Consider the following 57671-nt stretch of genomic DNA (forward strand, 5'->3'; position numbering starts at 1 on the left):
AGTGTTCGATCCCGGCTGGTGGCAACTGCCCGGCTCGGAAAAACGCTTTCGCGACTGGAAAAAATGGGGTCACGGCCGCCTGAACGTCACCAAAGCGCTGGAAGAATCCGCGGATACCTACTTCTATCAGGTCGCCTATGATATGGGGATCGATCGGCTGTCGAGCTGGCTGACCAAATTCGGTTACGGCCAGTACACCGGCATCGATCTGGCCGAAGAGCGCTCCGGCCTGATGCCGACGCGTGAATGGAAGCTGAAACGCTATAAAAAACCGTGGTATCAGGGCGACACCATTCCGGTGGGCATCGGCCAGGGTTACTGGACCGCCACGCCGATCCAGATGGCCAAGGCGCTGAACACCCTGATCAACGACGGTACCGTCAAAACGCCGCACCTGCTGCAGAGCACCCGCGTCAACGGCGCGCTGGTGCCGTTCAAACAGGAAGAGAACACGCAGATCGGCGATATTCACTCCGGCTTCTGGGAAATCGCCAAAGACGGCATGTACGGTGTGGCCAACCGTCCGAACGGGACGGCGCGCAAGTACTTTGCGGACGCATCTTATAAAGCCGCGGCGAAATCGGGCACCGCACAGGTCTTCGGTTACGAAACCTACAACGCCCATAAACTGGCGGAGCACCTGCGCGATCACAAGCTGATGACCGCCTTTGCGCCGTTCAATAACCCGACGGTGTCGGTCGCCATCATTCTGGAAAACGGCGGCTCCGGTCCGGCGGTGGGCACCATCACCCGCCAGATCCTCGACCATATTCTGCTGGGCGACAACAATACGCAATTGCCAAGCGAGGCCCCGCTGCCGCCTGGCGTAGAAGGTGACTAAGGTAGAATATGACTGAAAGCCAACAAAAAGGCTCGATCTGGACCAAAATCCACATTGATCCGACGTTCCTGCTGCTGATCCTGGCTCTGCTGGTCTACAGCGCCTTCGTGATGTGGAGCGCCAGCGGCCAGGACATCGGCATGATGGAGCGCAAGATCGGGCAGATCGTCATGGGGCTGATCGTGATGGCCGTCATGGCGCAGATCCCGCCGCGCGTGTACGAAAGCTGGGCGCCCTATCTGTATATCTTCTGCGTGATTTTGCTGATCCTGGTGGACGCCTTCGGGCAGATCAGTAAAGGCGCGCAGCGCTGGCTGGATCTCGGCGTGGTGCGCTTCCAGCCGTCGGAAATCGCCAAGATCGCCGTGCCGCTGATGGTGGCGCGCTTTATGAACCGCGATGTCTGCCCGCCTTCGCTGAAAAACACCGCCATCGCGCTGGTGCTGATCTTCCTGCCGACGCTGCTGGTGGCCGCGCAGCCGGATCTCGGCACGTCGATCCTGATCGCCGCCTCCGGCCTGTTCGTGCTGTTTCTGTCGGGCATGAGCTGGAAACTGATCGCCGTCGCCGCCGTCGCGCTGGCGGCCTTTATCCCGGTGCTGTGGTTCTTCCTGATGCACGGTTATCAACGCGACCGCGTGATGATGCTGCTCGATCCGGAAAGCGACCCGCTCGGCGCCGGTTATCACATCATTCAATCCAAGATCGCCATCGGCTCCGGCGGCCTGTCCGGCAAGGGCTGGCTGCACGGCACCCAGTCGCAGCTGGAGTTCCTGCCGGAGCGCCATACCGACTTTATCTTCGCCGTGTTGGCCGAAGAGCTGGGGCTGATCGGGGTACTGGTGCTGCTGGCGCTCTACCTGCTGGTGATCATTCGCGGGCTGATGATCGCCGCCAAGGCGCAAACCACCTTCGGCCGCGTGATGGTCGGCGGCTTGATGCTGATTTTGTTCGTTTATGTCTTTGTTAACATCGGTATGGTCAGTGGCATTTTGCCGGTAGTTGGCGTACCTTTGCCTCTGGTCAGTTACGGGGGTTCGGCGCTGATAGTGTTGATGGCCGGTTTCGGCATCATCATGTCGATCCACACGCATCGGAAAATGCTGTCTAAAAGTTTATAAGAGGTGAGTAATGCGTAAGGAATGGCTTTGGATCGGCGTCGCGGCGGTGTTGCTCTCCGCCTGTACCGCCCCGACCACGGAACAGCAAGCCCCTCCGCAGCCGTACAACGGCCCGGTGGTGGAAATCGGCGGCGTCGAGCCTCAATATGAACCCTATAACCCTAATAACATGCAGGATTATAAGGTTAATGGCGATACTTACCGCATCGTAAAAGATCCGCAGAACTTCTCGCAGACCGGCCTGGCGGCCTGGTATGGCGAAGAGGCCAACGGCAACACCACCGCGCTGGGCGAGCAGTTCGATCCTAATGGCCTGACTGCGGCCCACCCAACGCTGCCGATCCCAAGCTACGTGCGCGTCACCAATCTGGCCAACGGCCGTCAGTTGGTGGTGCGCGTCAACGATCGCGGGCCTTACACCAAGGGCCGTATCATCGATCTGTCGAAAGCCGCCGCCGATCGCCTCAACCTGTCCAACAACACCAAGGTCAAGGTCGATTTCATCAACGTGGCGCCGGACGGCACGCTGAGCGGCCCTGGCACCATCGGCACCATCGTGGCGAAACAGAGCTACGCATTGCCGGCGCGCCCGGATCTTGGCTCCAGCGGCATGGGCACCCCGATCCAACAGGACGTGCCGGTCGCCAGCGGCGCGGCGGTGCGCCCTATTGATAACAGCACCCTGCGCACCGATGACGACGCGCCTGCGAATGCCGGCAACGCCGCCAACGGCCGCAGTGGTTTCCTCGGCGCGCCAAGCGCATTACCGGCCGGCGTGCTGGAAAGTGCCGAGCCTGAAGCCGCCGCAGTAGCCGTACCGGTCGCGGCCGGCGCTGCCGCTGCCGGCATGGCTGCCGCTTCCTCCTCCGGCGGCTACGTGGTGCAGGTCGGTGCGTTGAGCAGCGCCGAGCGCGCCCAGAGCTGGCAGCAAAGCCTGAGCCAACAGTTTGGCGTACCGGGCAAAGTAGCGGCCAACGGCAATGTTTACCGCGTCCAGCTCGGCCCGTTCAGCAGCCGTCAGCAGGCGGCCCAACTGCAACAACGCCTGGCCAGCGAAGCGCAACAACAGTCTTTCGTTACTGCTGCACCCTGAGCGTTAAACCCGGCGGGCATTCACGGCTGTTAAGCGGTTATTTAGCTGAAACATTTTCTTGCAGCTAAAAGGGCACTAACCGCAATTAGTCAGATGAATGGATAATGCCTGCCGGGATCGCATCTGCTATAGTGTGGCTCGTTTTTTAACTTTACTTTCACGGATGTTGTAGTCCCGATCATGAAACAAGTAACTTCTTTTCGCTTAATCAAAAGCATCGCACTCGGCACCGTTATCGCAATGAGCGCAGCCTCCGTTGCACATGCCGATGACGTTAACATCAAAACCATGATCCCAGGTGTCCCGCAGATCGATGCGGAAGCGTACATCCTGATTGATTACAACTCCGGCAAGGTGCTGGCCGAGATGAACGCCGATGCGCGTCGCGATCCGGCCAGCCTGACCAAAATGATGACCAGCTACGTCATCGGCCAGGCGCTGAAAGCGGGTAAAATCGGCCAGGACGATCTGGTGACCGTCGGCCAGGACGCCTGGGCGACCGGCAACCCGGTGTTCAAAGGTTCCTCGCTGATGTTCCTGAAGCCGGGCGATCGCGTGCCGGTCTCCAAACTGACCCGCGGCATCAACCTGCAGTCCGGTAACGACGCCTGCGTGGCGATGGCCGACTACGTCGCCGGCAGCCAGGACGCGTTCGTCAACCTGATGAACACCTACGTCAGCAAGCTGGGCCTGCAGAATACCCACTTCCAGACGGTACACGGCCTGGATGCTCAGGGCCAGTACAGCTCGGCGCGCGACATGGCGCTGATCGGCCAGGCGCTGATCCGCGACGTGCCGGAAGAGTACGCGATTTACAAAGAAAAAGAGTTCACTTTCAACAATATCCGCCAGATGAACCGCAACGGTCTGCTGTGGGATAACAGCCTGAACGTCGACGGCATCAAAACCGGCCACACCGACGCGGCGGGTTACAACCTGGTGGCTTCGGCGACCGAAGGCCAGATGCGTCTGATCTCCGCCGTGATGGGCGGCCGCACCTACAAAGGCCGCGAAGCCGAGAGCAAGAAACTGCTGACCTGGGGCTTCCGCTTCTTCGAAACCGTGGCGCCGCTGAAAGTCGGTAAAGAGTTCGCCTCCGAGCCGGTCTGGTTCGGCGATGCCGACCGCGTTGAGCTGGGCGTGGATAAAGACGTCTACCTGACCATCCCGCGCGGCCGCATGAAAGATCTGAAGGCCAGCTATGTGCTGAACACGCCGGAAATTCACGCGCCGCTGGCGAAAAACCAGGTGGTGGGCAGCATCAACTTCCAGCTGGACGGCAAAACCATCGACCAGCGTCCGCTGGTGGTGATGAACGAAGTGAAAGAAGGTGGTTTCTTCAGCCGCATCGTGGACTACATCAAACTGATGTTCCACCACTGGTTCGGTTAACGGTTGAAACGGGCGAAATTGCCCCCATATACTGAATAACATTAACTCCCGCCCCGGCGGGAGTTATAATTTATAGATTAGCTAGCACTCTGGAGCGCACGCACATGCAAAAAACTAAACTGAACGAACTGCTCGAATTCCCTTGCTCGTTTACCTACAAGGTGATGGGCCTGGCGCAGCCTGAGCTGGTTGACCAGGTAGTTGAAGTGGTGCAGCGCCATGCGCCGGGCGATTACAACCCGCAGGTTAAGCCAAGCAGCAAAGGCAACTACCACTCGGTCTCCATCACCATCAACGCCACTCACATCGAGCAGGTCGAAACCCTGTACGAGGAGTTGGGCAACATTGAAATTGTTCGTATGGTGCTGTAATTCCAGCATAAAACCCTGCTTATCAACCCGGGATGGCGCAGCGTCTTCCCGGGTTGCGCATTTTTGGTCAGCGAAAGGCTGGCCGCCAGCCGGAGCGCCCGGTATAATGGCTTTACCACTTCTGTAACCTGACGATGACTCTTTTGCAACCAGACAAGATCATTTTGCGTCAGCTGGGGTTGCAGCCCTACGCGCCTGTATCCCAAGCCATGCATAACTTCACCGACAGTCGTACCGAGACTACGCCGGACGAGCTGTGGCTGGTGCAGCATCACCCGGTATTCACCCAGGGCCAGGCCGGCAAAGCCGAACATGTGCTGATGCCCGGCGATATCCCGGTTGTCCAGAGCGATCGCGGCGGCCAGGTGACCTACCACGGGCCGGGCCAGCAGGTGATGTACGTGATGGTCGATCTGAAGCGCAATAAGGTCGGCGTACGCCAATTGGTCACGGCGATAGAAGATACGGTTATCAACACCCTCGCCCACTTCCGCCTCGCATCGCGCGCCCGTCCGGATGCGCCCGGCGTGTACGTGGGGGAGCAGAAAATCTGTTCGTTGGGTTTGCGGATCCGCAAAGGCAGCTCATTCCACGGCCTGGCCCTGAATGTGGCGATGGATCTCAGCCCCTTCCAACGCATCAACCCTTGCGGTTACGCCGGCATGCAGATGACGCAGGTCAGCGCGCTGGCGCCCGGCGTTGGCATTGAAGACATACACCCAATCCTGGTACAGGAATTTGTTCATTTACTCGGCTACCAGACGGTCGAGCTTCGTAACTGGAACCTGCACGATTATGAGTAAACCAATTCAGATGGAACGCGGCGTCAAATACCGCGATGCTGACAAAATGGCGCTGATCCCGGTCAAAACGGTGGTCACCGAACGGCAGGAGCTGTTGCGTAAACCCGAGTGGATGAAGATCAAACTGCCTGCCGACTCAACGCGCATTCAGGGCATCAAAGCCGCGATGCGCAAGAACGGCCTGCACTCCGTCTGTGAGGAAGCCTCGTGCCCTAACCTGTCCGAGTGTTTCAACCACGGTACCGCCACCTTTATGATCCTCGGCGCCATCTGCACCCGCCGCTGCCCGTTCTGCGACGTGGCCCACGGCCGCCCGATCGCGCCGGACGCCAATGAACCGGAAAAGCTGGCGCAAACCATCGCCGACATGGCGCTGCGTTATGTGGTGATCACCTCGGTTGACCGCGACGATCTGCGCGACGGCGGCGCTCAGCACTTTGCCGACTGCATCTCGGCCATCCGCGCCAAGAGCCCGAACATCAAAATTGAAACGCTGGTGCCGGACTTCCGCGGCCGTATGGACCGCGCGCTGGAGATCCTCACCGCCACGCCGCCGGACGTGTTCAACCACAACCTGGAAAACGTGCCGCGCGTCTACCGCCAGGTGCGCCCGGGCGCCAACTACGAGTGGTCGTTGAAGCTGCTGGAGCGCTTTAAAGAAGCGCACCCGGATATCCCGACCAAATCCGGCCTGATGGTTGGCCTGGGTGAAACCAACGCGGAAATCATTGAAGTGATGCGCGATCTGCGTCGCCACGGCGTGACCATGCTGACGCTGGGCCAGTACCTGCAGCCGAGCCGTCACCACCTGCCGGTGCAGCGCTACGTCAGCCCAGCCGAGTTTGACGAGATGAAAGAAGAAGCGATGGCGATGGGCTTCACCCATGCCGCTTGTGGCCCGTTCGTGCGTTCGTCTTACCACGCCGATCTGCAGGCCAAAGGGATGGAAGTGAAATAACGCGTAATAGTTTGTTACGCTATAGACGGCGGAAACGCCAAAAAACGGATGTCCGCAAGGCATCCGTTTTTTATTGCGCGCCATCAGACGGGATTAAACGTCTTTCTTCTCGACGCTCTGCTGCGCGGACTGGCTTTCGGCGGCATTGTTGCCGGCGGCCGGCGGCGTGCTGTCGTCGCCTACGGCTTTTTTAAAGCCTTTCAGCGCCGCGCCAAGATCGGCGCCGAGCGTGCGCAATTTGCTGGTGCCGAACAGTAAAATCACCAACACCGCAATCACCAGAAGTTTGGTAATGCTGATACCTTCCATACTCACCTTCTTATCATAGAGCGCTGCGTGAACAGCGAGAAAAACTGACCTTGCCTGCGAATATTTAGCGACTTTCCTTCGGCTCGCACAACAGCAACATGTAACAGAGTGAGATCGGTCGCAGGAATACCACACGGCTTCACGGCGTGAATCCCAGACTATTCTTAGTTTATCACCCGCATGCTACTCTGCCGTGATGCCTATCAGGGAGATGCCGGATGTATATTGCTCCACCCATTTTCGATGCCCGAAAATCCGGCCTCAGCTTCGCCAAACGCACCTATCTGCCCCGCGTCGCCGGTCTGGGGCTCGGCTTTATCTGCGTTTGCGCCGCACTCTACCCCTTGGCTCCGCCCACGGCGGTCTGGCTATTGCTGGCCTTTCACGGCTTTCTCTGGCCGCATCTCGCCTATCGCCTGGCCTGCCGCGCCAAAGATCCTTTCAAAGCCGAGATCCGCAACCTCTTGATCGACTCCGCCTTCGGCGGCTTCTGGGCGGCGATGATGGCGTTCAACGCGCTGCCCGCCATCGTCATCCTGTCGATGATGAGCATGAATAACATCGCTTCAGCCGGCAAAACGCTGTTTGTGAAAGGATTGGCCATTCAACTGGCTACGGCGATGCTCACCGCCGCGTTGCTCGGCTTCCCGTTTCACCCGCACAGCACGGCGCTGCAAATCTATCTGTGCCTGCCGATGATCTACCTTTATCCGACGCTGCTCGGGCTGGTGACCTACCGCACCGCCAAACGGTTGGCGGAAAAGAAACAGGAGCTGCAGCGCATCAGCACCCGCGATGGGCTGACCGGCCTGTATAACCGCCGCCACTGGGAGCACCTGCTGCATCGCCAGTTCGACAGCTGCCGCCGCTACCAGGACAACGCCACGCTGATCCTGATGGATATCGATCGCTTCAAAACCATCAACGACACCTTCGGCCATCCGCTGGGAGATGAAGCCCTGGCGGCGTTGGCGGAAGAGCTGCTGATCGGCATGCGCAACGTGGATATCGTCGGGCGCTACGGCGGCGACGAGTTTGGCGCAGTGCTGCCGAACACCAGCGCTGAACAGGCGGAAATCGTTCTGCGCCGTATCCAGCAGCGGCTGGACGCGGTCAGCTTCAAGGAGGCGCCGCAGCTGCGGCTGCAGATCAGCGCCGGCATCGCTAACTTCCACCCCGCGCTGGGCGGCTACCTGGACTGGCTGAAAGCGGCCGACGGCGCGCTCTATCGGGCGAAGCAGAATGGCCGCAATCGGCTGGAAACGGCGGCGCAGCCAGGGGAGTAACTTACTGACTTAATAACTTGGCAAAATACTTCGGCGCTTCGACAAAGCCTTCACGCCGGTAAAACGCATGCGCCCGCTCGCGGCGGCTGTGGCAATGGACTTCCAGCCGATCGCAGCCGCGACGGTGCGCCAGCGCCTCGCCTGCCGCCAGCAACCGCCGCCCTACGCCCGCGCCGCGCGCCCGATCGTCGACGCAAAAATAGCTGATGCGGCCAATGTCGCCGGCCAACGCCAACTGCGGCAGAAAATGCAGCGACAACACGCCCAGCACTTGTTCGCCCTGCTCCGCCACCAGCAACGCCTCGTCCGGGTGCGCCAGAAGTTGCTGCATCCGCTGCGTCAGAAACGCCTCGGTGCCGGGATAATCCAGCGCCACCATTAATTCAGAGATAGCGTGCTGGTCGCTCAGACGCGCCGTTCTGATTTCCATCCGTTTTACCTCGCAGAGTGCCGATACTACAAAATAGGCGGCATTAGGTGTAACATCCACCGGGTGCGGCGAAAAAGGCCGTGCGGCACGCTGGAGATGACATTCCTCCCTAACCGCCTTCACAGGCTGATGATGTCTACGTAACCTCTCGGAGAGAGGCGCGTAGCGTTACGCCTGTACCTTTCCGAGCCTCCTGAATTTCTCTGATTGAAAGGTAGTTGCCCCATGTTGAGCTCTTTACTGGCCGTATTTATCGGCGGCGGCGTCGGCAGCGTTTTGCGCTGGGCGGTAAGTATGAAAATGAATCCGCTGAACGCCCACATTCCGCTCGGTACGCTGATGGTCAATCTGATCGGTGGTTTTATCATCGGCCTGGCGATGGCGATTTTCACCCGCATGACGCATCTGGATCCCACCTGGAAATTACTGATCACCACCGGATTCTGCGGCGGCCTGACCACCTTCTCCACCTTTTCGCTGGAGGTGGTATACCTGATGCAGGACGGCCGCTTCGGCTGGGCGCTGGCCAACATGCTGCTCAACCTGGCCGGCTCGCTGGCGATGACGCTGCTGGCCTTCATGCTGGTGATGTGGGTCAACGGGCGCTAAGCCCTTAATGTTTCCTTAATCTTGCATGCGCATAATCTCATCCAGTACCCCTGACTGGATGAGAAATCGCTATGTTTAGCCTGCCGAAAACCGCCGCCGAAGCGATCGCCGTTGCGCTGTGCGTGCTGATCGTCGCCACCTTTATCAAATCCTACCTGTTCGCTTAAACGCCTTTTATCGCAGCACGCGTTCATCTTGCGTCTTTCCGGTCGGTTACACTACAATTGAGAATGAACGTTCACACCCAAAAATGTGAACCCGGCTCACGCGTAGCAAAGGATCGGGCAGATGCTCCCCCCCAACGACAGTAAACAGGCCAAGGTGCAGGCGCGCCGCGATCAGATCGTCGAAGCGGCGAAAACCAGCTTCCGCCGCCACGGCTTCCATGCCGCCAGCATGGCGGAGATCGCCCAAGGCTCGCAGCTTAGCGTCGGGCAAATCTATCGCTATTTCGCCAATAAAGACGCGATCATCGAAGAGATCGTCAACCGCATCATCACCAGCAAGATGCAGCGCCTGGAAAACCTTGGCGATCACATCAACCTGATCGCCGGTACGCTGGCGGCGCGCACGCTGTTTCAGCAACCGGGCGAGAGCGAAACCGATCACATGCTGATGCTGGAAGTGACCGCCGAGGCCACGCGCAACCCGGTGGTGGCCAAATTGCTCAGCGATGCGGAAGCGCGGCTGTTTCGCCACGTGTGCCACAACCTGCAGCGGCTGTATCCCGATTTCAGCGCGGAAGAGATCGCCGCCCGGGTGGAGTTTATCGCCGTCATGAGCGAAGGCACCGGTTACCGTATCCTTACCACGCAAAAAGCCGATGCGTCCCTGCTGCGCGATCTGTATCAGCAGGCCATTTCTCACCTGTTCAGGAAATCTTAATCTCCCATGACCAAACACTTAGCCAGACAACGTCTGGTGTACGCCGTCGTGCTTGGCCTGTTGGCCGCGCTGGGGCCGCTGTGCACCGATCTCTATCTGCCCGCCCTGCCGGAAATGGCGGGCGAGCTGAATACCTCCACCGCCGCCGCTCAGCTCAGCCTGACCGCCGGGCTGCTCGGCCTGGGCGTCGGCCAGCTGATTTTCGGCCCTTACAGCGACAAACTGGGCCGTATGCGCCCACTGCTGCTGTCGCTGATCCTGCTGCTGGGCGCTTCGCTGTGGTGCGCACTGGCGCCCACCATTGACCAACTGCTGATCGCCCGCCTGCTGCAGGGCATCGCCGGCGCCGGCGGCGCGGTGATTTCTCGCGCCATTGCTCGCGATCTGTACGCCGGCCATGAGCTGACCCGTTTCTTCGCCTTGCTGATGCTGGTTAACGGCCTGGCGCCGATCGTCGCGCCGGTGCTGGGCGGCGTGATGCTGCAGGTGATGAACTGGCGCGGCATCTTCGGCGTGCTGGCGGCCATCGCCGTGCTGCTGTTCAGCCTGTCGGCGCTGAAGCTGCGCGAATCCCTGCCGGTCGAGCGCCGCAGCCAGGGCGGCATTCTGGCGATGCTGATGTCGCTCGGCGGGTTGCTGACCCAGCGCTATTTCATGGGCCTGTGCCTGACGCAGGGCTTCGTAATGGCCGGCATGTTCGCCTATATCGGCGCTTCGCCTTTCGTCTTGCAGCAGATCTACGGCCTCAGCCCGCAGATGTTCAGCCTGTGCTTCGCCATTAACGGCGTCGGGCTGATCATTGCGGCGCAGCTGGCCAGCCGTCTCAGTTCACGTTGGGGGGAACGCCGGGTGTTGAGGGGCGGGTTAACGCTGGCGGCCGTCGCGTCGCTGCTGCTGTTGTTGGCCGCCGCGCTGCATGCGCCGCTGGTCGTGTTGCTGGTGCCGCTGTTCTTCTCGGTGGCGGTGATCGGCATCGTCGGCCCGACCGCCTCGTCGCTGGCGATGCAAAGCCAGGGGGACAAAGCCGGCAGCGCGTCGGCCTTGATCGGCGTGTGCATGTTCGCGCTCGGCGCCTGCGCCGTGCCGCTCACCGGGCTGGGCGGCACCTCAGGCCTGTCGATGGCGCTGACCATCGTCGGCTGTTACGCCGTCGCCATCCTGCTGTTCAGCCTGTTGGCCCGCCGCAGCGACGCATAACGCGCCCAATAAAAAACCCGCTCAATGAGCGGGTTTTAAGAAATTCAGCTACGCAGCTTAGATAGCAGTAACGTTAGCGGCAGATGGGCCTTTGGCACCGTTCGTGATTTCAAATTCTACACGCTGGCCTTCAGCAAGCGTTTTGAAACCGTTGCTAACGATGGCAGAGAAGTGAACGAAAACGTCCTTGCTACCATCTTCCGGAGTAATGAAACCGAAGCCCTTGGATTCATTAAACCACTTAACGCTACCTTTAATCTTAGACATCAAACTTACCTTTAACGTGAATGAAAGACACAAAACCTGTGTCGATTACAGTACAGCAAGCAGGCAGGATTTTGTCCACCACCGCGATCACAGAAATCCGATAAAGAGTGAAAAAATCCGTGTTGCCCGGTGTAAATGCATTGCACCGGTTGCGATACGTTACCGTTCCAGGCCAATCCTCTCCCTGCGCCGGCGAACAACGCGCGAACGCCTAAACCTGCCCTTTCCCCCATCGTTGACGCGTCGAGCAGACACAATCGCTATGAAATATAACCAGATGGTCTTTTTGCTTCGGCGGCCCCTGCACTAGGGTTAGGGTTTATTTCCCACTGTGAGCCAAGCCTATGACCAGCCAGTTGGCAGACAAGATCATCGCCTATCGGCGTGAACTGCACCAAAACCCGGAGCTTTCCAATCACGAATTCGCCACCACCGCCCGCCTGACCCGCTGGCTGCAAGAGGCGGGCATTCGTATTCTGCCGTTGGCGCTGAAAACCGGCGTCGTGGCGGAGATCGGCAGCGGCAAGGGGCCGATCATCGCCCTGCGCGGCGACATCGACGCCCTGCCAATCGACGAAATCGCCGACGTGCCCTTCAGCTCGCAAAACAGCGGCGTGATGCACGCCTGCGGCCACGACTTTCACACCTCGGTGATGCTCGGCGCCGCGCATCTGCTCAAAGCGCGTGAGGCCGAGCTGCCCGGCACGGTGCGCATCTTCTTCCAGCCGGCGGAAGAGACCTTCAACGGCGCCCGGCACCTGATCGACGCCGGCGCGCTGGATAACGTCGCGGCGGTATTTGGTCTGCATAACGCGCCGGAGCTGCCCACCGGCACCTTCGCCACCCGCGCCGGGCCGTTTTACGCCAACGTCGATCGCTTCCAGATCCGCATCACCGGCAAAGGCGCCCACGCCGCCAAACCGGAACAGGGCGTCGATACCATCGTCACCGCCAGCCAGATCGTCGGCGCGCTGCAGACACTGCCCAGCCGAAGCTTCAGCTCGCTGGAATCGCTGGTGGTGAGCGTGACGCGCATCGAAGGCGGCAATACCTGGAACGTGCTGCCGCAAACCGTGGAGCTGGAAGGCACGGTGCGCACCCACAGCGACGCGGTGCGCCGCCAGGTGCCGGATAAAATTCGCCAGGTGATCGACGGCGTCGCCGCCGCGCTCGGCGCGCAGGCCGAACTCCACTGGCAGCCGGGGCCGCCGGCGGTGATCAACGACGCCCATTGGGCGGCGTTCAGCAAAACCGTCGCCGCCGAAGCCGGCTACCGGGTCGAAGAGGCGGAGCTGCAGATGGGCGGCGAGGATTTCGCGCTGTATCTGCATCACGTGCCGGGCGCGTTCGTCAGCATCGGCTCCGCCAGCGAATTCGGCCTGCATCATCCGCGTTTCAATCCCGATGAACGCGCCCTCCTCCCTGCCGCCCACTATTTTTCGCTGCTGGCGGAGCGCACGCTGCAACAATTAACCACCGCAGCGAAAAAAGCCCTCAGCAACGCCTGAATAACGTGAAATAGTATTTCCCCGACGCCGCTGATGCCGCGTCGGGGATTATTATTTTCGCTCGCCGTGATATTTGCAGTTTTCAACATTTGAATATGCTGTTTTGTTGTTTTACATCCCGTTGCCGCTCATCAATAGTGGACGCATCAGACACCGCGCGCCTTTGCGGCGCATGACAGGATAATCACGATGAGCGACAACGCGAATAATCAACGGCAATTACGGCTGGGCGCCATTCTGCATGGCGCATCGGGAAATATGTCCGCCTGGCGCCACCCGGATGCCACCGCCGACGCCAGCATTAACCTCGAATTTAATATCGCCTCGGCGAAAAAAGCCGAACAGGGGAAATTCGATTTCGTCTTCGTCGCCGATGGCTTATATATCAACGAAAAGTCCATTCCGCATTTTCTTAACCGTTTCGAGCCGTTGACTTTATTGGCCGCACTGTCCGCCGCCACCGACAAAATTGGCCTGGTGGGCACGCTCTCCACCTCCTACAGCGATCCGTTCACCGTCGCCCGCCAGTTCGCCAGCCTCGATCACCTGAGCGGCGGGCGCGCGGGCTGGAACGTGGTGACATCGCCGCTGGAGGGGTCGGCCAAAAACTTCTCGCGCAAAGAACACCCGGAGCACAGCCTGCGTTACCGCATTGCCGGCGAGTTTCTCGACGTCGCCAAAGGACTGTGGGACTCCTGGGAAGACGATGCCTTCGTGCGCAATAAGGCCAGCGGCGAATTTTTCCGCGCCGGGAAACTGCACACCCTCAATCACCAGGGGGAGTTCTTCTCGGTGCAGGGGCCGTTGAACATCGGCCGCACGCCGCAGGGCCGCCCGATCCTGTTCCAGGCCGGCGCCTCTGAAGACGGCAAACGGCTGGCGGCCAAACACGCCGATGCGATCTTCACCCATCACGACACGCTGGAGCAGGCGCAGGATTTCTACCAGGACGTGAAGCGGCAGTTGGTGGAACAGGGGCGCGAACCGGACGACCTGCGCATCTTCCAGGGTGTCAGCGTGATCGTCGGCGACGACGATGCGGACGTCGAGCGTCAGTACCAGGAGACCGCCCGTCTGGTCAGCATCGAGAACGCCCTCAACTACCTTGGCCGCTACTTCGAACATTACGACTTTTCCCGCCATCCGTTGGACGCCCCCTTCCCGAACATCGGCGATCTGGGGCAAAACAGCTTCCGCAGCACCACCGACGCCATCAAGCGCAACGCCCGCGAGCGGAACCTCACGCTGCGCCAGGTGGCGCTGGAAGCCGCCTCGCCACGCCCGGTGTTCAGCGGCACGCCGGAAGCGGTGGCGGACGGCCTGCAACGCTGGTTCGACGGCGAAGCCGCCGACGGCTTCATCATCAGCGGCGGTACGCCCAACGCCTTCGGGCATTTCGTCGATCGGGTGGTGCCCATCCTGCAACAACGTGGCCTGTTCCGCCGGGCGTACCACGGCGATACGCTGCGCGAACACCTGGGCCTCACGCGCCCGTTGAACAGATTCACCCAATAATAAGATCGTTTTCAGGGATACCCGCTATGCAGAAAACCGTTACCGCCGCTCTCGTGGCGGCCTTGCTGAGCCTGACCGGCGCCGCGCAGGCGGGCACCGGCATCGATTTACAGGCCAATGAAACCCCGATCCACGCGCCGAAAAACCCGCAGGCGATCGCCAAACTGCCGGCCGATTTCCACTTCGTGAAGCCGGGACAATTCACCGTTGCAATCGCCGCGCTCAACACGCCGCCGCTGGCGCTGTTCGCTGCCGACAACCGGCGGCTTATCGGCAGCGAAGTGGATATCGCGCAGCTGGTGGCCGACAGCCTGGGCCTGGAGCTGAACGTAGTGCAAACGTCGTGGGAAGACTGGCCGCTGGGGGTGGTTTCCGGCAAGTATGACGCGGCCATCACCAACGTCACCGTGACCAAAGAGCGCAAAACCCGCTTCGACTTCGCCACCTACCGCATCGACTCGCTCGGCTTTTACGTCAAAACCGGCGGCAAGATCGCAACGATCAAACAGCCTGCCGATATCGCCGGATTAAAGATCATCGTCGGCTCCGGCACCAATCAGGAAGCCATCTTGCTGGCGTGGGACAAACAGAACCGGCAGCAGGGGCTCAAACCCTTCCAGCCGATCTACGTGACCGACGATGCGGCCGCCACGCTGGCGATCCAGTCCGGCCGGGCCGACGCCTACTTCGGGCCGAACGTGCTGGGCGCCTATAAAGCGGCGCTGAACGGTCGCACCCGGCTCGCTGGCACGGTGGAAGGCGGTTGGCCCAAGGCGGCGCACATCGCCGTCACCACCCGTAAAGGCAACGGACTGGTGCAGGCGGTGAACGAAGCGCTGAACGGCGCGATCCGCGGCGGACAGTACGATCAGGTGCTCAATCGCTGGGGCGAGAGCGTCGAACGCCTTGCGCAGTCGGAAATCAACCCGCCCGGCCTGGGCGATTAGGAGCGCGCAATGACGCAAGACACCTTCATTCAGACGTTGCCGACCGACCCGCTGATCGCCCCGGTGATCGAGGGGCTGTTCGGCGAGTATCGCCAGCGTTACGGCGACTATTTTGGTGACCAGGAACCGGAACCGCTGGACCTGTATGCACCGCCGCAAGGGGCCTTCATCGTGCTGCTGCGCGCCGGTGCGCCGATCGCCATGGGTGCCTTCAAACGCTATGACGCGCAAACCGCCGAGCTGAAGCGCATCTGGACCCGGGGCGATCTGCGCCGCCAGGGCCTGGCGCAGCGGGTGTTGCAGCAGTTGGAAACGCTGGCGCTGGCGCAGGGGTATCGCCGGCTCTACCTGACCACCGGCTTTCGCCAGCCCGAAGCGGTGGGCCTGTACCTGAGCAACGGTTATCAGCCGCAGTTCGATCCCACCGTTGACAGCGAGGTTTACAGCCGCCCGCCCTACGATGGCCGCCTGCCGTTCCGCAAAAGCTTGATTGCAGAGGACGCGTGTTGTTGCGCGTCGGAAAGGAAAATCGCCTAACCCCCCTTTATCTGTAGTCAGGAGACATGACATGTCCAAACAAGAAGTCTTGAAAGTGGTGCCCGCCCGCTATCCGCTGCGGCTGATCGGCGCCCTGTTCTCGCTGTTTATTCTGGCCGCCATCGTGCAATCGGTGGCGGGCAACGCGCGCTGGGAATGGGGCGTGTTCGCCGAGTGGTTCTTCGCCCCGGCGGTGCTGGCGGGGCTGGGGCAGACCCTGCTGCTGACGCTGCTCGGCACGTTGTTCAGCATCCTGTTCGGCACCCTGCTGGCGCTGGCGCGGCTGTCGCGCTCTTACCTGCTGGCGTCGCTGGCCTGGGGGTATATCTGGCTGTTTCGCTCGCTGCCGCTGATCCTGGTGCTGATCATCCTGTATAACTTTTCCTATCTGTACGACGCCATCTCGCTGGGCATTCCCTTTACCTCGGTGGTGTTCGCCAGCTACCCGACCATCGATATCCTCGGCCAGTTCGCCGTGGCGGTGCTGGGCCTGACGCTGGTGCAGTCAGCCTACACCGCCGAGATCATCCGCGGCGGCATCCTGGGCGTGGATTACGGCCAGCACGAGGCGGCGGCGGCGCTGGGCCTGCCGGGCTATCGCCGCACCTTCCGCATCATTCTGCCGCAGGCGCTGCGATCCATTATTCCGACCGGTTTCAACGAGATCATCAGCCTGGCGAAAGGCACCTCGATCGTGTATGTGCTGGCGCTGCCGGAGCTGTTTTACACCATCCAGGTGATCTATAACCGCACCCAGCAGGTGATACCGCTGCTGATGGTGGCCACCGTCTGGTATCTGTTCATCACCACCGCCCTGTCGGTGATCCAATACTACATCGAACGCTATTTCGCCCGGGGCGCGGTGCGCGAACTGCCGCCGACGCCCTGGCAGAAACTGGCCGGCTGGCTAAAACGTTAGGAGACCCGCATGTCTGAAGCCATTGATTATTACGCCTTGCCCGAACAGCCGGCACGCAACCTCACCCCGGTGCCGGCGCGCGGCCTGATCGAAATCAGCAACGTCAGCAAGTTCTTCGGCAAACACAAGGCGCTGGACGACGTCAGCCTGACGCTGCAGCCGGGCACCGTGACCGTGATCCTCGGCCCTTCCGGCTCGGGCAAATCGACGCTGCTGCGGGCGATCAACCATCTGGAGCGCGTGGACGAGGGCTTTATCCGCATCGACGGCGACTACGTCGGTTACCGCCGCAAGGGCAACCGGCTGTACGAGCTGAAGGAAAAGGCCATTCTCCGGCAGCGCATCAACGTCGGCTACGTGTTCCAAAACTTCAACCTGTTCCCGCACCTGACGGTGCTGGAAAACATCATCGAAGCGCCGGTGGTGCACAAAATTCACTCCCGCGAACGGGCGAAAGCGGTGGCCTATGAGCTGCTGGATACCGTCGGGCTGCGCCACAAGGCGGATGCCTATCCGCGCCACCTCTCCGGCGGCCAACAGCAGCGCATCGCCATCGCGCGCGCGCTGGCGCTGAACCCGAAGGTGATCCTGTTCGATGAGCCGACCTCCGCGCTCGATCCCGAGCTGGTCGGCGAAGTGCTGGACGTGATTAAGGGATTGGCGGATCTGGGCGTCACGCTGGTGGTCGTCACGCATGAAATCGGCTTTGCGCGCGAAGCGGCGGATCGGGTGGTGTTTATGGTCGACGGGCAGATCGTCGAGCAGGGCGATGCCAGACAGGTGCTGGCTCAGCCGCAGCACCCGCGCACCGTTAACTTCCTCAACAAAGTGCTGTGAGCGTCGGGGCGCCGCAGCGCCCCGCGCAGGAGCAGGTTAAAGACCGGCGAAACGCCGCTTCTCGGCGGCGAAATCCAGCGGGCGAATTCCCTGCTGGTTTTTATCCTCTTCGGTCAGCAGCGCCGGCGGAATAAACCAGGTCACCTCAAACAGCAGCCCGTCCGGATCGTGGCCATAAATGCTTTTGTGCACGCCGTGATCCTCTTCCAACCCGAGAATGCCGCGTTCGGCCAGCTGATGGCGAATGCGCTCCAGCTCTTCCAGGCTGTCCACTTCCCAGGCCAGATGGTACAGCCCGGCCGGCGGCTCATGCTCCGCCGGCGGCTCGCCGTTGGCGCGAAACACCCCGGCGCGCTGCTGGCCCAGGTTCTTGCTGAACAACGCCAAATCGTGATCGTTGTCCGAATCGGCGGCCTGGGTAAATACCGCCCGGTCGGGGCTGTCGGACGGCTTCAGCTTGAAGCCCAATACCTGATGATAAAAGTCGGCGCTCTGCCGCACGTCGCTGACATACAGCACGGCGTGATTGAGACGTTTGATACCCATCGATATTCCTTTTTCGCATTGAATGAAGTCAGCATGAACATAGCATGTGGAGGAAAAGCCGCTAAATGCCGTTATCGCATGACTAAATGCCGCCCGCGCAATCTGTCGCTGCAAGGCATTCCGCGCTATCATAAGCGCTGTATTGATCCCTTTTGTGAGAATAACGATGAACGGCAAGATAACGACTTTTTTTGAAGACAAAGGCTTCGGCTTTATTACCGACGAGAACGGAGAAAATCGTTATTTTCACGTGATTAAAGTGCAAAATCCGGAGCTGATTAAGAAAAACGCGGCGGTGACCTTCGAACCGACCAACAACACCAAAGGCCCGTCGGCTTATGCGGTCAAAGTGTTGGCGCCCAGCAAATACATCATCATCGCCAATGAAAGAATCAAGATCGCCAGCATCAAGTCTTTCAATACCTTCACCAAGGAAGTGCCGGTCAAAGCCGATGTGGATAAAGAGAACACCGTGCTGTCGGTCGGCCTGCTGATGAACCGCATTCGCCCGCAGTCCGAAGACCAGGCGCAGGCCATGCAAACGCTGCGCATGCTGACCATCACCACCTTCCAGAACACCACCCATACCTTCTCCGAGCACGAGATCGACATGGATGAAACCATCAAGGCGTTGAAAAGCCTGTAAGCGCCGCTCACCCAGCGTCGAGCTTAACGGAACAGAATATGCTCGACGCTGTTGCCGTTCACCACGTTGAACGACTCCACCCGATTCCGCCCCTGCGATTTGGCGCGATACAGCGCGATATCCGCCATATTCATCAGCTGCTCCAGCGATTTCACCTCGTTCATCGCCAGGCTGGCGACGCCGACGCTGATGGTGATTTTCAGCGTCTGTTTGCCTTCCGCCTGCAGTTCCGCCTGCTCCACCAACCGGCGCAGATGCTCCCCCAGCGCCACGCCCTGCGCCGCCAGCGCGCGCGGCAGCATGATGGCGAACTCTTCCCCGCCCAGGCGGCCGAACAGCTGATCGTGCCGCAGCTCGCGCCGCACGATATGCGCGAACGACGCCAACACCTGATCGCCGGCGCTGTGGCCGTGCGTATCGTTGATCTGCTTGAAATGATCGATGTCGATCAGCAGTAGCGACACCGCCTCTTTCGAGCGGTGCTTGTGCTCAAGCAGCTCGCCCGCTTTGCGCGTCATCGCGCTGCGCGCCAGCACCCCGGTCAGGAAATCGTGGTTGGCGCTGTGCTCCAGACGCCGCATCAGCTTGCGATTGGCGGCGATAGAGCTGGCGAGGATCAGCGGCCCCATCACCAGCATGGCGATGCCCAAGCGGGCGGACATCAGGGTGTCGAGGAAGGCGTTGTGATTGTTCGGCGTTTCATACAGCACCAGGTTGGCTGAAATGTTGCTGATCTCGGTCATGCCGGTCAACAAGGTCAGCAACGTCACGGGGAACAACTGGTAGCGCACTGCGCACCACAGCAGCGCCGGGATCGGGAAAGCGATGGCGCCCGGCCCGCCGATATAGACGCTGAACGCCAGCGACAGCAGTAGCGCCAATAGCGGCAGGCAGCCTTTCAGGCGCCAACGCACCTGCATGCGAAACAGCTGTTTCAACCGCGGCGCCGCCATCAGCACCGGCAACAGCAACAAGGTCGTCGAGAACTGCTCACTGAACCAGGCCAACCAGGCGACCACCACCGTATTGTTGTACAGGCTGTCGTTACGCAGCACCGACAGCGTCGACGCCACCGCCGATCCGGCCAGACTGGCGCTGAACATATAGAGTATCGCCTGGGGTTTGCCCATGCGCCGTTGAGATTGCGGCAGCATCAGCATGATGCCGTAACCGACGGCGATCAGCGACATGTTGCAGGCGTTCAGCCACAGCGCCAGGGACCAGCCCTCGCCGGTACTGAGATCGGCGGCGACCATGCCCAGATAAGTGGTGAGCCAGCCGAGCGGCGTAGCGTAAACGGGTTTGCGCAGCAGCAGCCCAAGCAGAATCGCGTTGACCGGCCAAAATAAAGAAAGTGAACCTATCGGCCGGCTAAGAATACCCACCAGGGAGAGTAAAAAGGCCAGCATGAAAAGATTGATCAGCTGCACCGTTAGCGGCAGGCCATGCCTGGCGTTTATTCTGGCGCTCATCGCCTCGCCCATATTTTGCTAATAACCAGAATAATAATATGCATACTCTCTCGCCCGGCCAGTGAGGGATAGTCAATCCGAATTTCAACCAAAAAAGCCAGACAAATCAATAATAAAAAACATTAACATTTAATTAACAGAATTTTCTTAGCCTGATGCGGCCGCGGCGTAACTCCCCGCACAGCGTCAGCAAATAATGCCCGCTCTGCTGTCAGCATAGCGCATAGCGTAATAGGCCGCCGAGAGCGTTAATTACATTAATAAACTTGTGGTTATTGGTCATTAAATGATGTTTGAATCACTGTGCGATTATTTTCCTGCAACTGGGCCGCCTGTGCAATAACAACCCAAAAAAAGCCCGCATGAAGCGGGCTTGCTTGAACAACAGCAAATCGACAGTTACGACACGGCCATGCATTGCATGACCGTGCTGACGCGCAGTATAGCGGTGAAAGCTTAAGCAGACCTTAGCAACAAAAAACCCGGCCTAGGAACCGGGAATATTTGTACGAAATGCAGTGTTAGCCCAAGCAGGCTAATAACATTTCGCAGATTACACGCCAATTGTGCAGAGAAAATGAACGCGGCATCCGTTCAACCGCACCGCCGTCCCATCTACACGATAGGTCTTACGCCAGTTTGGCGGCAAAGCCCGCTACGCGCTGACCATAGAGCTTGGCGGTCGCCAGATCGCCCGACAACATCTCATCCACGCCGGCATCCGCCGGGGTCTGCACCAGCAGCCCCACCGAACCGCCCAGGTTATTGACGTCGGTGCGCTGCGCCGATTTGGTGTTGGCCGGCAACAGCCCCAGGCTGACCCACAGGCCGCCATGTTGCGAAGCCAGCGTCTGCAGCGCGATCAGCGTCACCTGCTTGTCGCCGTTCAGGCTGGCGCTGTTGGTAAAACCGCCGAACACTTTATCCTGCCACTTGCGGCCGAACCAGGCTTTGGAGCTGGCGTCGGCGAATTTCTTGAACTGCCAGGATGGGCCGCCCATATAGGTCGGCGAACCAAAGATGATGGCGTCCGCCTCATCCAGCGTCTGCCAGGCTTCGTCGCTGATATCGCCGTTCTGATCGATGGCGATCAGTTCCGCCCCGGCGCCTTCCGCCACCACTTTCGCCAAACGCTCGGTATGGCCGTAGCCGGAATGAAACACCACTACTGTCTTCGCCATAGAAATTCTCCACTCATTGCACAAAGGCGCCGACGGCGCCCCTCTCGCGTTCAATCTAATCAAGCGCACAGCGACTGAATACCGAATAAAACTGACGGTGTTATTCAAAAAAATCGCGTTACGCGCCCTGTTCTGCCTGTTGACGGGCGAAGTCGATAAAAGCGCGTAGCGGGCGCGGCGTTTGGCGGTTTGCCGGATAGTACAGATAGAAACCGGGGAACGGAGGGGTCCAGGCATCGAGCAGCGGTAACAGCCTCCCCTCGGCCAGGCCGGTGGCAACCTGTTGCTCAAACAGGTAGGCAATGCCTACCCCATCCATCGCAGCCCTCACCAATATTTCCGGCTCATCGACTGTCACCGGCCCTTTCACGGCGATCTCCTGCTTTTCACCGTCACACTCAAACTCCCAGCGATACACATTGCCGTTGGTCGGCCAGCGGTAATTCAAACACCGATGCCGATGCAGATCGCCCGGTGTTAACGGCCGGCCGTGACGCGCCAAATACGCCGGCGAAGCAACGACACGCATCCGCACCTCCCCGCCCAGCTTGACCGCCACCATATCTTTCGCCAGTTTCTCGTGCAGCCGCACGCCGGCATCAAAACCGCCGGCAACGATATCCACCAGCCGCTCCTCAACATTGAGATCGAGCGTAATATCGGGGTATTGATGATGAAACGGCGCGATCAAGGGTGCCAGAAAATGCAACGCCGCCACGCGGGTTACGTTAAGCCGCAAAAGACCCGAGGGGTTCTGGCGTTGCTCTACCGCCTGCGCCACCGCCGCGTCGATCTCGGCCATCGCGGGCGTCAGGCGCGCCAACATCAGTCTTCCGGCTTCAGTCGGCGCCACGCTGCGAGTGGTGCGATTCAGTAAACGCACACCCAGACGCGCCTCCAGGTTGCGCAGCGTTTGGCTGAGCGCCGAAGCGGATATACCCAAATGTGCGGCTGCGCGGGCGAAGCCACCGTGCTCGACAATAGCGGCAAAGGCGCGCAATTCGGCGAAATCACTGCCCCTCATTATGCTCTCCCTACTTAATAATTCATGAAGATTATAGCCCATTCCTTAAACAACCTACGGGCGCTATCGTGGACGGCATCTACACGGGAGAATGCCTATGAACACCACACTTTCACTGGATCACTATCGCCTGCTGGGCCGTTCCGGTCTGCGCGTTTCACCGTTGGCGCTCGGCACCATGACCTTCGGCACCGACTGGGGCTGGGGCGCCGAACTGGCCGAGGCTCGACGTCTGTTTGACGTTTATGTCGAACGCGGCGGCAACTTTATCGATACCGCCAACCGCTATACCGAGGGCAGCGCCGAACTTTTCGTGGGTGAGTTCGCCGCCGGGCGCCGCGATCGGTTGGTGATCGCCACCAAATACACCCTGCCGATGCAGCCAGACGATCCCAATTCCGGCGGCAACCATCGCAAAAGCATGCTGCGATCGGTTGAAGCAAGCCTGCAACGGCTCAATACCGATTACATCGATCTGCTCTATCTGCACGCCTGGGATTTCACCACGTCGGTGGAAGAGATCATGCGCGCCCTGGACGACCTGGTGCGCGCCGGAAAAGTGCTGTATGTGGCGGTGTCTGATCTCCCTGCCTGGCAGGCGTCCAGGATGCAAACGCTGGCGGACCTGCGCGGCTGGTCGCCGCTTATCGCCTTGCAAATCGAGTACAGCCTGCTGGAACGCACCGTCGAGCGCGAACTGCTGCCGATGGCGCAAGAATTGGGGATGGGCGTTATCCCTTGGTCGCCGCTGGCCGGCGGCGTGCTGAGCGGCAAATACCGGCGACAGGATCTGCAGCCATCGCCAGATGAAGCGGGCACTCGGCGCGAAGCCGTACGCGCCAAGGGGACATTGAACGCACGCAATCTCGGTATCGCCGATGCCGTCAACCTGATCGCTCACGAGACCGGGTATACCCCATCACAAATCGCGCTGGCCTGGACGTTGCGCCAGCCGACGGTCACCGCGCCGATCGTCGGCGCCCGAACCCTGGCGCAATTGGAAGATAACCTCGGTGCATTGAAGGTGGCGCTGACGGAAGATCATTGGCGGCGATTGGACGATCTCAGTGCCATCGAGCTGGGATTCCCACACGATTTTCTCGCCCTGCCGGCCACCCGCAACATCATGACCGGCGGCCTGCATCTCGCCCCGCGCAGATAAAAAAAATCCCGCACAAGGCGGGATAAACTTAACAGGGATGGGGTAATACACTACAGGGAATGGATAACACACAACATCATCGGGTAGAGCTACAGTATCAATCTCAATGTATAGAACTGTCATCCCCGCGTAAGTTTGCTCGGCCAGATGTAACGCCGAATGGGAAATATGACATTTTGCTCAACGCACCACGAACAGGCGCGACTCGAACCCGCCGCTCTTGAAGGTAACGGTGTTGACCCACCCCGGCGGCGAACGGCCGAAGTCCTGGTTGAAATCGCCGCCGCTGACCAGCCAAATCCGGCGATGGCCCTTCGATAAGGCGCTGAGCTTATCGACGTAGGTCTGCGCCGCCCGATCGTGGAAAAAGGTGCCGAAACCATAGGCATTGGGCTTACCCGAGATGCCGTTGGGCCTGGCCGGGGTATACAGCAAGGCGCGGTAGCCCTGTTTGTTGTAATACACATAGCTCAGGTAGTTGAACATGTTGCTGACCACTACCGCATCGTTAGGCTGATAGTGGCTGTTGATATAGTGCACCATCACCTTGAACTCATCTTTCTCGGCCGGGTAATCGTTACGCACGCCGCAGCCGAACAACAAACTGAAGAACAGCAGCAAAGAGATCCCGCGCACTCGGTTTTTCGTTCCGGCGATCAGCACACCCAACACCAGCGGAATGCCGAGCGCGGCGGAATAGAGATAGCGATCGACAAACAGCGGCGAGCGCCAGGAAATGGCGAATACCAACATTACCGGGATCAGCATGCCGCCGAGCAGCAGCAGAGAGAATTTTCTCGGCATCTGGCGCCGCCACAGCAGCAGTGAACATAAAGCGACAAACATCGCCGGCAACAGCCAGAGAATGATCGTGGGATAGTTGCTGCCATCATGGCCGGTGAGAAAACGCCAGAACATCGCCGGCAGATCGCTCCAGGAAACCTGAGGGATCCAACCGACGTCGCCGCCGACCCGCAGCTCGGCGATATGCGCCAGCAGATTGAACAACACCAGTAGCCAGGGAATGTAGGCCACCCCGATCGCCGCATTGGCCAGCCACCACACCGGTTGCTTGATATAACACTCGCCTTCGCGGCGGCACGACAGCGCCAACCCCACCAGCCAATGCGCGATCAGGGTAAAAATCGTGAAGTAATGGGTATAAAAGCTCAGCGTCATCAACAGCGCATACAGCGCCAGATAACGGCGGTTATCCGGCGTTTTCAGCCACTTCGCCAACGCCATGGCGGCGGCGATCGCCAGCAGCCCCATCAGCGCATACATGCGCGCCTCCTGGCTGTAACGCACCGCCATCGGCATGATCGCCATCAGCCAGCCCGCTATCAGCGCCGCCCGCTCGTTGGCCAGCCAACGGGTAAAGCGCATCGCCAGCGCCACTGTCGCCACGCCGAGCACCAGGCTCAGCGAACGGGCGGCCAGAATGCCGTCGCCAAACAGCACCATCCAGCCATGCAGCAACAGGTAATACAGCGGCGGGTGAACATCGAAGGAAGCGTGGTACAGCAAAGCGCCTACGTCATAGCGGCTGGTCAGCACGCTGGAGGCCTCATCGCACCAAAAATACCTGTCGGTTAAGGATATAGACCGTACGAGCGCCGAAAACGCCACGATCGCCAACGCATAATGTTTGTAACCGATGCCCTTTAAGCCGTTGTTGCTCAACGAGACATTCGAAACCTGTTGCAGTGACATAACCGCATTCCGCCCAAGAGAACCACACAATGTGGAGACGCTGCCTCATCATTGCCGACGGCGGGTAAATGGCGGGTAAATCAGTGCAAAAAAGTCGGCGCGATCACCACCGCGCCGACCGGCCCTCAGCGAATTTCAACGCTGATATCCGGGTAGGCCTTCTCGCCGTCGCTGAGGTAATGCCCCAGCGCCCGGTATGCCATGACGTACAGCACGGCGGCGGCGCACAGACACAGCAAGGTCACGAGAAAGAATCTGGATTTGCGCACGATAGGCTCCATGGGTAAATTTTCACCTATTGTAACGCGGCAAAATAAACGAAGGTTCAATGCCGCTTGCCGTTTCCTGTGACCGCGCTCGGTGTCAGACAAATTCCCGTCACTTAAACCCCACAACCCCCGCAGTGAACAGTAACCTGCCGCCCATCCCCTTTATGAACAAAAAGAGAAAAGTGAATTGCCCGCCGGTCCCTTTTTCCACCGATGCGCCCTCTCTACTATTGGACCTATCCAGCCGCTTAACGCTCAGCTGGCTGACCTCACTACCGCCTTAGGCATGAGTGATTCGGGATAGCAGCGTGCTTCACCGCCGCTTTTCAGCTACGACACATTAAAGGAGTTGCGACAATGGCTGTAAAATTTCCTTATGCAGGCCAATCTTTTACCATCAAGATGGACAATGGTCTCGAAGTTAAAAACGCCTACCATGCCAGTGAAAACACCATTACCGTTGAGTTTCTAAACGGAGAACTTCGCGGAACCATTATGAATGTGCCTTTCCAGTGGCGTTCATTGGCTGACGGCTATTTCATGATTTCCTGGCAAGAATCCGATAAAAATACCGTTGTTCACTGCGATAACTTCGAAAAACACATTTCTTATGCTTACTACACAACGATGAATGGAGATTTTTACGTGATGGAAGGGAAAATTCTTTAATTCACTTCAGCGCCTTTAATCCTTTTCGCGTATTAATTGCCGCTCTATCAAATAGCCTATCCTTTGGCGTGGCCATTTTTATGCCTTTCTCATATCGCGCTCACATGAAGCAAAAACGGCGGCATACGTGGGCGAGCTGGTTGGTTCAGGCAGGCGTGCCACTTTCGGCACTGCAAGAAATGGGAGGATGGGAGAGCATCGAGATGGTACAGAGATATGCTCACCTATCCCCAACTCATCTAACCGAACATGCGAGAAAAATTGACGAAGTCTTGGCGGGCAATGTCACTAACCTGGCACTTTTGGAAAATCTTGCAGTGGGGGAATGAGCATAACTCATTGATACTTAATGGCCCCTATAGGATTCGAACACAAAGCATATAACCCTTGTTATTACAGAATTTTTATCTGTTCGAAAAACGCCGAGGCCCCCAATTAGGCCCCCAATCGTATTTCGCTGAAAACATCAGCGATTTCGAGCCCGGTGATGGTAACGGTAAACTACCATGCTGCCAACATCTCCAAATGTTACTTGGCGAAGATGTCGCTTATCTTTTCTATAGGCCTCAGGTGATTGGATGTCAGATGTGCGGTTCTCAATCTGCGCCAGCGCGGCGTTGCGCCCTGTGACAATACGTTCAATGCTGGTGGAGCAAATCACCGTGGTGTGGCCAGTTAATACTTCAGGTTCAGTCTGCATATTTCCTACTCCATAATGAAAACACCCGCCGGTTTAAGGGCGGGTGTTATATTGTGGTACCTGTCATTGTGCTCGGGTCAGGGGGCATGCCGGGGGGCGTTCACCAGTCAAAGGTCTCAAACCCCGGCAAAATATCGCCTGCAGCGTCGAGGTTCAGGAGAGCGATGGGGTGATGGTTCATCAGCGTGACAACCAGCCGGCGGCAGGCTTTTGACACCCCTAACCGTTTAAGATGAAGTACCGGATGTCACCAGGCATTGAGCCTAATCAGGTACCCAGTGCCGGTAAAATGGAGCCACTCACCGTGGCCATACTCCTCCTGCTGGTGTGAGGCGTGATACAGCAGAGAGTTATCTCCGTCGGTGATGTGGGCGGTACTGCACTGGATACCCGTGAGCAGTGCGCCGATGGGGAGTGTGTCACTGCTCATGGTTGCTTGCCTCCCTGAATAGCACGTGTGACCTCCCGGTAGCCGGCTCGCGTCATCAGGCCGCAGGCCCGGCGAGCGCGCAGGATATCGATTGCCGTCACGAGAGGCGATTGCGCCTGGCAGGTGAAGCCCTGGCGGTCAATGCGCACCAGATCAAACTTTTCCACCATGGCATTTAGCGCATCCGCGAGGGAGATACCGTCATCGATGTGTGCCTGTATCACGGCATCGTCGCTGAACGCCGTATCGTTGAGCATCAGGCCATAGTGCTGCGCCAGCAGGTAGGTGAGCAAGGATTGCCAGATAGTCGTGGGGGACGGACAAGGCTGGGCTGCCCGAGTAGATGATACGGGTACTGTTCGCATAAGGCGTATCTCTTTGTTGGATAATAAAAACGGTGTGAGACTAAAAATACGGGAGAGTTTTACCTGAGCGTTTCAGGTGTCGGATAAATCGAAATGTAGACGTAGCCATATGAGCCGAGGCTGTCGGCTTCGCAGGTCAGGCCATGGCAATACAGCGTGACACAGTGCTGATGACGCGGATTGAGCTCACCGGAGAGCAACATCAATTCCAGGTGGTTGATGAACTGCGGAAAAGCATTCTCCAAATCATGGCGCTGTGCGTCGCTGAAAGTCCCGCTGATGTCAGCACGGTCGGCCAGAAAATGCAGTCGTTCCCCCTCCTGTACCAGACGGGCGCCAAACTGCGGCGTGACGTCGCGTTTCAGTCCCCAGGTGGGAACAGTGTTGGTTGATGGCATATTGAGCCTCCTTAAATGGCGTCGAATGGTTCATAAGAGCCCGTGTTCGGCGAACGAGTACACCGTCAGGCCGCCGACAATGCAGTGGTCCAGGACCCGGACATCAATCAGTGCCAGCGCATCCTGTATTCTCTGGGTGATGAGCTGGTCGGCATCGCTGGGGTCGGCATGACCTGAGGGATGGCAGTGCGCAACGATAACTGCGGCGGCATTATGTTTCAGTGCGCCCTTCACGATTTCACGCGGATGCACCTGGGTGCTGGCAATGCTGCCGCTAAACAGGGACTCATGCGCCAGCAAGCGATGCTGGTTATCGAGATAGAGCGCCATAAAGACTTCGCGCTCCAGCCGGGCCATCTGCAGGCGCAACCAGTCACGCACCATGAACGGGGCTGTGAAGGGCTCACCCGGTTTGCGTAAATGCTGCTCCAACAACGCCAGTGCGCGTTGAATGGTGCGTTGGGTGGGTAAGGGCAGATCGGAGGTTGCCGGAGATAAGGTGATATTCATCATGATGGGGTGCCGTTGTCTGGAGGGTTAGTCGATGATGCGCATAATGGCGTTGCTTTCGGGATGGCTGAGGGCGTAATCCCGCAGGCGATAGTAGTGTTCGGTCATGGCATCGCATTCGGTGCGGCAGGCATGGTGGCTGTAAGTGATAAGGCAAGCAATGATGCCGGCGGCTTCATGTCCCACCGTTGCACTATTGCCGTTAAGGGCGTTAAAGAGGGCGTATTTTCTCTCCGTTGAAGGGATGATAAAGGCGCCGCTGTTACTGAGGGTGTAAAACTCCCAATAATCTCCGTGGTAGTCCTTACACAAGAGGTTGAGCCAGGAAAATATTGGTGACTCGATATGAAGCCATTGCGGAATGTCACCAAAATGCTGTAGCCAAAATGACAGGCGATCCGCGTCGCGAACGAGACTCGCTGTCAGTGTTGAGTGGTTGCTTATCGGACGTGTTGATGGTGTGTTATTGGCAGTATTCTCTTTCACAGGAATTATCCTTACATAGAGGTGGACTGGGCCGGGCAACGGCCGGCCACGATGGGTACAGCTAGAAACGGTGGTATCACGCCATAAAAAATGCCCCGCTCAGATGAACGGGGCATTTTGGTGTTGCTCGGAGATGACAGGTTGTCATTGCCGGAGAGGCCTCTCTGACAAGAGTGTAGTTTTGAGGCGCCTCAGCCAGCTATCACGTTGGGGGGGAGTACCTACGTGTTGAGGCTGAACTCACTCCCCGACCTGAGAGCCCGGCACGGGAAGTGAGTTATCGTTAGCGAACAAACGTGGAGGGGTAAAGATTAGTTTTCACCGTTGGGAATGGCGGCGCCGACTTTACAGTCGGATTGCGAAAACGCGGGCAAAACCTGTCCGGCGCCTTTCAGCGTAAAACGGGTGGTTTGCATCCCTTCACCGCTAAGGATCACCGTCTTGCCTTTGCGCAGCTTGTCCCAGGCGAAGCGTACGCTATCCGCACCCACGCGGGAGAGCACGTCGTTGAATAGGATGGGGTCACTGCCATCAACAGAGACATAAAATGACCGCGTTTGCGTCCGCGCATCATAGTTGGTCAGTGAGCGCCCCGCGGCATCGGTGAACATCACGAACATGGCCTTATAGGGATTGCAGCCGATGTAAAGCTGCGATTGTCCCTGACCACGCACGCTGTATTCTGTCGTTCCCTGCCCCCACCCGCTGGTCCATGGGCCGGTTTCGGCCTGAGCCATAAAAGGTGCCGCCAGGGCACAGCAAAAAAGCCCTTTCATCAGTGTCTTCATGAGGTTGTTTCCTTTCGTTAATCGTGTTTTCCAATTTATTGCGGTAGGTCAGGTGCGCTCACCCCTGCCAGTCAGTCGTTATCAGTGCACTATCAGCGCAATGCCCAAGAATACGCCACCGGCTAGGCCAATCAGCTGGGGGCCACAAAGCCAGAACAGACGCAGCCCCACCAGGCTGAAGAAGCCGCCGGTGGTATAGACCGCATCGGGATGCGCGAGATTACGCAAGAACTGGCCCAGCAAGGCACCGAGGCATCCCAGCGCCGTGCCGACGATAACCGCGAGTATCAGCGTACCGGTGCCAGCCTCCTGGATCTGGCCGGCGGTATTGCGCGTAACCACCAGAAGTGAAAACAGCAAAGCGCCAATCCCCCAGCCAAGTAAAGAAGGGGTAAGGCGTGAAGGTGCATGCTGTGGCGAAGTATCCATAGACGGTTGTCTCCTGTGTGACAGTCATATCGTGAGGAAAGGCTATCCGGCTTCCTGCTGCCGAGAATGGTGGTGTGCCAACGCGCAGGGTAAGTGATGCCGGCGTGGCTGTTTGAAGGGCTGAAATCCCGTTGGGAGGAGAGAAATACGGTATCCGCAACGGCGCCCTGGCCGATCTTAATGACGGTTGAAGGCCAAAGATAATGGGTTGTACAGATCAATAACGCGAAACCGATCGTTGAAAACGATCAATCGATGGGGCTGCGATAGTGCAGATACGATAACGCGTAAAGCATTGTTGTAACGCGTTTTATTTCATATCCGCTCGGAGTGACATGGGAAGGTTAGAGGCAATTCAACCCTTGTACTTGTCAGGTCCGTGTACGTCGGACCGGGTGGAAGAGGACGATTTTGGGGCCGATGGAAACGGTGGCCCACCGGGTTGCAGCATGAGCCACAGACGCAGGACCAAAGTCAGTAGCGTACCGAGCATGCGAAAAATACGGTACAGGGTTTGCCAGGAAAAAAAGAGCGTCCAGCACCGTTGCTTCGGTGCCTGGTAAGAAGAAGGCATGACAATATCTCCAGGTAATGTGACCAACAGACAGAAAAGCGATTCTGTTGGATATGCATAACGGGGATATAGGCATGAAATTTTTTTGAAATGCTCTTCAATGAGGAAACGTTTATGCCAATTTTGTAAAATATTGCCCCAGCATCCTGTACCGTTGCGCTGGGGATTATCACTTGACCGGTTTTTTGGTTATTTTTACGTCAATTTGTCAGACTCCTGCTCAATGAGCGCATTAAAGTACTCATCCATGGTCATTCTGTTTTCATTGAGCAATTTTTTTAGCTTGTCAATATTTTCTTTTTTAAGATAAAATTGCTTGCTGACGCTGGCTTTTTGCTTTTTCAATCTATGGCTACGCTGATTAATTGCCGGCTTTATTTTCCTGACAAGCAGTTCCTTTTCTAAAGGATGAGTGAGGTAAAAGTCCATATAATTAAGAATGGATAGGTATTGCTCTTCATTGTCTAACGGAGCATATTTCTTTTCGATATCATGTCCGTGGGAACATAAATATTTCCACGCATACGAAACAATATCTTCATCATCTGGCGAAAGATGCCCCACCAGTGAATCATCTTCTTTAATTTCATTCCATCTACTGACCAGTTTACTCCAGCGCTGATCATCATCATTCAGGTGGAGTACTTTATGTTTCCTCAAAACCTCTCGATACCGCTCTTGATGACTATGTGGAATAAACCTTTTAACTTCCCCTCGCGGCATACTATCACGATTAGTACAATAGATTTCTGTCCATAACCAAAAACAAGCGCGTTTGTCTTTCTTAATCCAGGCCACCTCATCTTCAGACGGAGTTTTTTCTCTGAGTGAATAATGCATATCAGAAATTACTTCATTTATTTTTTCAGGCGTATCTCTGAAATACGTCCTCAGAGAGTTATTGAGATAGCTGCAGATATCTGACGGACCATCAAATGGCTCGAATCTACTTATCCTTATAATATCCTTCCGCTTTAGGTAATCGATGAAAAAGTTACATTCATCCCTGTCATTGTTAGACAGTAAAGTGATTTTTTGGAGTGGAGGTGACATATACAGTTTTCCTTAACCAGATGAAATAGCTTGATTACACCGTAATTATTGCGTGATTTTAGCATGGTTTTTGCGCGTTTTTCATCTTGTTTTTCCGTTGTTTTCACAGGACTTTTCACTGACTATTCACACTGTTTTTCTCGCAGGAATGCCTGTTATCACCGGTTTTCTCGGCCCTACTTTCATCGCTATGGTCTGTGGCTTACCAGCAGAGGTGTCGTGGCTGACAGTATACCGGTATGGGGATTTTTTCAGGATGTGTCATCTGAGTTTCCCCCTGGAAGAGACCTTAATGTATGACCTTATAAAATCGGCAAATGACTGAGTAAAAAGGGGACATCCTGATATCAGCAAGTAATACCGTGTTCATACACTGCTACACTCAAGAGACCAGCAGTATCATGGGGTGAGGTCATTTTGACGGCATGAATATCAGCGGCATTATGAACGATGAAATAAAACATTAAGGTACTTAGTGTTATTTAATAAAGAATGTCACGTGGTTTATCTTTACCGGTGTATCCACGGACTCGTTTCTATGACTCATCCCCATTCATGAATACTTGCTGAGGGAGTCGCTCTTATCCGTACATTATCATCCTGGCATCTGAATTATAATCTGCTCAATTGAAGTCTGGGGTGGTGGGATTGTATCGGCCCCATATGTTTCCGTGTTAAATTAGCGCTTGTGTATAACGCTGGCAATGGCTCCGTGCCATATTACACGTGCAGTTACATAGCGTATGAATCTGCTGTCACTCGACAGTCATTGGTTTGAATCACTTGGTAATGTGATTAATGCCATCGCCTTGAATAAATGGCTTATCCTAAAAATGCATGATGCAATTAATACTTGTCGGCGAGTTTTTCGTGTGTCGCTGGGAGAAGTAATCGGCTAATGCAGTTGAGTCAGGAGGTAATAAACTACGCCATCGGGGTATTCCATGAGGACCTAAACAGTAAACAGGAAAACCGATGAATCATGTCATAAACGAAAATCACCCCGCGGATAAGTCGATACAGCGTATTTTGTTAACGCATCAGGATGCGCTGTTTGAACGCTATTCAAAACTACTGATGTTCCGTGTGGATTTTGCCTATCGGCGTGAAAGCTTGTCATTTCACTTTGCTGACGAAAATCAACTGGCTGCCCAAATGACTTACCTAATGCAGCAGTGTTCTGATATCCCGGGAATAGTCGGGTATGCATGGGTGATGGAATACGCGGAACGGCATCGCTTCCATGTCCATGCCGCATTTTATATCGATGGACAACGCCACCGGAAGATCTGGTTGTTCTGGGAACAGATAAAACATCTCTGGGAGAGGATCACGGAACTTGAAGGATATGCACATAGGTGTGAGCCCAAGTCCTGTTATCGGGTTCGGGGCGAGAGAGTTGTGGCGGCGTCTGATGTGCGAGGCCGCAGAGGGATGCAATACATTCTGAGCTATATGGGGAAACTGGAGCAACGAACGGCGCGGCCCATTTACCGGGTGAGCCCTGTACCGGTCGCTGTCCGACGGGGACGACCTCGCCACTAACAGACAGGGTGAGGTTACCAGAGGATTAAGCACTGCAGAGAGGGAGTAAAGCAGAAAGTTAAAAATTACGTCACTCCGATATCGTTTGAAGGCGTTCCACAGGTTTCACAAACGCCTTCTCCTTTTCACTTCAGGAGATAAAACGATGACAAACAAATACCCTCTACTCAGCGACCAATTTGTTGACATGGCCTTTATCACTCGGCTGACAGGCCTGACGGATAAGTGGTTCTACAAGTTGATAAAAGACGGGGACTTTCCGAAACCCATAAAGCTGGGACGCAGCTCTCGCTGGTTGCAAAGCGAAGTTAACATCTGGCTGCAATGTCGTATAGATAAATCCCGTGCGTAACACCATTGAGCCAATGGCCGTTCAATAGTTACCCCATTTCTTACGTCACCATCCGATAAATAATCAGACAACCTGCAGGGCAAAGGCGGCACACCACGTCGGCGGTATACTGCCCTTCCCAAACTGAGCTATTCAGCGTCATTAGCCAGACAGCTGACGACAACGTATTCCAGCTACGTAGCCAGCCCTTCTTGTTTCATCCAGTACTCGGCTTGCTGACATAACCTCTTCATAAAGTACCCGGAGAGCGAAGAATGAAATGGTTCTGGGTACCGACACCGATGTTCCCACAGTACATAATGAAACATAACCTGAAAACAACACGGGACCGATGATGACTAAAACTACTAACAATGTTGCTGTACAGACGCTTCAACTACTGAAAGAAAAGCTTAACGACTGGCGAAATGGAACGGAACCAGCTTGGCGCTCGACATGGCCAGTTTTTGAACGGCTTATCATCCGACATGACGAAATGCAGGCAGTGTATGCCGAGTTGGGCGAGATGATGCTCACCACACAACAACTTTGGGTGTTCATGGAACAATGCGTTTTTGCCGGCGCGTTTGGAACAGCCGAACAACACGCAGCCCTGCGAGCGGAACATGATGAGTTGACCTCGCTCAATGAGGAAATATCGATTATGAGCATAAAATTGGCACAGCGTCTTCGGCGCAGGAGCGATATTCTTAACAGAAACGGCAGTTTCAGCATCGATAGAATAGTCAGGTTGACGGATTACCTTGATGCGGCCGGTAGTGAAAATGGATTATACCGCTCATTTATTCAGCCAAAATTGGAAGAGTTAAATGACTTCGATCTTAAATATTGGCCAGATATCGCCGATGTGTTGCAAACACTAGGTGAAGAGCCTGTGGAGATCGAGTTTCTGGATGATGCTTCCGAGGCCATTATTAGCGCGCGCCGACCATAGTTGACCGATTTTTTCAAAAATTTTTTCAGTCATCTGCATGATGTTTCCGATGGTTCTTATTGGCTGCTGCCGAAAGAATTTCGGATATCTGACGGAGGTATTGCAACATTGGCAAATATTTTATGCGATCTGGCGCCTGAGCGAATGCTCGACGAAGGGTATGTAAAACGCCTACGACAACGGTTGAGAGAACAGAACTTCACTGCGGTATGGTAACGCTAAAAACGTCAAAAGAACGACGGGCTCAACGGTAAAGATAGCTCAATGAAAGATCTCATACCCACTGAACTGTCATTCTGCGAACTGCCTTCTTGGCATGACCACACGGTAAGTGTGGCTGATCATATTGCTCATTGCACTATGAGGGTCGGCATGCCAGCCAGCATCAACATAAAACTGAGCAAGCTAACTTACCATTTCAAACGCATTTAGAAATGATCGCACCGGGTAATAACGCAAGCGAATGCGAAAGAAAGACTCATTCAGCCAGTAACGATTGTAAGAAGAAAACTTAAATCTTTCTAACAGATCCCTCTTGAATCCTTCTCGCGAGTAGGTTAATAATTGAGTGCTTTACACAAATTTACATAGTGGCTTCATCATCAAAAGGAGTTGTTTATGAAAGTTATTGATCCATCTATGCTGGATTTTGTCTCTGGGGGACGCGGTAATAATGGCGGTGATCGCACAGATAACGGAGGCCGAACTTCAAGTTCTAAAAACGGACGAAATGGAAACTACTCGGGTGATATGTACGGAAAGTATACTTCGCCAGACTGCGTTAACGGCATAATCGGCGGTACCTTGAGAGGCCCAGTCGGATTGGCAGTAGGCGCTCTTACGGGAGGCTGTTTCAAAGATGCGAAAAGTGGTGGTGGTAACGTTGGCATGGGCAAAGGCGGCAATAAAAGCAGTGCAGGTAGCTGCAGTGGTAAAAACGGTTCTGGTGGTTGCAGCTGGTAATTTTAGTTAAATTCAAGCATAGGCAATACATTGCCTATGCTTGATAATTATAGGGATGAATATGAACATTATTTTTCGCTCTTTTAGCACCATTGTAGGAATTATTGTTGCTGCATCACTGCTTAGCGGTGCGGGCGTAGCATTTACGACATTTTATGCAGCGCCTAAAAACCTTTCTGTTTTTGTAATTACAATTATCTTCGTACTTGCGATCGTGAAAATTTTTGATATAGCTACCAAACTTTGCTTTCCTAATACATCAAGAAAGAAATAGATTTTAGAGTATTGTTTTCAGGGGTAACTATATCCTCCATCCGTACTCGCGAGTACGGATGGAGATTACTAGACTAATCGGATAACTCTATCGGCGGAAGCAATCGTCGTTTCTCGGTGAGCAATGATCACCCGCGTAATGCTAAGCGCCTTTATCGCCTGATTCACACTCGCTTCACTTTCCTGATCCAACGCACTGGTGGCCTCGTCCAGAAACAAAATTGCCGGCTTCTTGTAAATGGCTCTGGCAATGAACAATCGTTGCTTTTGCCCACCGGACAGCCCCTCCCCTAGTTCGCCAATCAGTGTTTCATATCCCATAGGCATGCGTAAAATCACTTCATGCAGATAGCTGGCACGGGCACAGGCTTCCATCCAGGCATCGTCCATCTCGTCCGCGAACCCGCAAATGTTTTCTCGGATCGAGCCGGAGAACAATTTATCGTCCTGCATCACACAGGCAATCATCTTGTGGTAATTATTAATGCCGATCTGGCGGATATCTATACCATTTACCTCAACACGCCCTGCATCCGGGGGAAACAGCCCACATAGCACCTTCATTAACGTTGTCTTACCAGCACCGGACGGACCCACGATGGCCACGCTTTCGCCCGGCGCAACGCTGATGTCCAGGCCATCAAAAATAGCCGGTGACTGACTGTCGTAACGATAACTCAGAGCATGGGTCATCAATCCCAGAGGCTTTAAGTCCGGTGCATAAGGAAGGTCAGGTTTGCGGTCCTCCCGCGGATGGAGGGCGATATCAGCAATACGTTCATTATGCAGGCTCATCATGCGCAGCTGCAGCAAAAATTCCGTCAGCGACCCGATGCGGTCGGAGAACTGGCCCCGAAAGGCGCCGAACGCCACGAACATGCCGATGGTCATCTGGTTATCGATCACCAGGCTGGTTCCCAGCCACAGAATGACGATCTGGTCACACGCCGCTATGAAGGTGTTGATCCCGCCAAACAGCATGTCCATCCTCGTGACACGGATACCCGTGTTGATGGTATCAATTTCAAGGTTTAGCCAGTGAGCGATGCGGCGTTCTGCCATACCCTGCATTTTGACGGTAGCGATACCGTACAGCGTTTCCATAAAATACGAGCCGGCCCGAGCCTCTCTCACCAGCGCCTCCTCGGACAGCTGACGGTAATATCCATAGGTAAGCAGCCGCATCAACACATAAAGCGCGGTGAAAGTGAGCACTACCCAGGTCAGCCAGCCGCCATACAGTACCATCATCACCAGCACGCCGATCACCATGATGCCGTCCATGATGGCGCCGACGATACTGGTGGTGAAAGTGCTACGCAGCGTATCCAGTGAACCGAAGCGTGACTGAATGTCACCCAGCTTACGACGTTCAAAGTAACCGAGTGGCAGGCGCAGCAGGTGGGTAAACAACCCGGACTGCCACTGAACGTTGATAAGCGTTGCCATGACCAGTCCGGACCAGGAACGCACCATGCCGATGGCAGCCCTCAACAAGATAAAGAGCATCAACCCGGCGCAGATGAGCGTCAGTAACCCGCGATCGCCAGCAGGAATGGCGTGATCCATCACCAGCTGCGTGCCGATGGGCATCACCAGGTTGATGGTTTCGAACACCAGAGACAGGCAAAAGATTTTGCCGAGCGCCCCCTTGAGACCGTGTACGCTGCCAATCAGCGTACGCAGGTGTATGCGGTGGCGAACGCTGTCGGCGGTAAAGGCGCTGCCGGGCCAGGCCTCAAGCGCTACGCCGGTGAAGCTGTGCGACAGTTCCGTCAGGCTGACAGTTCGGCGCCCGCGCGCCGGATCGTGCAGCACTGCGCGGTGGCCTTTGACGCTGACCAGAACCACAAAGTGGTTGAATTCCCAGTGCAACAGACAAGGCATTTTCAGTGCGCCAAGTTCGTTCAGATCCAGCGACAGAGGGCGGGTACTCAACCCCAGCTGTTCGGCAATACCGCTCAATCCAGCCAATGTGGCACCGCGGGTTGACAGATTGAACTGTCGGCGCAGCGCGATCAGGTCGATATTTTTGCCATAGTGGCCACAAATCATCGCCAGACAAGCGAGTCCGCACTCCGAAGACTCGGTCTGATGCACCATCGGAACCCGGTGGCGCAGCCGCAGATCCAACTGGCTAACCAATTTTTTGAACGAGAGCTTATTCATTGACCGGCCCCGTTGCACTGTGCTTCATGTCGTAGAACGGTGACAGCATCCATTGATAAATCTTCCTTTTTTCCAGAAACAGGGTGCTTTGCGCTTTCATGCCGTTTTCCAGGCTCAGACGTTTACCGTCGTAAGCAATGGATTGTTTTTCCGGGATAACGATCACCTTGTAGTACGGCACGGCAGCGGTCAGCGCCGCTTTGGGCGCTCCCTGGTAGGTCAGCATTTCCTGCGGCGAGGCCGGGGCTTTGGAGATGACGGCCACCGTACCGGCGAACTGGCCGAATTTCTCCGCCGGAAAGGCGTCATAGCGCACATTAACTTTATCGCCGGCGGCGATGTAAGGGATGGCGTCGTTAGGCACCCAGAGCACCAGGGCATAGTGATCGATGTCATGGGGAAGTACCTGCAATAGGCTGTCGCCTACGTTGACCATTTGGCCAACCGTGACGCTCAGCGAATCGATGCGACCGTCGGCCAGCGCACGAACGATGATCTCCCCGCCGGCATCGATGTTGAGCAACTCCTTTTGCAGCTCATAACGTTGCAGCTCCATCTGGTAAATCTGATTGTCAAATTCGGCAGCCTGAATATGGATTTGGCTTTCCAGCGCAGTGATCTGCAGGGCATTCTGTTCGTTCTGGCCGGACAAGCCCAGCAGGTTGTTTTGCTGCTGGTAATACAGCGCCACCTGATTGGTGAGTTGATCCTTATTGATCAGCCCCTTGGTCTGATAGTGCCGGTAGTTCTCCATGTTTTCCTTCATGATACGTATCCCTTCCTGGGCACGTTTGAGGATATCGGTGGAACGGGTGAATGCAGCGGTGTATTGCGCCTTCTGTTGTTCCAGCATGATGAGCGTGGCCTGCTTGCTGCTTTCCAGTCGGCTGATGATTTGCGCAATGCGTGCCAACTGGCCATTGATATCCCGTCTCTGGTTATCACTGACTACACCACTGCGTGTGCTTTTGCTGACGTCAATCTGGTAAATGGGGGCACCAACGGTGATCACCTGCCCTTCGGTGACAAATTGTTTGACCACTACCCCTTGAACCGTGGAGTAAACGTTGGCCGCGCGGGGATAGGTGCTGATCTCTCCGGTCACGTTGAGCCGCCGGGTATAAGTACCGGCGATAACGAAGGTGAGAAAAGCAACGAGGAAAAAGAGGCAGAGCCCTGCCGTGAGCCAAAAGGGAATGCCGGGCAACAGCAATGCCCGGCCACGCCATTTCATTTTCTGATTATCGATCGCTTCCTGGCGAAACAATGTATACCTGCCTTGTTCATCAATCCAATATTATTGGCGGAAGGGAATACCCCACAGAATTACAGCCAAAAAAAATCATTTTAGCGTCAGCCCCTGTTTAACAATTGAGGTATCTACGCCATAAACTAGCCTTGCAATTGACGCTGTTCCAAACTGGTATAAATCGTTTGAATTTCTCCTTTCAAGCTCTCGCCTCGGTACACCATCGATGTATCGTACCGTTGATACCTTTCTTCTCGCGCAGCACTGAACCAGTTAAACGAACCTATACATAGTAACCTTTCGTCCCCAATCACAATTTTACTGTGCACACGATTGACCAACTTCGTAGTGATGCCTATATCGTTTAATTTTTCCATGGCGTCGTTAAGGCGCCGTTGTTTCTCTTTGCGCTTTTCATAATTAGCATGTTCAGTATTAAAGCTTTTGTCCGTCACGACAGTAATTTCAATACCTCGTGAACGTGCTTGGACCATAGACGCCAGAAATCCGGTTTGTTCTAGCTTTTGCCAGGTCAACCACGGAGAAACGATGGTAATACTCTTCCCAATGGAGTCAAAGGTCTGGTTCAAAAACGCATCATGTTGCTCCACGCCATGCAGGGTCGATATCTGCGTTTGCTTTGCACTTAAATCTTTACGTTCCTGGAACTCAAACTGCAATGCGTTGCTATTCGAAGCAAACAGATATTTTGCCAGCAATCCTCGCGGCGAAGAGCCCGGTTGGATCTCAAACAGATCCATATCACCGAAGACTAGGAAACTATCTTTTGCCCGGGAGACGGCAACGTTCAGCATGCTGCTTTCGCTATCGATAAACCCACCATCCTCATGTTTGGAATAGACGGGGGAAAAGAGTATGAGCGCTCTCTCTGCTCCTTGCAGGGAGTGCACTGTACCAACCGTTAGCGAATCGTCATCACCGTTACAGTTAATATTGAGCTTATGCAATGCGGCCTTGATGGCGTTAACCTGCGCCGAAAATGGCGTAACGATCCCTACCACTTTGTGCAGCAAATTGCCGTAATGACGCTCTATTTCCTCTTTATGCACAGCTAGCCAAGCGGCTATCGTCTCAGCCTCAAAAGTGTTGTAACGGCTCCCACCATTCGCCTGCTGACCCAGACCATCAATATGCAAATAGCCCATCGCCGGAAGAAGAGTCTCTTTTTCGTTCCCCCGCTTAGGTTGTAACTTGCCATGGTAGCAAAGCGCGTTACAGTAGTTGATGATGTTATCGAAGCAACGACGGTGCTCATACAGGTACATCCCACGCGCCAGATCCGGGTCGTAGTGATAGCGAGAATTAAACTGTGCAATCTTCATTACGCTACCCGACGCAGCGCTTTTACCTGAATCACATATCAGAGAATAGGCATCCGTCAGTTCTTCCTGAGTGCCTCCAGGGAGGACTTTCTCCTCCACCATATTGCCTATATCAATGGCAGGTAAACTGTTCCAGATAGGCGCAATCTGTTCCGTATCGCCAATCACTAACGCTTTTTTCGCCAACGCGAAGGAAGCAGCTGCTACTTCTGGAAGCACCTGCCCCGCTTCATCGACGATCAGCAGATCGGCAAAGTTATATAAATAACTATCCTCAAATGTTTTCCCACCAACATGTTCCCTGATGGCCAGATGACGAGGAAGCATATAGCAGGTCATCACTACACAAGGGGTGAGCTTCATCCTGCGCTGCCAGCGAGCCTTAATCGCTCTAGCCCCTTTAAGACCTTTTTCTTTTTGAAGATTATCAATAGCGCTCATATCCATCAGCCAGCGCCCTTCCCAGTAATGGGTCGCGAGCAGGAATGCAGGGAAGCGGATTTGTGTATCAGCAAGCCCGTCGGCTTCAGCTAAACTAAACTCCTCCTCGCCCGTATGACCTAATGACTGGAGCAGAACGTGCCAACATCGGGCAGCCTCACTTTCACGTTGGGAAACGCCCTGAGCAAGATCGATTTGCTGTTGATACCCGCTTTGCTCTTTTTGTACTTGAGCAATAAGACCGTCGATATAGGCGTCTATTCCTTCCGGCACAATCCCCTGGAACTCGGTCATTTTTGGGCCAAACGTAGCGTCCAAGAAGAGCTTGATCTTATAATGGCGCTTAGTACGGATAGCAGGGATCCATGAAAAGAACGCATATATCATCGACTCGCTAGCGCGATATTGCTGCCACTGCTTTTTACCTTGGTTTAAAAATGTGATCTCATCCGTGCTGCCGAGCAGTAGCGTACTTTTGTCCTGAATATACTGGTCAAGATCTTCGCTGATGGCATTCCGTTCCTGGCGGATGCAGCTCAGTCTGTCCCATGCGAGCTCGATTTGCTTAAGCTGCGCGTACTGCTTGGTTAAACAGTCATGTAGAAGAGCCACGACACGTTCGGGCGAGCTGCAATCCGACGATGGGAACGCCATCCTCGCTCTTTCAAGATAAAATACCCGCGCATCTTCAACATACTCCAGGGATTCAACGCGATTAAAAAAGTCATCCGTCTGGTATTTGTTAACCGCTTCGGCCTTACGGCCCGAAGACGGGAAGTAAGCACCATAACTTTTCAGCTCAGGCAACCAGCGTCCAGCCATTGTTCCGCTGCCGATGGCAAAATCTTTACCGAACGCTTCAATGATGTTGGTCACAGCCTGATTGTTGGTTGATGTAGCAATCACTACCGGTGGCTCAGTTTTATTAAGGGCCGCTCGTGCCCATTCAGTAGCAATAATAGAGAGAACCAGAGTGGTTTTTCCGGTTCCTGGCGGGCCATTGACGGCGAGGATATCACCCGGCTGCTGGGTGAGGTAATGGCTCAGAGCATCGCGCTGCGCCATAGCCAGCGGGAACTCATCCCCGGAATGCCCCAGCCGCTCACTGAATTTTACATTAGCGGCAAGTAGCGGCTCTACAAGCGGCCTGGCCATCGAGGCAAAACGAGATAGTAGCGGAACATCTTTTTTACACATCAACAGATGATCGTACAGAGGAAGAATATGGATGCTGGCCCCACCGGGTTGGTTGGCTTTAATAATATAGCCATATCCTGCCAATTCGTATTGCTCGTGGGTGTCAACCCATTTTCCAGCCACATTTTTCAAAAGAATGTTTGTCTCGGTCAGGTACCTCTGCCACAACTGCTGATATCTGGCACACCGCTCTGACCGCTGTTCATCGGTTTCTTCACGCCGTTCCTGTTCGCCATCAACACCAAAGGTGAATGAACTGTGCGTCGTTCTGTATTTGTCATACTGCTCCATCTCGCCGATAGAGAAGGTGCCCTTGGGAAGCGGTTCGAGCAGGTCACGAGGGATAGTGGCAGGTGCTATGGGGAATAGGAAACCTTCGCGGTTCAGGAGTGCTGAAGTCACCAATGGTGTAATGATAGCTGGCGCGCCTGCCGTCCGCGCTTTGCCATGCTTTAGCAGACGATTCCAGACTTTTGGCCGCAATATCACCTCGACCGTTTTAACCGTATCGCCTTCTCCCTCAAAGAACGCACGGGCGCTCTCTTCATCCAGCCGTCCCGTGGTGATATCTATCCACCGGGTGAATTTATCTGCATCTTTATGCTCAAATGCCCCTTTGCCAGATTCGGCATCTGCTAAGGAGTTACGCCAGTATGATGTAAATCCTTGAGTATTACTGTCCATCCATGCCCCATAATCTAATGAGATTTATTGATTTCGTTGATATACATGCAATTCATGATTAAACATTGTCCACGATGCGAACACGATCGCAATAATTTGTTTGTTTTGGGATTGACCGAGTCATGAAAGATACCTGTGTTTACCGTTGGTAACACGTAAACTTCGTCCCGAGTGACATCCAAAGTCTATTGACGACTCCGTCCCTATTCAGATTGATGCAAGATAAGACGCTATTCTAAAGGGCTTATAGGTATATAGGCGAATGCTAATGATTTTTGCTCAATAGAATGGCTTATATATCTGACAATAGCGGCCGATTACATGTATTCATTATTATAACAATCATTATAATACCGAATAGTTATTACATTGTTAATGTGTTTCTTGATTTTCCACGGCTACTTGTTTTTGTGATTACTACACATGAAACAGCTTAAAATACACCTTAAGATAATCGTTAATTTTAAATTTTCAGTTCGGTATACTCACGGCTTATATGAGAAATGGAAAATCATGATAATAAGTTAACATTCTTAATAAGATAGCTATGCTAGCTGGTTCACTACGACATTTATACATGGAGGATATGGTGTGGGTAGAAAATCTCGGGAGAAGCGGGAACGAAAATCGGTAGCGCAGGAGACTGACTACGATTTTTTGCTACGCGAGATGTCCAAATTTCGAGGATTAATGGCTGATGACATCGATAAGGGAACACATTTCCATGAGGGCTTAGAAGCAGTACGGGGATTATTCCGCCAATATAAAAGTCTCGACGTTGCCGTTGCTTTAAGTACTTCTGAACTGTGGCCAGCTAACACTGGCAGCCCGATAAAGCACATTTTTGCCTGGTGTGTTCTTTTGGAGCTTCCGTGTGAGTCTCAGGAAGGCATGTCCATTGATAGCTATGCAGATTTCAAAGCATTTACGAAAGCAATGTATGCAGCATGGCCTGAATTCCCGATGCTCGAGGATTTCTCCCCTGAGACTGATTGGGGACAAATCAAGGTACGCCTTGCCCAAGAGTTCGCTCCGATGTTCTACGGCAGTTGTATTGAAAGGACGCCTGACTTTGTAGAAGCATTCCGTATTACCTACGCACATATTCCTGAAGCACAAGCCCATATGGATCTTGCCATTGCACTGCAAACACGGATCATCGAGTCGATTCAGGCTCCCATTAGTACTACCACTGTCGAGGCACAATGCGCTCATGTTGAGATAGTCCCCGAAGACTTCTGGCTGGCTTGTAGAACAGTGTTTCATCAACTCAGTGACGAGCTAGCGAACTGGCGAGATAAGGCTGGATATGCGTTTGATGTTCATTTTGGCACTTTTAAAGCACCATTGAGCTCGGATGCTTTCGGAAATGCAGTGATGCAAGGTATGGCGCTGCCCTTCTTGGCGCTCGAAAAAGATGGTACATGGGTGCCGATGTCAGTACGTAGTGCTCCTAGCCTCATTATTGACCATTGGGCCAACAAAAATCTGACTGGGGTTAGCCCCTCTACACATAGGAAACTTGCAGAGTTCGTCGCAGAACGATTCCAAAGAACCCTTATGGGGCCTCTGACTCTATATGTCGACGGTACCGCCTGCAAAGACCTGCCTATTAGTTGTATCATCCCTAGTGATTCTGGGGTATATCTCATTTGCATGTGTGACCACGTATCGAATGATCGCCTGTCAAACGTAGCGGAAAGCATATACGCCAAGGTAAGCCGTGGTTCGCCGATTTTCTTCCGTCTTGGTGACGGGCGTTTCCTTTCTCTATCCAGAGATGGGGAAGAACCTGGAATCGATGAACTTCACATCCTTATTGTCGTGACACTCGCAGGTACTGCATTTAGTTCCATCGACATCCCCTCCAGCCCAACCCGCTTGCTGCCGCTGACGGATTTCATCACAATTTTCGATAGTCTTAAAGATCTCAACGAATTAGAACGCTATTGGAAATTTACAGATGCTCAGAACCGCTCTCTTAGCCCATTTTCCCGCGGAGCTGCAGACCTGTTTGCGTCATTCAAAGACACGCATGGAGTACTTGTCGAAGGAGCTATATCCCCTACATTTATCGGACTAGATCCTCACTGGGGTACCTCTTGGCGCTTTAAGGTACTGACAGACTTCTGGTCGCATGCACCGAAGGTATTTCCAGACAGTTCTATCGGCTGGACACTGAGCCCTTCAACTGAAGGAGTTATTCGGCTCGCATCTCGCAATCGCAAAGCGATTGCATATTCAACATCGGTTGGCTCCTGTACCGTTCAAACATTAATTGAAATCCCCAAAGAACTTCGCACCGAAGATGGTCGCCTGATAGACCTTTTTGCCCAACTTTTAGCAGACTGTAGCTACCGCTGTAGCGAAATGATGTCTGATATCTTGCTATTTAGACAACCACATGTCTTGTTTTCCTGCTTACCGGATCCATCCAGTCTTGTTGAAGCTGAAGAGATTCCTTCTTCTTTAGACGAATTTATGCAGGTGGTCACTTCAGTCAACGCGGACTCCAACAACCCCGGTTTATTTCACGTTCAAGTTGATGCACGCGCAGTGCTTGCCGGGCTCAACCTTGCCAAAGATGGCTCCTTCGAGGTTCGTTGCTTACTGGAAACAATAGAAAAATGTCATGCTGCATGTAGTCTGAAGATGCCCAATGACTTTGCGCAACGGTTTACTAACAGAGCATCACAAGCTGCCCGTTATCATTTGAGAGTTATTGCCCGGAATATTGATGTCCCAGACTACGTGCATCCTATAATTCCTTCACCCACCGATTACAAACTTGCACGCAGGCGACTGGCTGCAGAAATCATGGAGCTTGGCCTTGTTCCTGGCCGATATGAACTGTCAGATGCCAAGGCCAGGATTGATCCTTCCAGTACCCGCATGCGTCTTCATATCGAGAGTCGACTTGCAGTATTTGATAGGCAGCAGCTTCTGCAGGCATTCATTGAACAACACGATGCTCTCCTTGTTACCGAGAGAACGAAAATTCAACGAACCCGTCAGAGTCTTGCTCATGAAGTTGAGTACGACAGACTTGATGCGATTGAACAGGCATGCAAAGAATTCGGAGATAAGGCTCGGCATTATCGATATCTGTTGGAAAAGACCGTCAGTTTATCTTCAAACGGTGTAGATGACGTTACAGAGGATGTACTACGGGAGTTAGTAGGTTTGGTGGATTGGTTCATGGTGCTGACTGGTGCCAGTGATGCCCTTCACAATGGCATAGATGTGGGGGGAGTTGAAATCGACGACTCGTATATTCCTGAAGTTTTCTATTCGGCAGGTTTTGATGATCGTAAAGCTGTTTTTGCAAGGGAGAACGCAAAATCCAGACTGGGACTCGGTGCAAATGACAAAGATGCGGTAGAAGGTGAATCAGAAGATTTACTGTCATCAGAGAAACTCAAAGAGGCTTTTATAACCGACCTGGGCTTCGAACTGCAGAACATGCTCACTGCCCTCGCTGTTTTATCGCAAGCTCAACGATATGGGTTTAGCGACGAACTTTCACTGTCTTATGTTGCTACACCGGATCGCCTCGCGCAAGGATTGGCTGACAGTATCGATAGACTTGACTATTCTGAGGCCCAAAAAATCGTTGCTTTTCTGACTCTTTCGGAAGCAGGTGTTCGTAGACTTGCTGGACGGGATATCGATGAGGGAGATATCCCATACTGGGAGCGGAACAAGCGAATCGATCGATACACAATTAAGCCGCTGGTAATTGATGGTACCGACCTGCGTTGGGGGGCCGAATCAGCAAGCCGGGCAATGTATATTTGGATGTCGGCGGTACGAGACGGTTATTTGCCAGCAGAATTTGATTGGCCTCATGTTAAGCCCGTCATTCGCGATGTTAAGGAAAGCATTGAAAAGCGCCTCGAGCTTCGTACAGAGGAGATTTTTCGCAGACATACACCATATGTTCTGCGAGGTATCGATTTCTTTAGACGATTCCGTGGGGAGAAATTTGATGACGTTGGCGACTTCGATGTCTTCGCATACTGGCCGGAAGATAATTTGCTTGTGACGGTAGAGTGCAAGTACAACCAGCCACCATATACGATGAAAGATAGTCGTCGTCTTCGTGATCGGATATTTGGCAAGGCAGAGAATGACAAGACAGGACAGTTTAGTCGTATCTTAGGCCGCCGAAAATTTCTCGATACTCACCGTTCAAAATTGCTGAATCTTCTCCAGTGGCCACTGCCAAAAGATGTTCCTTTCAGAAATATTGAACTCTATGTGAGCCGCGATGTGTATTACTGGATGGTTCATCCGCCATATCCTGTTCCGACCCATTTTGTGCCTGTAAACACCCTGGACACATGGATCAGAACCGAACTAAGCATAACTTGACGCTATGAGTGAACATATTAAGAAAACTGCCATCACGGCAGCTGGTTATATTTATCAAAATCGCCAGGGTCTTAAGGTCCTGTGCGATTGGCTTGATGCACCGGTGCGTTATAGCCGCGTGAAATTTGAGTGCGATAATGAAAACGAAGCACCACAGGGCCTTGATGACATTGTCATCGAACGAAGTGATGGCCTCGTTGATCTTCAGCAGATCAAGTTCACCCCGGATGCTGACAAGCATCCCCTGTCTTGGGATTGGATGCTAGAGAAAACGGGCAAAACGGAGCGGTCTAGATCGATGCTACGTAAATGGTTCGATGCTTTCAAACAACTCGATCCAGCACGTATTGGTGAAATCTCTCTAATAACGAACCGCCGGCCTGATGCAGCTATTGAAGCTTGTCTGGGGCTAAATAGGATTCATTTTTCCAAGATCCCTGAGCCTCAGCGCTCCAGAGTAGAAACTGAACTCGGTAGCATTGAGGAATGCGAAGCGTTTTTCAACCAATTACGCATTCAACACAGCGATAAGGGCTACATCGCATTGGAGCATGATGTTGATGCACGTCTTCGACTGCATGGTACACCTGAGGGTATAGCTACCCTCAAAAATATAGCCCTGAACTGGGCGACACAAAAGAACACCCCGGCACCGAACGGTTGGATCACACAGACCGAACTCCGCACTATCCTGCGAGCCTCACCGCCTACACCGCTGCCAGAGGACTTTGTCGTTCCAAAAGGGTATGAGGTTCCTGACGAGACGTTTCATCAAGAATTTGTCCAGAGCATAATTAACGCCACAGGGAAGGCAATCGTGCTGACAGGTCCACCTGGTCGGGGAAAGAGTACCTATCTGAGTGCACTGTGCGACACGCTCGCAGAACAAGGCATCCCAACGGTACGCCATCACTACTTTTTGTCCACAACGGAGCGTGGTCGTGACAGGCTCAATAGCTATGTTGTCGAGCAATCCATTCAGGCACAGATCCAACAGTTCCACGGAGATGTTCCGAAGACGAGTGGAGGCTTACATACGCAATTGGAGGCATGCGCTACCCACTACAAAGCACTGGGTAAGCCATTCGTGCTCATTATCGATGGCTTGGATCATGTCTGGCGTATCAACGCTGAAGACAAACGACCGCTTGACGACCTTTTCTCTCAGGTAATTCCCTGCCCGGACAATATGGTGTTGCTCGTCGGTACTCAGCCGGTAAATGACGCCCAGTTGCCAACGGACCTGCTTGCATTTGCTCCAAAGGCCGAATGGCGAACCTTACCGGCAATGTCTGAGAATGCAGTTCTTTCCTACCTTCGTAGAGCACTCCAAGAGGGCAAGCTTACAAGTCATTTCGAGGATGAGCGGCAAGCCGAAGAACAACTGCAAGATGCAGCATCTGCACTCCGCAACAGAACAAACGGCCACCCTCTTCACGTTATATACGCGACAGCGGAACTGGAACATGCCGGTCATAAATTATCCCGCTGGGATGTTGAGCAGTTGAAGGGGGACTTGAGCAAAGACGCCAAATTCTACTATGCATCGTTGTGGGAGCATCTTCCCCCAAGCCAGAAGGACACACTAAGACTCATCTGCGCCTTTCCGTTTTTTTGGCCAAAAACTGCCTTCTCAGAGATCACAGCGATCATCAAGCTGGCGGATCCTGAAGTCGGCAAAGTGGAACATTTACTTCACTCATCAGCAGCTGGTTTGAAGGTCTTTCATGAGAGTCTGGCTGTTTTCGTGCGCGCAACCGCAGGCTACGAGGCTCGGATTAATGAACTGATGCCTGCGGTAACAGATTGGCTTGAGCGCTTGGCTCCCAGTTCACTACGTGTGAACTGGTTATGGACGGTTCAAGCGAAAATGGGCAAGCCCACCAATCTCATCACAGGTATTACCCGTGACTGGATCATGCGCCGCTTAGAAGAAGGTTATCCCAAATCGCTCTTCGACACACTACTATCTGACGCTCTGGTTGCTGCACTTGAAACCGCAAAATTTGCAGATGCCTATCGCCTGGCACACTTAAAGTCTCGCATGGTCGATGGTAGCCAGTTCCAAATGCAAGACGACGACTTTGCCAGGCTCATATCATTTACGTTAACTCTGGCGGCAGAAGAAAGCGTCATACGCGAGGCTGTTGCGTCCAGGCACGAAACGGACATCCTGAATGTTGCAGCGCTTGGTCTGGCCTTACACTCGCGAGGTGATCAAGTTCTGGCTGAAACCTGTGGTGAAGAAGTGCTGCACCGTTTCAAGGGCTTGAACCAGTTCTCCCGCAAATATAACTCAAGGACGGGCTCTGATGAGTTTACATTTCTGGCCAGTGCATTCGCGCAACTCGGCGTTATAGGGGCCACTCCTGAGAAACTCGCGTGGTTGGTAGAGCGAAATCGGCCGGCTGCATGGCTGCCTCGAGTTCAAATGCTGGTTGATGAAGGCAATTTGGACGACTTAATGGCTGTTGCTGCTTCGCTATCCAATAGCCATAAAAAACGTATCATCAGCGATGCTTGCATTCGCGCAGCAGCAAAAGCGGGGGTAGATGTTACCGAGCGCGAAGACTTCAATGTACTGGTCAGAACTCCATTTGTGGCTGCGATAGAGGCTGCTCTTACGAAAACCTCAACGCCTTCGAACGAGCCAGTTCCGGTGAATTGGCTGAAGGGCAACTACTATGAGCGCACAGATGACTTGGCGGCGCTAACGCACCACTGGCTATTTGGCGCTGTACATCTAAGTCTTTGTATGATTGCGGAGGGGCAATCAAACTTCGAGTACATCAAAGCCCCTGTCTATGAAGATAGAGAAAATATTACTGATTACCTCAATGCCCTGTCCGCCATTGGTGCACAAATAGCTCAACGTTGGTGGCGCGGTGAATTCATCGATTTCCATGTGCTATATGAATTACTCGAACCTATTGAATTTCGGAGATTCAGGCAGAGTTATGATAGAAACTCAGCTGCCGGGGATCTCCAAGCAGCACTACACCGTATCGCTTGCGATATTCATCTTGGTAGTGTTCTACTAACTGGTATTAGTGATGTGGAACTTTCCCCTGAGACTATTGATGCAGCCTTGCAATGCACTTGGTTCGATAGCACATCTTTCCGCACTCAATACACAGCCGGATCGCTGACAAAAATGGCATACGAAGCCGCTGTGACATTCATTCGCGCTCAGCGTCTATTGCTTGATGCAGACATTCAAAATGAGACCAGCATCCATCTTCAGATACCATTACAACTCTGCTCAATTGCGATCGAGCACCGCCTTACTTCTGATGCTCGTGAACTTTGTACACAGACATGGGAGCTGACAACCGGATATGGGCATCGCAAAGATCCAACACTGAATAATACGGTAGATGCCATCGCTTATCTGGCCGATGTTGCGCCGAAGGAAGCCTGTCGATTACTTAGCCAAATTGCACCGCAAATCCACCATGTTCTGAATTACACAGATGGCAAGGGCACAAGGCATGTTCTTACTGAAGCTGATCGGCTGCTAGCTAAGCTTAAGCCTTCCGCACTGGTGATAAAATTGGAAGAGCATACATGTTCGGGTGACTGGGCTCTGGCCGAAAGTAGCATGCAAACCTACATCAAACAGGGAATCATCGAAGGGTGGCCACTGGATGCTCTGTTACGCACTGGCCTTCACCCCGAAATACGTGATGCCCTGAAACAACTTGTGCAGGATGGCTGTGCAAGCGCTTCCGAACGGCTTCGTATTCTTGAAGAGCATACTGGATGGGATATTGGTTGTTTACAGCGCCAAGAAAGCTCAGGCAGTGACACTGACAACAAACCTTATGACGGAGACGTCACGGTCTTTAAACCTGAACAATTAGAAGACTTACTCAAAAGTCTGGAGCCATATTATAAAGAACGACCGGAGCTTCTTCGGACTTGGTACCAGTACTGGGAAAGCCAAAAGAGGGGGCGAGATTTACTCGTTGAGCTTGATAAGGTTCTTTTTTCAGATAACAGATGGATGAGAGAAGCACTATCTCTGTCTGAGATAGCTTTTCAAGCAAAACGAAAATTAAGTGGCTTGCCAGCGGCATGGAAGTATCTTGTACATGCTCAGATCCGCAGTGGAGGATGGATTGGCTACATGGAGAGAGAAGAAAAGACCTGTAACAGACTCGAGCTAGTCGCTCAATACTATTCGAAACGCTGTGATGAATTTGTGACAAAAACGACATATAGCATGTTCGATGACCCAGAACCGTCACGCCTTGCCCCGTCGGAGCTCATGGTCTATTTATACATCAAGCAGAACCGTATAGAAGAGGCTGTGAAATTCGCAGAGACGATGGTCAATTGCGTGATTGAGGATACTCGGACCTTGCCTTTGGAACCACCTCGCTGGATGTTAGAGCTGGTTTTACCTAACTCCCTGGAGGTTCAATGAACGACCTTCACATTCTTCTTGCCCGTCTTGGGTGGCCATCTACGTCTGCCCGGTGGTGGACTATGCAGGAAATTGCGGCTCGACTGGGAGAACCTGCGACAAAGGCGGAAACCGAATCCTCACTACTTCACTTACTGCGTTCACGCAAGCTTGAAGCTGAAGTTGTCGAAGTGCTGTGCATCTTCTGGATGGCAATAAAAGAGTTCAACTACTCTCCCACTATAGAGTTGGCTAAAAATATTATTCTACCCTCTCCACTTTCAGATCTGCTGGTGAATAATTTTGGGCTACCAATTCAAGTCAACTATGCGGTTCTGGAAGTTGCCCCAGAAGATTTCATTATTCCTGATGACTTTGATGGCGTTCAAGGCGTGGATTTGCCAAAAATATTCCGGACGACCATAAGTAGGCTTGAAGATTTTACCAGTTTTCCGTTTGTTCGACAAATGGCCTTCGAGTGGACAAAAAACCGGGCGTCATATCCGGATGCTCCGTACCAAGGGGATGCAGGATATTTCATTCGCCCCTTAGGTGATGGTTTTTCCAGTCATTTTTCAACTCGAACCGCTCTTCGCGTTATTTCCGCTTACCTTCGCACGTTAGCTGTGGCCACACACATTTGGAAGATACCAGCGGAGTTGACGGATCAGAAATCTCTTTTGGCACTGCCGATTCATCCAACTTTGGCCTTTCTTCGGCCAAGGCGTCCTGACTGGTTACCGACATTGACTGAATTCAACGGTGACAGTAATGCGATCGAGATTTCATTGCGTACTCTCCTTGGTCGAGTCGAGGCGGAAAATCCTGGCGACGAGCTAATAGCTTTTAGCTCGCCCATCGTAATGTCGGAGGAACGGTGTGTAGAAGTGTCGATTATGCGATGGTCACAAACCGTAAACAGCGGTTTGGAAGAAGCCGACTTGGCAGCCCATATCGAATCCTTCTGGACGTGTGGAGAGATGCTTTCTAGCCAAGCTACTGATGAACTCAGTACAACAACTCTAATCGTTCCACCAACTTTCAAACAGTTAGTGAATAAAGACTGCGAGGCTTGGCCCCTAGCCGGAACGCTCGATTTTGATCGGATAGGATACCTTCAACATGATCTGTATCCATCCCGACTATTTTTGCCGACGATGCCAGGAGCGGTAAATATGATTGAAATTACACCGCATGATGGGCAGCTACAAGCTAAGGTAGGGGGTCAGGTCATCGCAGATTTTTACTACTGGAACGCGGGATGGGGCCCAGCAAAGCCATGGCAGTTTCAAGGTAATTGTGGGTCAGCCCTCATATCGCGGGGCACTGCATACCGGGAGAGTAGCGCAACAGATAACGGGACACTGCGAGCGTTTTACTCTTGGCAAGTCCGTACATTGCATCGAAATGGTAGCTATAACAGATTCAGTGAAACAATCGCCACAGGTGTCGTATTTGTTTGAAGCTTGCTCTGTTGATTGTGATAGACCGGATGACCAACGTGTAAATTGAAGACAATTTTAAGATGACTAAAAGGAAATTAATTTAACTCATGCGTCCATTTAAATTTGCAGATCTTCATGCTGTTTCGGAAAAGCCTCAAAATGATGAGGTTTCCTGGCTTTTAGGGGCTGAAGATTCAATTAACTATCTGAAAGAAAACACTAAAAATGATGAAATCGTCATCTACGCAAGCGGAAGTAGCATTTTGATTCACGGAGCACTGGCCCTAGCAAAAAACGTTGCTCAGGCAGATGGAGATTCACTGCAAAACATGCGCATAGATATAGACGATTGTTGGAAGATTCAAAAATCATGGGGCGGTGGCCAAGGACATAAAATATACCTTGAACCACCACTAGATGGTTACAACGTATTTAAAGGTGGAGAATCTCTCATTTTTCGCCGTAGATTTGATGGTGTTATAGAGGGTCGTCCCACCATTGAACTAAGTCAGAAACTTGTGCATAGCCTTGATTTGCACTATGTAGCCGAACGCAATGCTTATTGTCGTCTTGACTCTCGAGGTGATATTGAGGATGTAATCAAGATTACCCAACACAAGGTACCAACACTTTTTAATTACCTGGATGTTGTCACGATACAAAGAAAGGATTTGGATACATATATGACGCTATCCAAAGCGTGCCTTGTCTTGAAATTTGACTTCACCCGTGTCAAATGGGGTAACTTCGCTGGCTGGGGAGATATCAACAGATACAATAAAGAAGAAGAGGGTCTATTTTATCACGGCGGAATTAATGGTGAAGCCAGCTATTGCAATGGTGTTATGATCGTACGTCCACAATTGTCCTTGCGCGATCTGGTCAAAGCATGGAAGGATGAAGAGAATCCATCCAGGAGAAAATACGCAACTTTCAAAATTTTTGATCGTAAAAACAACTGTAATGTTGAAACATCTTGCAGCCCAAGTTCTATATCTAACTACTTTCAGAAATCCGAGCTACCTTGGGAAGTTTCACCCGTTTTTTTTAGGTCAGAGGTTTTGCATCGCTTCAAGGCCGATCCAGAAAAATTTACCTTCGAAGATAGAAGCATAGCTTGCCGTAATGCATGGTATTTAAAATCCTACGACATTAATGAGGCTGGGCAGGTTCATGCATATATTGGTGATTTGGCAAAATTACCCTATGAAGAGCAGATCTATTGGCAATCCTTCAACGAATGGCCAAAGGGAACGATTTCAGAGCGTGCATTTCAGACGGATATTGTAGGGGATTGGGATTCGTCCTATGAACCGTTGGGAGTGCTAAAACATACGATTTTAGTTATGGACAAAAATCCGCCATCTTGGTGGAAGTCACGAGGTACAACTCTGAGTGATGCTGTTCAGTATCCAGCAACGGATTCGGTTAAGGAATGGGGTGATGAAGTGCTTGCTCTCGATCAGTATCTAGTTGAAGGCTTTTTACAAAAGCCACTAAGCGAGATCGCGAAACATGGGGGCCGAATCATTGAAGCCAAGTGGGGATCTCTACGCTTACTTCAAGAAGCACTTATTGCAAAAGGAACAACAGAAGAACACGCTAAAACACTCGTTCAACCAATGCAGAAACTGCACGCTCTACGCACGGAAGTGCGCGGTCATGCATCTACTGAAAAGAAGAAAAAAGCCATTTCTGAAGCGCGAACTAACCATGGAAACCTTCGAGCACACTTTACGCATATTGCAACAGAATGTGAAAGATCACTAGCTGAAATCTTAATCATTCTCGGTCTAAAATTAGACAGCTAGCAGTTTTCTGCATTTGAATGACATTCATTTCCTAGGGATAATGGTTGGTTATTCTACGCCATGACCTGCTATCTTCCATTATCCCACTGAAACAAAAAAACAAGTTGCCGCTGAAACCAACAGTGCCAGCACTTTCGCTAGTACTGTTGATCTAATTAAGAAAAATCACGTTAACTTAGGCTCAGCCCCCAAACTTCCCATGAACCACATCCCCACCGAATTCTAAGCTGTCCACATAATCCCCATACCACTGCAACATCTCCCTACGCTGCTCCAGATACTGTGCATGGTTGTAAGTGCCACGAATGGTGTTCTTATCCACATGCGCAAGCTGTAACTCGATCCAAGCCGTGTTATAGCCCTGTTCATGCAGGATAGTACTCATCGTATGCCGGAAACCGTGCCCTGTCGCCTTCCCGTGGTAACCAATCCTTTTCAGTACCTGATTAATACTCGCTTCACTCATCGGCTTCGTAATGTCGTTACGGCCTGGGAAAACCAGGTTATAACGGCCTGTTACAGCCTGGATCTCTCGCAGTGCTGCCACAACTTGATCGGATAGAGGGACCAGATGCGGACGACGCATCTTCATCCTTTCGACCGGGACTTCCCAAACACGTTTATCGAAATCAAACTCTTTCCATTCAGCCTGGCGGAGTTCGACGGTACGAACTCCGGTCAACATCAGAATTCGAGTAGCAAGTCGGGTGATCGGGCTACCAGAATACGCAGCAAGAGCCTGTAAGAAATCAGGGAGTTCATCAGCTAACAGGTGGGGATAATGGGTGGATTTAGGTGCAGTTAAAGCACTTGCCAGTTCAGAGGCAGGGTTTGTTTCAGCTCTGCCGGTGACGATGGCATAGCGGAATACCTGATTGCAGGCCTGACGGATTTTACGCAGCTTATCGAGCACACCTCGCTTTTCGAGTTTACGTAGTGTGCTGAGCACTTCAAGAGGCTTGATCTCAGCAATAGGGCGCTTACCAATATCAGGGAAGATATCGTTCTCAAAGGCCTCCATCAGATCGTCAGCATAGCCTTTCGACCAGTTGGGCCGCTTGTAGCCATGCCATTCCAGTGCAATAGCTTTAAAGGTATTTTCGGCATTGGTTTTTTTAGCCAACCTCTCAGCTTTCTTTTCCTCTCCAGGGTCACCGCCTAAAGCGATGATCTTCCGTGCTTCCTCTCGCTTCAAGCGAGCATCAGCCAGAGAGATATCAGGGTAAACACCGATAGAAAGCTTCTTCTCCTTACCCAAAAAACGATACTTCAAGCGCCAGTATCTCGCGCCGTTAGGCTTCACCAACAGATACAGACCACCGCCATCAGTGAGCTTGTATTCTTTTTCTTTGGGTTTTGCAGTATCAATCTGTCGTGCATTTAGTGGCATAAAGGGGCCCCTAATTTCCATTGAACGAGATGAGCCCCCTCAAAGGCCCCCAGATACCACTTGATTTGGGTATAACTGAGTTGACCTCGATAGAGCTCGTGACAGAAAAATTCAGTAATTTCAGGGAGTATAAAGGATAAAAAGCGAATTCAGTAGAGGTGTATTGACTTCAAAATGGCACGCCCTATAGGATTCGAACCTATGACCTACGGCTTAGAAGGCCGTTGCTCTATCCAACTGAGCTAAGGGCGCATTGAGATGCGGCAACCTGCGGCTGCGGGTTGCGATTATACGGTCAGAGGTTAGCGAGTCAATGCCTTTTCATGACGTTACGACGGCGGCCGTGCTTTATGGCGTTTTTTCCACCAGCGCCCGCGCGGCGAGGGTTCTCGTCAACGGGCGCCGTTACGCTGAGCCAGCCCGGCGCCTACGTAAATCGGCGCGTGCTCACGCCCTTGCCGCCCGTTGTCCCGCCGCTGGCAGAGGCGAGCAGACATAACCACTGCGGCAATGTCGCCCCAATCGGCATGCTCAATCACCCGTGTGTTGCAAGTCGCCGCCACGTTTTCAACCCATGCGGCGTCAGCGCGTGCGCTGTTTAAAGAAGCCTGGCTCCCCGATGCCCAAACCAGCAACAGCGTGCAGCCTGCCCAGGCGCAGCCCTTCATACGCATAACTTCCGCCACAGCGCATTCAGGCGTGCCCGCCACAACGGCGCCGCCTCATGCTTGCCGAGCTGATGCAGCGCGGTGAGTTGCTCACTGTCCGCCGGATGCAGCGAAGAATCGAACACCGTCTCCCCCACATGTTTAGGCTGCGCCGGTTGCTCGCCAGGCTGGTGATGCAACGGATA

At 53.8% G+C, this 57671-nt stretch carries 50 protein-coding genes, 1 tRNA gene, 3 pseudogenes and 1 riboswitch (2 of these 55 cut by a window edge); of the genes and pseudogenes, 30 read left to right on the forward strand and 24 right to left on the reverse strand.

Features of this window, described 5'->3' with window-relative positions; all coding sequences use genetic code 11:
- The 7 genes from mrdA to lipA form a co-directional block, all read left to right on the forward strand.
- A protein-coding gene (gene mrdA / locus ACMGF9_RS17870; protein WP_015376936.1) for a peptidoglycan DD-transpeptidase MrdA crosses the window boundary here: on the forward strand, positions 1-841 show its 3' end. It extends 1055 nt beyond the left edge of the window; only the last 841 of its 1896 coding nucleotides appear in the window; its start codon lies beyond the left edge, outside the window; its stop codon occupies positions 839-841.
- Positions 842-849: 8 nt separating this feature from the next.
- Positions 850-1962, forward strand: coding sequence for a peptidoglycan glycosyltransferase MrdB (mrdB, locus tag ACMGF9_RS17875; protein ID WP_004940006.1), 1113 nt, complete (start codon positions 850-852; stop codon positions 1960-1962).
- 10 nt (positions 1963-1972) lie between these two features.
- Positions 1973-3055 carry an endolytic peptidoglycan transglycosylase RlpA gene (rlpA, locus tag ACMGF9_RS17880; protein WP_044031771.1) on the forward strand — a complete coding sequence of 361 codons (1083 nt, stop codon included), beginning with the start codon at positions 1973-1975 and terminating at the stop codon, positions 3053-3055.
- 180 nt (positions 3056-3235) lie between these two features.
- The gene (dacA, locus tag ACMGF9_RS17885; protein WP_004940010.1) at positions 3236-4447 is read left to right on the forward strand and encodes a D-alanyl-D-alanine carboxypeptidase DacA; all 1212 of its coding nucleotides are present in this window, start codon (positions 3236-3238) and stop codon (positions 4445-4447) included.
- 104 nt (positions 4448-4551) lie between these two features.
- Positions 4552-4818 (forward strand): DUF493 family protein YbeD, encoded by a 267-nt coding sequence (gene ybeD, locus ACMGF9_RS17890; protein WP_004940012.1) that lies wholly within the window; start codon positions 4552-4554, stop codon positions 4816-4818.
- Positions 4819-4952: 134 nt separating this feature from the next.
- Positions 4953-5621, forward strand: a complete 669-nt coding sequence (gene lipB, locus ACMGF9_RS17895; RefSeq protein ID WP_015376934.1) for a lipoyl(octanoyl) transferase LipB — start codon at positions 4953-4955, stop codon at positions 5619-5621.
- Positions 5614-6579, forward strand: a complete 966-nt coding sequence (lipA, locus tag ACMGF9_RS17900; RefSeq protein WP_004940018.1) for a lipoyl synthase — start codon at positions 5614-5616, stop codon at positions 6577-6579. The genes lipB and lipA overlap by 8 nt, the downstream gene beginning before the upstream one ends.
- Before the next feature lie 93 nt (positions 6580-6672).
- On the opposite strand, the gene tatA is transcribed toward lipA, so the two are convergent.
- A complete protein-coding gene (gene tatA, locus ACMGF9_RS17905) occupies positions 6673-6888 on the reverse strand; it encodes a Sec-independent protein translocase subunit TatA (RefSeq protein ID WP_004940019.1) in 216 nt (71 codons plus the stop codon).
- Between the two features lie 218 nt (positions 6889-7106).
- On the opposite strand from tatA, the gene ACMGF9_RS17910 reads away from it, so the two are divergent.
- The gene (locus tag ACMGF9_RS17910; RefSeq protein WP_414160344.1) at positions 7107-8174 is read left to right on the forward strand and encodes a diguanylate cyclase; all 1068 of its coding nucleotides are present in this window, start codon (positions 7107-7109) and stop codon (positions 8172-8174) included.
- Between the two features lies 1 nt (position 8175).
- Here the strand turns inward: ACMGF9_RS17910 and ACMGF9_RS17915 are convergent, their stop codons facing one another.
- Positions 8176-8604: a GNAT family N-acetyltransferase gene (locus tag ACMGF9_RS17915; protein WP_414160345.1), complete on the reverse strand. Its 429-nt coding sequence runs from the start codon at positions 8602-8604 to the stop codon at positions 8176-8178.
- Between the two features lie 83 nt (positions 8605-8687).
- Positions 8688-8750, forward strand: a riboswitch (Fluoride riboswitch).
- Between the two features lie 79 nt (positions 8751-8829).
- Here ACMGF9_RS17915 and crcB point away from each other — a divergent pair.
- The 3 genes from crcB to ACMGF9_RS17930 all read left to right on the forward strand — a co-directional run bounded on the left by crcB (position 8830) and on the right by ACMGF9_RS17930 (position 11295).
- On the forward strand, positions 8830-9213 hold the full coding sequence (gene crcB / locus ACMGF9_RS17920) for a fluoride efflux transporter CrcB (protein ID WP_004940022.1): 384 nt from the start codon (positions 8830-8832) through the stop codon (positions 9211-9213).
- A gap of 288 nt (positions 9214-9501) precedes the next feature.
- Complete coding sequence (locus tag ACMGF9_RS17925) at positions 9502-10098, forward strand: TetR/AcrR family transcriptional regulator (protein WP_021504627.1); 597 nt, start codon at positions 9502-9504, stop codon at positions 10096-10098.
- A 6-nt stretch (positions 10099-10104) separates the two neighbouring features.
- Positions 10105-11295: a multidrug effflux MFS transporter gene (locus ACMGF9_RS17930; protein WP_015376928.1), complete on the forward strand. Its 1191-nt coding sequence runs from the start codon at positions 10105-10107 to the stop codon at positions 11293-11295.
- Positions 11296-11352: 57 nt separating this feature from the next.
- On the opposite strand, the gene cspE is transcribed toward ACMGF9_RS17930, so the two are convergent.
- The gene (gene cspE / locus ACMGF9_RS17935) at positions 11353-11562 is read right to left on the reverse strand and encodes a transcription antiterminator/RNA stability regulator CspE (RefSeq protein ID WP_004940030.1); all 210 of its coding nucleotides are present in this window, start codon (positions 11560-11562) and stop codon (positions 11353-11355) included.
- Between the two features lie 344 nt (positions 11563-11906).
- Between cspE and ACMGF9_RS17940 the strand changes: the two genes are divergently transcribed.
- The 6 genes from ACMGF9_RS17940 (at position 11907) to ACMGF9_RS17965 (ending at position 17825) form a co-directional block, all read left to right on the forward strand.
- Entirely contained in the window at positions 11907-13070 is a 1164-nt protein-coding gene (locus tag ACMGF9_RS17940; RefSeq protein WP_075685625.1) for a M20 peptidase aminoacylase family protein, read from the forward strand.
- Between the two features lie 189 nt (positions 13071-13259).
- Positions 13260-14585, forward strand: a complete 1326-nt coding sequence (locus ACMGF9_RS17945; RefSeq protein ID WP_021504629.1) for an LLM class flavin-dependent oxidoreductase — start codon at positions 13260-13262, stop codon at positions 14583-14585.
- Positions 14586-14611: 26 nt separating this feature from the next.
- Positions 14612-15532, forward strand: a complete 921-nt coding sequence (locus tag ACMGF9_RS17950; protein WP_004940036.1) for an ABC transporter substrate-binding protein — start codon at positions 14612-14614, stop codon at positions 15530-15532.
- 9 nt (positions 15533-15541) lie between these two features.
- The gene (locus tag ACMGF9_RS17955) at positions 15542-16069 is read left to right on the forward strand and encodes a GNAT family N-acetyltransferase (protein WP_015376925.1); all 528 of its coding nucleotides are present in this window, start codon (positions 15542-15544) and stop codon (positions 16067-16069) included.
- Positions 16070-16100: 31 nt separating this feature from the next.
- Complete coding sequence (locus tag ACMGF9_RS17960) at positions 16101-16988, forward strand: amino acid ABC transporter permease (protein ID WP_004940038.1); 888 nt, start codon at positions 16101-16103, stop codon at positions 16986-16988.
- A gap of 9 nt (positions 16989-16997) precedes the next feature.
- Positions 16998-17825 carry an amino acid ABC transporter ATP-binding protein gene (locus tag ACMGF9_RS17965; protein WP_015376924.1) on the forward strand — a complete coding sequence of 276 codons (828 nt, stop codon included), beginning with the start codon at positions 16998-17000 and terminating at the stop codon, positions 17823-17825.
- A 36-nt stretch (positions 17826-17861) separates the two neighbouring features.
- Here ACMGF9_RS17965 and ACMGF9_RS17970 read toward each other — a convergent pair whose 3' ends face one another.
- Positions 17862-18371, reverse strand: coding sequence for a VOC family protein (locus ACMGF9_RS17970; protein ID WP_015376923.1), 510 nt, complete (start codon positions 18369-18371; stop codon positions 17862-17864).
- A gap of 166 nt (positions 18372-18537) precedes the next feature.
- Between ACMGF9_RS17970 and ACMGF9_RS17975 the strand changes: the two genes are divergently transcribed.
- Positions 18538-19017 carry a cold-shock protein gene (locus ACMGF9_RS17975; protein ID WP_015376922.1) on the forward strand — a complete coding sequence of 160 codons (480 nt, stop codon included), beginning with the start codon at positions 18538-18540 and terminating at the stop codon, positions 19015-19017.
- A 23-nt stretch (positions 19018-19040) separates the two neighbouring features.
- Here the strand turns inward: ACMGF9_RS17975 and ACMGF9_RS17980 are convergent, their stop codons facing one another.
- From ACMGF9_RS17980 to ACMGF9_RS17990, 3 genes are all read right to left on the reverse strand, one after another.
- Positions 19041-20489, reverse strand: a complete 1449-nt coding sequence (locus tag ACMGF9_RS17980; RefSeq protein WP_033645856.1) for a GGDEF domain-containing protein — start codon at positions 20487-20489, stop codon at positions 19041-19043.
- A gap of 629 nt (positions 20490-21118) precedes the next feature.
- On the reverse strand, positions 21119-21670 hold the full coding sequence (locus ACMGF9_RS17985) for a flavodoxin family protein (RefSeq protein WP_004940045.1): 552 nt from the start codon (positions 21668-21670) through the stop codon (positions 21119-21121).
- A gap of 118 nt (positions 21671-21788) precedes the next feature.
- Positions 21789-22694 (reverse strand): LysR family transcriptional regulator, encoded by a 906-nt coding sequence (locus tag ACMGF9_RS17990; protein WP_015376920.1) that lies wholly within the window; start codon positions 22692-22694, stop codon positions 21789-21791.
- 97 nt (positions 22695-22791) lie between these two features.
- On the opposite strand from ACMGF9_RS17990, the gene ACMGF9_RS17995 reads away from it, so the two are divergent.
- Positions 22792-23856, forward strand: coding sequence for an aldo/keto reductase (locus tag ACMGF9_RS17995; RefSeq protein ID WP_088381311.1), 1065 nt, complete (start codon positions 22792-22794; stop codon positions 23854-23856).
- A 180-nt stretch (positions 23857-24036) separates the two neighbouring features.
- Here the strand turns inward: ACMGF9_RS17995 and ACMGF9_RS18000 are convergent, their stop codons facing one another.
- Positions 24037-25569, reverse strand: a complete 1533-nt coding sequence (locus tag ACMGF9_RS18000; RefSeq protein ID WP_414160346.1) for a glycosyltransferase family 39 protein — start codon at positions 25567-25569, stop codon at positions 24037-24039.
- A gap of 125 nt (positions 25570-25694) precedes the next feature.
- Positions 25695-25838 (reverse strand): hypothetical protein, encoded by a 144-nt coding sequence (locus ACMGF9_RS18005; protein WP_015376917.1) that lies wholly within the window; start codon positions 25836-25838, stop codon positions 25695-25697.
- A gap of 357 nt (positions 25839-26195) precedes the next feature.
- On the opposite strand from ACMGF9_RS18005, the gene ACMGF9_RS18010 reads away from it, so the two are divergent.
- Positions 26196-26507 carry a MoaF-related domain-containing protein gene (locus ACMGF9_RS18010; protein WP_015376916.1) on the forward strand — a complete coding sequence of 104 codons (312 nt, stop codon included), beginning with the start codon at positions 26196-26198 and terminating at the stop codon, positions 26505-26507.
- Positions 26508-26626: 119 nt separating this feature from the next.
- Positions 26627-26836: pseudogene (locus tag ACMGF9_RS18015) on the forward strand (tyrosine-type recombinase/integrase); the annotation flags it as partial.
- Positions 26837-27102: 266 nt separating this feature from the next.
- Here ACMGF9_RS18015 and ACMGF9_RS18020 read toward each other — a convergent pair.
- The 9 genes and pseudogenes from ACMGF9_RS18020 to ACMGF9_RS18060 all read right to left on the reverse strand — a co-directional run.
- Positions 27103-27207: pseudogene (locus tag ACMGF9_RS18020) on the reverse strand (restriction endonuclease subunit M); the annotation flags it as partial.
- A 100-nt stretch (positions 27208-27307) separates the two neighbouring features.
- Positions 27308-27637, reverse strand: a pseudogene (locus ACMGF9_RS18025) (DUF5983 family protein).
- Entirely contained in the window at positions 27634-28002 is a 369-nt protein-coding gene (locus tag ACMGF9_RS18030; RefSeq protein WP_414160347.1) for a TA system toxin CbtA family protein, read from the reverse strand. Before ACMGF9_RS18030 ends, ACMGF9_RS18025 begins: the two are co-directional and overlap by 4 nt.
- Before the next feature lie 59 nt (positions 28003-28061).
- Positions 28062-28400 (reverse strand): type IV toxin-antitoxin system YeeU family antitoxin, encoded by a 339-nt coding sequence (locus tag ACMGF9_RS18035; RefSeq protein ID WP_414160348.1) that lies wholly within the window; start codon positions 28398-28400, stop codon positions 28062-28064.
- Between the two features lie 30 nt (positions 28401-28430).
- Positions 28431-28910: a RadC family protein gene (radC, locus tag ACMGF9_RS18040; protein WP_414160642.1), complete on the reverse strand. Its 480-nt coding sequence runs from the start codon at positions 28908-28910 to the stop codon at positions 28431-28433.
- Between the two features lie 27 nt (positions 28911-28937).
- On the reverse strand, positions 28938-29396 hold the full coding sequence (locus ACMGF9_RS18045) for an antirestriction protein (protein ID WP_071841656.1): 459 nt from the start codon (positions 29394-29396) through the stop codon (positions 28938-28940).
- A gap of 311 nt (positions 29397-29707) precedes the next feature.
- A complete protein-coding gene (locus ACMGF9_RS18050) occupies positions 29708-30184 on the reverse strand; it encodes a hypothetical protein (protein ID WP_049870700.1) in 477 nt (158 codons plus the stop codon).
- Between the two features lie 81 nt (positions 30185-30265).
- Positions 30266-30544, reverse strand: a complete 279-nt coding sequence (locus ACMGF9_RS18055; RefSeq protein WP_230201198.1) for a hypothetical protein — start codon at positions 30542-30544, stop codon at positions 30266-30268.
- Between the two features lie 838 nt (positions 30545-31382).
- Complete coding sequence (locus ACMGF9_RS18060) at positions 31383-32240, reverse strand: hypothetical protein (protein ID WP_414160350.1); 858 nt, start codon at positions 32238-32240, stop codon at positions 31383-31385.
- 975 nt (positions 32241-33215) lie between these two features.
- Here ACMGF9_RS18060 and ACMGF9_RS18065 point away from each other — a divergent pair.
- The 5 genes from ACMGF9_RS18065 to ACMGF9_RS18085 all read left to right on the forward strand — a co-directional run bounded on the left by ACMGF9_RS18065 (position 33216) and on the right by ACMGF9_RS18085 (position 36308).
- Positions 33216-33785, forward strand: coding sequence for a hypothetical protein (locus ACMGF9_RS18065; protein ID WP_414160351.1), 570 nt, complete (start codon positions 33216-33218; stop codon positions 33783-33785).
- 145 nt (positions 33786-33930) lie between these two features.
- Positions 33931-34137 carry a helix-turn-helix transcriptional regulator gene (locus tag ACMGF9_RS18070; protein ID WP_044031785.1) on the forward strand — a complete coding sequence of 69 codons (207 nt, stop codon included), beginning with the start codon at positions 33931-33933 and terminating at the stop codon, positions 34135-34137.
- A gap of 331 nt (positions 34138-34468) precedes the next feature.
- Positions 34469-35071 carry a hypothetical protein gene (locus ACMGF9_RS18075; protein WP_414160352.1) on the forward strand — a complete coding sequence of 201 codons (603 nt, stop codon included), beginning with the start codon at positions 34469-34471 and terminating at the stop codon, positions 35069-35071.
- A gap of 618 nt (positions 35072-35689) precedes the next feature.
- Positions 35690-36034, forward strand: a complete 345-nt coding sequence (locus tag ACMGF9_RS18080) for a hypothetical protein (RefSeq protein WP_071841658.1) — start codon at positions 35690-35692, stop codon at positions 36032-36034.
- Between the two features lie 61 nt (positions 36035-36095).
- Positions 36096-36308, forward strand: coding sequence for a hypothetical protein (locus tag ACMGF9_RS18085; protein WP_139159378.1), 213 nt, complete (start codon positions 36096-36098; stop codon positions 36306-36308).
- Between the two features lie 68 nt (positions 36309-36376).
- On the opposite strand, the gene ACMGF9_RS18090 is transcribed toward ACMGF9_RS18085, so the two are convergent.
- The 3 genes from ACMGF9_RS18090 to ACMGF9_RS18100 all read right to left on the reverse strand — a co-directional run bounded on the left by ACMGF9_RS18090 (position 36377) and on the right by ACMGF9_RS18100 (position 43390).
- Entirely contained in the window at positions 36377-38476 is a 2100-nt protein-coding gene (locus ACMGF9_RS18090; protein WP_044031790.1) for a peptidase domain-containing ABC transporter, read from the reverse strand.
- Positions 38469-39743: an HlyD family secretion protein gene (locus tag ACMGF9_RS18095; protein WP_414160353.1), complete on the reverse strand. Its 1275-nt coding sequence runs from the start codon at positions 39741-39743 to the stop codon at positions 38469-38471. The genes ACMGF9_RS18090 and ACMGF9_RS18095 overlap by 8 nt, the downstream gene beginning before the upstream one ends.
- A gap of 125 nt (positions 39744-39868) precedes the next feature.
- A complete protein-coding gene (locus ACMGF9_RS18100; protein WP_073529326.1) occupies positions 39869-43390 on the reverse strand; it encodes an AAA domain-containing protein in 3522 nt (1173 codons plus the stop codon).
- 690 nt (positions 43391-44080) lie between these two features.
- On the opposite strand from ACMGF9_RS18100, the gene ACMGF9_RS18105 reads away from it, so the two are divergent.
- The 4 genes from ACMGF9_RS18105 (at position 44081) to ACMGF9_RS18120 (ending at position 55428) form a co-directional block, all read left to right on the forward strand.
- Complete coding sequence (locus ACMGF9_RS18105; protein WP_414160690.1) at positions 44081-47764, forward strand: hypothetical protein; 3684 nt, start codon at positions 44081-44083, stop codon at positions 47762-47764.
- 4 nt (positions 47765-47768) lie between these two features.
- Positions 47769-52193: an NACHT domain-containing protein gene (locus ACMGF9_RS18110; protein ID WP_414160355.1), complete on the forward strand. Its 4425-nt coding sequence runs from the start codon at positions 47769-47771 to the stop codon at positions 52191-52193.
- Positions 52190-53635, forward strand: a complete 1446-nt coding sequence (locus ACMGF9_RS18115; RefSeq protein ID WP_414160356.1) for a multidrug DMT transporter permease — start codon at positions 52190-52192, stop codon at positions 53633-53635. Before ACMGF9_RS18110 ends, ACMGF9_RS18115 begins: the two co-directional genes overlap by 4 nt.
- An 89-nt stretch (positions 53636-53724) precedes the next feature.
- Positions 53725-55428, forward strand: coding sequence for a hypothetical protein (locus tag ACMGF9_RS18120; RefSeq protein ID WP_197778870.1), 1704 nt, complete (start codon positions 53725-53727; stop codon positions 55426-55428).
- Between the two features lie 181 nt (positions 55429-55609).
- Here the strand turns inward: ACMGF9_RS18120 and ACMGF9_RS18125 are convergent, their stop codons facing one another.
- The 3 genes from ACMGF9_RS18125 to ACMGF9_RS18135 all read right to left on the reverse strand — a co-directional run.
- Positions 55610-56818, reverse strand: coding sequence for a tyrosine-type recombinase/integrase (locus ACMGF9_RS18125; RefSeq protein ID WP_414160357.1), 1209 nt, complete (start codon positions 56816-56818; stop codon positions 55610-55612).
- Between the two features lie 175 nt (positions 56819-56993).
- Positions 56994-57070: transfer RNA gene (locus tag ACMGF9_RS18130), tRNA-Arg, on the reverse strand.
- 412 nt (positions 57071-57482) lie between these two features.
- A protein-coding gene (locus tag ACMGF9_RS18135; RefSeq protein ID WP_015376915.1) for a hypothetical protein crosses the window boundary here: on the reverse strand, positions 57483-57671 show its 3' portion. Its footprint extends 21 nt past the window's final position; the window shows 189 of its 210 coding nt (coding positions 22-210); its start codon lies off the right edge, out of view — the gene reads right to left on this strand; it ends in the stop codon at positions 57483-57485.

The sequence above is a fragment of the Serratia sp. BNK-23 genome (genome assembly GCF_047456145.1).
GTDB lineage: Bacteria > Pseudomonadota > Gammaproteobacteria > Enterobacterales > Enterobacteriaceae > Serratia > Serratia nematodiphila.

Coding starts and splice junctions, on each gene's coding strand:
- mrdB (WP_004940006.1), top strand. CDS start 850: ATGACTGAAAGCCAACAAAAAGGCTCGATCTGGACCAAAATCCACATT.
- rlpA (WP_044031771.1), top strand. CDS start 1,973: ATGCGTAAGGAATGGCTTTGGATCGGCGTCGCGGCGGTGTTGCTCTCC.
- dacA (WP_004940010.1), top strand. CDS start 3,236: ATGAAACAAGTAACTTCTTTTCGCTTAATCAAAAGCATCGCACTCGGC.
- ybeD (WP_004940012.1), top strand. CDS start 4,552: ATGCAAAAAACTAAACTGAACGAACTGCTCGAATTCCCTTGCTCGTTT.
- lipB (WP_015376934.1), top strand. CDS start 4,953: ATGACTCTTTTGCAACCAGACAAGATCATTTTGCGTCAGCTGGGGTTG.
- lipA (WP_004940018.1), top strand. CDS start 5,614: ATGAGTAAACCAATTCAGATGGAACGCGGCGTCAAATACCGCGATGCT.
- tatA (WP_004940019.1), bottom strand. CDS start 6,888: ATGGAAGGTATCAGCATTACCAAACTTCTGGTGATTGCGGTGTTGGTG.
- ACMGF9_RS17910 (WP_414160344.1), top strand. CDS start 7,107: ATGTATATTGCTCCACCCATTTTCGATGCCCGAAAATCCGGCCTCAGC.
- ACMGF9_RS17915 (WP_414160345.1), bottom strand. CDS start 8,604: ATGGAAATCAGAACGGCGCGTCTGAGCGACCAGCACGCTATCTCTGAA.
- crcB (WP_004940022.1), top strand. CDS start 8,830: ATGTTGAGCTCTTTACTGGCCGTATTTATCGGCGGCGGCGTCGGCAGC.
- ACMGF9_RS17925 (WP_021504627.1), top strand. CDS start 9,502: ATGCTCCCCCCCAACGACAGTAAACAGGCCAAGGTGCAGGCGCGCCGC.
- ACMGF9_RS17930 (WP_015376928.1), top strand. CDS start 10,105: ATGACCAAACACTTAGCCAGACAACGTCTGGTGTACGCCGTCGTGCTT.
- cspE (WP_004940030.1), bottom strand. CDS start 11,562: ATGTCTAAGATTAAAGGTAGCGTTAAGTGGTTTAATGAATCCAAGGGC.
- ACMGF9_RS17940 (WP_075685625.1), top strand. CDS start 11,907: ATGACCAGCCAGTTGGCAGACAAGATCATCGCCTATCGGCGTGAACTG.
- ACMGF9_RS17945 (WP_021504629.1), top strand. CDS start 13,260: ATGAGCGACAACGCGAATAATCAACGGCAATTACGGCTGGGCGCCATT.
- ACMGF9_RS17950 (WP_004940036.1), top strand. CDS start 14,612: ATGCAGAAAACCGTTACCGCCGCTCTCGTGGCGGCCTTGCTGAGCCTG.
- ACMGF9_RS17955 (WP_015376925.1), top strand. CDS start 15,542: ATGACGCAAGACACCTTCATTCAGACGTTGCCGACCGACCCGCTGATC.
- ACMGF9_RS17960 (WP_004940038.1), top strand. CDS start 16,101: ATGTCCAAACAAGAAGTCTTGAAAGTGGTGCCCGCCCGCTATCCGCTG.
- ACMGF9_RS17965 (WP_015376924.1), top strand. CDS start 16,998: ATGTCTGAAGCCATTGATTATTACGCCTTGCCCGAACAGCCGGCACGC.
- ACMGF9_RS17970 (WP_015376923.1), bottom strand. CDS start 18,371: ATGGGTATCAAACGTCTCAATCACGCCGTGCTGTATGTCAGCGACGTG.
- ACMGF9_RS17975 (WP_015376922.1), top strand. CDS start 18,538: ATGAACGGCAAGATAACGACTTTTTTTGAAGACAAAGGCTTCGGCTTT.
- ACMGF9_RS17980 (WP_033645856.1), bottom strand. CDS start 20,489: ATGAGCGCCAGAATAAACGCCAGGCATGGCCTGCCGCTAACGGTGCAG.
- ACMGF9_RS17985 (WP_004940045.1), bottom strand. CDS start 21,670: ATGGCGAAGACAGTAGTGGTGTTTCATTCCGGCTACGGCCATACCGAG.
- ACMGF9_RS17990 (WP_015376920.1), bottom strand. CDS start 22,694: ATGAGGGGCAGTGATTTCGCCGAATTGCGCGCCTTTGCCGCTATTGTC.
- ACMGF9_RS17995 (WP_088381311.1), top strand. CDS start 22,792: ATGAACACCACACTTTCACTGGATCACTATCGCCTGCTGGGCCGTTCC.
- ACMGF9_RS18000 (WP_414160346.1), bottom strand. CDS start 25,569: ATGTCACTGCAACAGGTTTCGAATGTCTCGTTGAGCAACAACGGCTTA.
- ACMGF9_RS18010 (WP_015376916.1), top strand. CDS start 26,196: ATGGCTGTAAAATTTCCTTATGCAGGCCAATCTTTTACCATCAAGATG.
- ACMGF9_RS18030 (WP_414160347.1), bottom strand. CDS start 28,002: ATGCGAACAGTACCCGTATCATCTACTCGGGCAGCCCAGCCTTGTCCG.
- ACMGF9_RS18035 (WP_414160348.1), bottom strand. CDS start 28,400: ATGCCATCAACCAACACTGTTCCCACCTGGGGACTGAAACGCGACGTC.
- radC (WP_414160642.1), bottom strand. CDS start 28,910: ATGAATATCACCTTATCTCCGGCAACCTCCGATCTGCCCTTACCCACC.
- ACMGF9_RS18050 (WP_049870700.1), bottom strand. CDS start 30,184: ATGAAGACACTGATGAAAGGGCTTTTTTGCTGTGCCCTGGCGGCACCT.
- ACMGF9_RS18060 (WP_414160350.1), bottom strand. CDS start 32,240: ATGTCACCTCCACTCCAAAAAATCACTTTACTGTCTAACAATGACAGG.
- ACMGF9_RS18065 (WP_414160351.1), top strand. CDS start 33,216: ATGAATCATGTCATAAACGAAAATCACCCCGCGGATAAGTCGATACAG.
- ACMGF9_RS18070 (WP_044031785.1), top strand. CDS start 33,931: ATGACAAACAAATACCCTCTACTCAGCGACCAATTTGTTGACATGGCC.
- ACMGF9_RS18075 (WP_414160352.1), top strand. CDS start 34,469: ATGATGACTAAAACTACTAACAATGTTGCTGTACAGACGCTTCAACTA.
- ACMGF9_RS18080 (WP_071841658.1), top strand. CDS start 35,690: ATGAAAGTTATTGATCCATCTATGCTGGATTTTGTCTCTGGGGGACGC.
- ACMGF9_RS18085 (WP_139159378.1), top strand. CDS start 36,096: ATGAACATTATTTTTCGCTCTTTTAGCACCATTGTAGGAATTATTGTT.
- ACMGF9_RS18090 (WP_044031790.1), bottom strand. CDS start 38,476: ATGAATAAGCTCTCGTTCAAAAAATTGGTTAGCCAGTTGGATCTGCGG.
- ACMGF9_RS18100 (WP_073529326.1), bottom strand. CDS start 43,390: ATGGACAGTAATACTCAAGGATTTACATCATACTGGCGTAACTCCTTA.
- ACMGF9_RS18105 (WP_414160690.1), top strand. CDS start 44,081: ATGGCTGATGACATCGATAAGGGAACACATTTCCATGAGGGCTTAGAA.
- ACMGF9_RS18110 (WP_414160355.1), top strand. CDS start 47,769: ATGAGTGAACATATTAAGAAAACTGCCATCACGGCAGCTGGTTATATT.
- ACMGF9_RS18115 (WP_414160356.1), top strand. CDS start 52,190: ATGAACGACCTTCACATTCTTCTTGCCCGTCTTGGGTGGCCATCTACG.
- ACMGF9_RS18120 (WP_197778870.1), top strand. CDS start 53,725: ATGCGTCCATTTAAATTTGCAGATCTTCATGCTGTTTCGGAAAAGCCT.
- ACMGF9_RS18125 (WP_414160357.1), bottom strand. CDS start 56,818: ATGCCACTAAATGCACGACAGATTGATACTGCAAAACCCAAAGAAAAA.